This is a genomic window from Pseudarthrobacter sp. R1 (assembly GCF_024494415.1).
GTDB lineage: Bacteria > Actinomycetota > Actinomycetes > Actinomycetales > Micrococcaceae > Arthrobacter.
On record NZ_JAMKFI010000008.1, the window covers coordinates 1 to 55,753 of the forward strand.

Genomic DNA, 55,753 nt, shown 5'->3' on the forward strand with positions numbered 1-55,753 from the left:
TCCTGGAACAGAAGGTGGGCCGCATCATCGTCAACGGCTGGCTCCGAAGCCTCGATGTCGGCCACGCCATGGTTCACGGCGGCCCCTTCCCCGCCACCTCCGACTCCCGCACCACGTCAGTCGGAACGCTCGCCATCAACCGCTTCCTGCGCCCCGTCGCCTACCAGAACCTCCCCCAGGAACTGCTCCCGGAAGCCCTGCAGGACGCAAACCCCTGGCACCTGAACCGGCGGATCGACGGCGCCGTGGTCGCAGCCGAAGCCGACGAGAAGGCTGCAAGCTACGTCTAGTGCTGGTCGGCCGCGACCTCTACGGGTAGATGCGGCGCTTTGACCACCGGCGGCGGGAATATCATCCTCCGCAACCTTCCCGCCGCCGGTTCCCGCACACGCTTCCTGCTCCTGGGCACCCGCGAACCGGCGCTCATCATCACCGCGATGGGCATGGACTACGGCATCGGATAAGGCGCGATGCTCGAAGCCCAGTCCGCGATCCTTTCCGAACTGTTCCCCACCCACTACCGCTTCACAGCCATCGCACCATCCCGCGAAATCAACGCTATGGCCCTCGGCGGCACCACGCCATTCAGCGCAACCACCCTTGTCGGAGTAGCCGAAGGCAGCCCCTGGGTGGTCGTAGCCTTCGTGGTCACATGCCTCGCCCTCACCATGGAGCCCTCGCCGCATCAAAAACCATCAACAGCTCCGTCGTAGAGGCCGAACTGCGACAGACATAATCAGCCCTCCTTAACAAGACAACAACAACACTGTTGTTGTTGGGTACACCCCAACATGACGTCAGACTGGTCTCGCTAGCGTGTCAGGCTAGGATCCAAACGCGTATTACCCCACACCGCGAGTGCAGGGTCCTAGAACTCACCCTGACGAAATAGTTTGTGAGGGATTGTCAGGGATGGCGCCCAAGCAACGGGAGGTCGTAGTAGTCGGTCACGTAGGTGAACTCCGGATCCGGTCCTACGTTCTGAGAGGATAGCTGGTGCAGGTCATTGGAGCCGGACGGCAATCCGGCGTCAAAGCGGCGGTCCCAGTAAGCCCAGCAGCGCCCGAACAGCGTTTTGGAAGGGAAAGAGATGCCGAGCGGCTCCGAGCCATCATCGAGAACCTGCTGTCGGATGATCTCGGCGAGAATCGTTGTTACAGCCCTATCCTCACTGCTGATAGACCCAGCAGTGAGTACCTGGAGCACCTCGGTCATTCCCGGCACTGTTGGCGCCAGCTTCTCGAGGGCGTTGAGGGTATCAGGGTGATCCATTCTGGCCCACCATCCGCTGTGAGGCATCCGGATTTCATAGATAGATCGGTCCATTTGCCAATCCACTGAGACCGACCAGGGCGCGTCAACTCCGTTGGTTCTGGCGTCCTCCAGCACCTGGGCGATGTAAGCGTCTACTGCCCAGCCGATCGACTCAGCAACTTTGGCTACCGCCGCCCGGTCCTTCCGGAATCCAACCAGTACCTCTGCGTAGGCGCACCGCCTGGAGTCGGCAAGATAAATTGTTGATCCCAGCGTGTCATAACGCCCGCGTCGGTCAGGCGTAGCCTTCGCGGCTGTGGATGTGATCGGAAGTGGTCCGACGATGGCGTTCGAAAGGACCGAGAGGGCGCCGTACCGGTCCTTGGCGACCCTAAATCCAATCTCCGCCGTGGCTGCGGCAAGACGCAGCCCTGTCTTGCCGCAGGTCCGCTCCGTGATCACGCGGCGTAGGTGTCGTCAACGAAAGCTTCAGCGGCCCCTAGGACTTCGCGGCTGTGCAGCTGTTGAATGTAGAGCACTGGTAGCTCCTCACCCAGGCGGGGGTTTGGGCCCATGAGCCAGCTGAGCGCCACGTGCTTTCCTTCTGCTCTCTCCAACGTTCGCCACACTCTGTAGCCGAGTCGAAGCCGCGCCTCGACTTCGGGGCGAGGGTCCTGACCATCCGGTTTGGCCCAGTTGTAGGGCGATGTGCGGTTTTTCACGCCGCCCATTGCCTGAACGACCGTGGCGCCGACATTCTCGTTGAGCTCACGAACCAAAGCATGGATGTCCATTTTGGTGGTTTCCATGTAGATGTCATCGCGGATAGTCGGTTCCATGGGTCCATCATGCTTTGAAAGCAGCAGTAAAACAACTTGAAATATTACCAAAAACATCATAAACTCGTCGTCAGGTATCCCCCTCCCAAGCACTAGCCACCCCGGGAGGGAGGCTGCCGAGTGCTGCACTCAGTTGCGCTTCGTTTTGAATAGCCGCCCATCAATGCTTGGGTTGCCTGCATCGCCGGCTGTTGTCGAAGTCCGTGTCTGTCTCTTGATTTGGCTACAGCAGCAAGTGCCACCACGCCGGAATCAGCTCTAAACATTGGGGAAGGAAACGTCTTGTCGCGAGTCGAGTGGACACGATACAGCGGGGAAGATATTGAGTCCGTAGTGGCTATGTTTATCAGCGCCGAGTACCCGCAAGCGGAACGAATCACTCCTTCCAGTGGCGATGGTGGCATTGATGTTCTGGTTAAAAGCGATAAGACACGTGTCTACCAGGTCAAGAAATTTTCAGCAGCTTTGACTGCAAACCAGAAGAAGCAGGTCGAGAAGTCTGTCGACAGCTTGGTTTCGGATCCTCGCGTAAAGGACATGCAAGTCGATGAATGGCACATCGTCATGCCTTGGGACCCTACGCTGGAAGCAAAGGAGTGGTTGGCGGACTACGTCACTGCCAAAGGGCTGCCAGAACCCATTTGGGACGGGCTGACTCGATGTGATCTCTGGGCCAGCGAATACCCCCACGTTGTGGATTACTACCTGGGAGGAAACGCCGAGCGCATACAGCAGATGGCGTTATCGATAGTTCATGGGTTGCGGCTGAAGGACATCAGAAAAGAGGATGTCGAGTCACGGGATTTCTCCGGCTTTGCGGAAGAGCTGAAGGACACGGTGCTGGTCCTAAATCGAGAAGATCCTTTCTATACCTATGGTGTTCACGTAGAGCCACCGTCCCTGGCACCCGTCGAGGAAGAGCTGCGTGCGGCCTTGAAGCGGGAGAAACCCGGCATAGTGTGCACGACCATATGGGGCAATAGCGCTATACGTGTCCAAGTCGACGTGTACGCAAAGAATAGGGTGGCGTTCGATCTTGCCCCCGTGACGTTCAACGTGAACCTCACGGCAAAGGCTGGCTCGCCCGAAGCGACCGCCATAGAAGACTTCATCAAGTTTGGCAGCCCACTCGAATTGCCTGACGGAAGCGTAAACGGTCTTGCCAATTTGCCTGGCGGCCTTGGAGGAGAATTCGAGAATGCTGCTGCAGCAGTCCTCCCCAACACCACTATCTCAGAAGGTGCTAGCGAACTTCGCCTGGTACTTGTCGATGAAAACGACCAGCAGGTCGACTCCCTCACTATCAAACGCAAGTACACCACTACCGGCATCCCAACTGACAAGGGACCGCGGGGCGTCGAAACGTTGCTAGCAGATGCGCTTGGCATCATGACTGTCGTTCTGAGATTCGACGTGGACAAGCAGGTTCAAAGTCTGAAGCTGAACGTTGAGGCCCCCGATAGTAGCCGGCTCGCCGTGGATGCTCTCCCCGTCCTGCGTTTCTACAGGAGGATGTGCGCACCGAATTCCTTGGTTCTCGCTCCTCGCTTTGGTCCTCTTCCTGAACATCGATATCCCCTGAATACAGTCGAAGGAAAAGGCACTCGACCGGCAGACTACTGGCACGACGTGGCACATGCGCTGAGTCTGATACAGGAACGCACGCCACAGCTGCTCCACATGCCAAACCTCTCGGATGTGGATGAGAACCTTGTGCATCAAATTCTCAAAACGGGGGCCCTCCTAAATGGTCAAACCCTCACCCTAAAGATGGACCTTGTCTCGACAGATCATAATCCGGATGCCAGCGATGATGCCGAAACAACCGTGATGCTTGTTCCTTGGGCTATAGACCTGCCGGAAACAAAGGTTGACCTAGGCTACCTCGCCCACGCATTTGCGGGTAAGTTCTACAAACGCGCGCATGAGGAGCCCGACGGCCTATACGACGTCTGGCGCGTTCACGAGAGCAAAGTCTTGGTGAGAATGCTGACGAAAGAGGAACAGAAGGCGCTCTGAACGCTTCCCAAACCTCCTTATGCTTGCAGGGCCGTTCTTAGTCCCTTCCGGATAGTCGGGTTGTCAGTGACAGTCCACCTACCGTTGATCTCGCCGTTGCAGGAATCCGGAAGTGTTCGAATTCGGTTCCGCTGCCCACAGCCGGGGACAATCTTGGTGGGTTATCCACTGCTACTGCTGCTGAGGGAGCTAGCACCTGGATATTAGGGATCTGGTTAGTCAATAGGCTGCTAGCCTTAATTCATGGCAAAAAAGACAGTCGTGCTGCTTGAAGATGATATGGACGGTTCGGAAGCGACCGAAACTCTATCTTTCGCCCTCGACGGCAGTGAATACGAGATTGACCTTAATGACGGCCACGCGAAGGAACTGCGTGAAGCCCTGGCACGCTTTACCAATGCTGGCCGCAAGGTGTCTGGCGGACGTGGCCGCGCGGCAGCCCGTACTAAGTCCTCACATGGTGGCCCGGACGCGAAAGCGGTGCGGATGTGGGCAGCTGAAAATGGCATCCCCGTGAACACGCGCGGTCGTATCCAAGCGGAAGTCGTGGAGAAGTACGAAGCCGCTCGCTAGAATCGAAAGATACGAAATCAGGGCTGGAACATAAAGTGTTCCAGCCCTGATTTATTTTTAATTGAATGTCATCCGGCAGCTATCTGTATCCAGCTCAGCATGGGCTAGTCCGGACATCCGGGAACCATCCTGCCGGAGATTTTCGGGGTTCGAGGTGTTCGGGGTCTCGGTGTTTTTGCATGTCGCATTTGTAGAAGGGTCCGCGTGGGTCGAGGAGCACGCTCATGTGGTGGTCTGCGTGGTCTTTGAACCAGACGCTGATGCCGGTGGCTCCATCGAGTCTGAGGTGTTCCCAGGCGCGCCATAGTGCTTCCACGCGGGAGACAGCTTCTGGGTGGAAGTACCATTCGATGCACCATTTTGCTGCCCGTCCGTCGACGTCGCGGACGTAGGTGGGGAGCAGCTGCTCGTGTAGGAACTCTTCCGCTGAGCCGTAGACCAGCTGCGGGGGTTTTTGTTGTTCGCCCGTCTGAGCGCCAGCGTCCTCGATGTCCGGGCTGGGAGCTTCACTGAACCGGCCAATCTCGATGGTCATACCCTGCTCCCCTACCCGGTCACCCAGGGATTTGCGGCCGGCGCCGCTGCTACCGCTACTGGTTCTTCCTCTGCCTGCGGGCTGTACTTTTTGATGGATGCTTCTACGGCGTCCTTGTGTGGCCCTGTGTACCAGGGTATGGTCCGGACCAGGGTGGCGGGTGCACCGGAGGCGAGGATCACGGCGCGGCCGCGGTCCAGCTCGGCGAGGTTGGAGACATCGAAGATGCGTTCTTTGCTCTCCTGCCGGGAGCGGCTGGACCCGGACTTCCCTGATGAGACGGAGACGTTGATGTAGCTATAGTCCCCGATCAGGTCCGAGAGTGCGCGGAGGAACCCTTCTTCGGCGACGCCGCCGCCGTAGACCTTGACGTTCGCGGCTGACCAGATTTTCCGCATGTTCGCCTCGCCCCAGAGTTCGACGCCCTGAGACCAGGACTGCAAAATGCCCATGACGATCAGGCCCTTGGAACCGTAGTGACTGAACTGGTCCGGCAATCCGGCCCAGCGGACAACGTTCGCCAGCTCATCCAGGGCGAACAGCGCCGGCTTGGGCAGACGGCCGCCGCTGCGCTCAGCCCGTTCCTCCATCGCCTCAGCGATGGCCACGGTCAGTGCCGTGGTGAGCGGGGCGGCTGAGCCGGCCCCTTCCTTGGAGAGGATGTAGATCGTCTCCTGAGACGCGGCGAAGGCGTGCGGGTCGAACTGCCGGCGGGCATCACTGGCCACGCTCGCGCCGCGGACCGGGGCTACCCAGCGGAGCGTGTTCCGGCTCTTGAGGCACTGGATCATCTTCTCGGCGGTACCGAAGATACCGTCGCGCTGCTTGTCAGCCAGCTTCAGCGTGGACTCCAGGCCCTTGTACTGCAGCTCGTAGTCATGCTCCCGGAGGATTTCGATGGGTTCCTGGCTGACCTGCTCCGTCACCCACAGGTAGACCTGCGTGATCGGCAAATCGCCCAGTGCGGCCGCGAGGAAGTACGAAGAGAGGATGTCCTCGGCTTTGGGATCGAAGTAGGCGTCCGGCTTTGACCCCGGGACCCGGGAACCGACCGAGAAGTGCTGGGTGAGTTTGTAGGCCTTCTCTTCGTCGGTGACGTAGGACAGGGGGTTCCACCACCAGTTAGGTTCTTCCTGGGCGATCTTCTGCGGGTCGAAGACCCACACCGGGGCTACGTTCTCGCGGACGCCGCGGGTGCCGTCCACGACGTCGCGCTTGTTGGAGGTTGAGACAACGGCGCCGGGTGCGTCCAGGATGGCGGGCATCACCCGGGAGGTGGACTTACCTGTTCGGGGTCCCCAGATGTCGAGGCTGAGGTCTTCCCAGGACTGGACGAACTTCTGACCGGTGGAGACCACCTTGCCCACAACGATCCCGGGATTGTCCTTGATACCGAGGCGTTCGGCTTTGGCCTGTGCTCCCTTTTCGGAGAATGCGTCGAGGGACTTGCCGCGGCCGAGGTAGCGGGCGGCCTTGTCGACACGGGCGCGTTTGGATGCGCCTTTCCGCCACGCCATGAGTATGACGATGGCTAAAGCCAGGATCAGGCCGGCCATGACGCAGACGACGATTGTGGACTGGGGTGGCCAAGGCACCTCGCCCTTGATGAGCCCGGCGACCAGGTCGATGGGGTGGGCAGGCGGTGCGTCGATGCCTGCCATCCAGGACCCGAGGTGCGCGGCGGCGTAGGTGCCGCCACCGAAGATGACGATGGCGCCGATGGCCAGCCAGACCAGCAAAGCATCTTCGAGGCCCATTCCTTTGCGGTTCGGTGCACTCACAGCGCGCCCCCTTCGGCCGGCAGCGCAGGTGCTGCCGGGTCCATGAGCGTTTCCGCTGGTGCGTGCCATCGGGTGTCGGTGTCGTTCAGGCCGTCGTTCTTCTCGATCGAGGTCAGCCCGATCTGGACGGCGATGCCCGGGCGTCCGCCGACCTTGATCAGGAACTTGCCCCGGCCCGGGGGTTCGACGTCGAGGCCGCGTGAGTCCCAGGCGGGAGGGTCCTGCCAGGAGATGAGCTTTTGCTGCTCCTGCCGGGACAGGGGAATCGCGGAGGTCAGCAGCGGCATCTCTGAGGCGGGCAGGCCGCCGCAGATGACCATGCCGGAGCGTTCGACGAAGCCGCGGGCTTTCATCCGGTCCTCTTCTGCCGGCAGGGCCAGCAGGTCGGACATGGTGTGGGAAATCATGATCTGACCGACGCCAACGGACCGGTTCAGGCGGGTGAGGACGTCCACGCGGTCGACCATGCCCTTGCCGGAGCGCAGTGCCCGCCACAGCTCGTCCAGGACCACGAAGTAGTTCCGCCGCGGTTCCAGGCCGGCATCGGCCAGGGCGTTGGCCACGTTGACCGTTCCGAAGCCGTAGGACCAGCAGGCCAGCAGTACAGCAGCCTGGAGGTCAGTTTCGGTTTCGTCGATGCTGGAGACGTCGAAGACGACGGCGCGGTCCCGCTTCATCGGGTTGGTGGTCTGGCGGGAGAAGATTTCCCCCAGTTTCCCTCCCCCGGTCAGGCCCAGCAGGGTTGCTTCCAGTGCCCGGGTCTCCTGCAGGTAGACGGTCATGTCGCCACGGTCCAGCGCGACCTGCCGCAGCTCGTCCGGCGCGGAGACGATGACGTCCAGGAGGTCTTTCAGGACCGGGATGCCGTCGAACCGGTCATCGAGGACCCGCAGGGCCCGGTCCAGGATGGTTTGTTCCTGATCGGTGGGCGGGTTGTTCCGGCTGATGGTGATCAGCGAGACGACCATGTTCAGGCGGCGGCCGTGCGCGTCGGCCCGGACCCGGGTGGCTGCGTCGTTGTGGCCGTGTTCTTCGAGGACCTGGGCGACCTCGACGGCCTGGCCTGGATCGAGAATGTTAAGGTACCCGACGCCGCGGCCGAGCTTGATGACCTGCCCGCCGAGCGCTTCGACGGCTTTGACATGCTCGCCTTTCAGGTCCCCGAGCACCAGCGGGTTGACGCCTTGGGCAGCAAGGCCCAGGAACATGCGCCGGACCAAGGTGGACTTGCCCAGTCCGGGTTTGCCGAGGATGAAAGCGGAAGGGTTGGAGATGAGGCGTGCGCGCTGGAACCAGCTGATCGGGTCGCAGCAGACGGTAGCCTGAGTTTCTTCATGACGGCCGAGCGGGACGCCGATCATGGGCGAGGACGCGCCGGAGGAAAACGGCCACAGGCCGCAGACCTGAACCGTCGTTCCCCGGTACTCCTTCACGGACGGGACGAGCTGGGCCATGCCACCGCCACGGCCGGACCAGCCACGGGAACCCGGCCCGGCCTCGCGCGCCCGCTTCCCGGTCTTGTCCTTTGGTACGCCCTTTACTGGCTTTACTGTCATTGACATTAGAAGGTCTTTGAGGGCCATTACAGGGCGTCCTTGATTCCGGAGGGGACCATGCTGTGCTTGGGCAGGACGAGGCCCAGCGGCAGTGAGGCGGCGAAGGCGGTGTCCTGCGCGCCGTAGGCGCGGCGCAGGAGCACCCGGGCGGTGCCGGAGGTCTGTTCGATGGCGGCCACGGCATCAGGCAGCCGTTCTTTGTCGGTCACGGTGGCGGTGACGACCATGCCGAAGTTCACCAGGCCGGCGCCGCGGGCTTCTTCCTGGGCGGTCTGCACGGCCGAGCGGGCATCAACCAGGGCGCGTGCGCTGGGCCGGGTTCCGGAGGTGATGCGGACGTTGGCGTTGTTCTGGTCCCGCTCGACCACGGTTGCTGCTTTCGCGGAATCCATCGGGCGGTAGAGCAGGGATACCCGTTTGCGGTCAATGTCCCCATGCGGGGCCAGCAGCCGGGACAGAACCGAAGAGTTCACCGACCCGCGGGGCGCGCCGGTCATGGTCCAGGAGACCGAGAAGGCGCTGTCGTGGCGGTAGTCGTCCCAGCTCGCTTGGGTGGCGGTGGGGCCGACTTCACCCCAGGTGAGGGCAACTGGGGAACCGGCGGCGTGGGCTTCATCAATGATCAGCGCTGCAGGCGGATCGTAGGCGATACGGACGACCTCGCAGAGTTCCTGCGCCGACATCGGCCGGGCGATACCGGCGCCGGTGGACTGCAACCGGGCTGACAGGCCGGGGATCCGGGAGGCGAGGTCCCGGGCCACATCTTCGGGGGTTCGCTTCATTGACCCGGACCGCAGGGAGGCGTTGAAGGTCAGGGACACCCATGCGCGGACCGTGGCCGATCCCTCCGGGTAGGTGTCCACGACCTCGCGGAGAATGGCCTGGGCAAATTCCGGCGCGTTCGGGTCGATATTCATCTCGACTTCGTTCCGGAGCCGGTACCCAGAATCGGGCGCGGTCTCCACCGTCACGGCCGCGGCGTCCAGGCCGGCTTCATCGGCCAGGCCGGCGAGCCAGCCACCCCAGTTAGCGACCCAAGCGTCGACCTGCTCAGGGTCCACCAAGGAGGCTCCATCGGGTTCGGTGGAGAAGATGACGGTGAAGTGGCTGGTGGCCGGCACGTGCAGCATGGCGAACGGGCGCTTATAGGAGTCGGCGAACTCGTACAGAGTCGACTTCGCGGCCAGGCCAGGCAGCTGGTACATGCCCCACTCCGTCACACCCAAAGGGCCCGAACGGTAGAGGTTCGTTCCAGTGGACTTGGAAAGCCGGAAGGTCATCCGGGTGCCGAATCGATCTACAACGGACTGGCCGTGCTTGTCCTTGACCGTCAGCAACAGGGCGCTGGCCCCAGCAAGGGCAAGGACACCAAGTCCCGGGAACAGACCCCAGATAGCGAACGTGGTGATACCCATCAGAAGTCCGGCCATGACTATCCCGGTGCCGATGGCGCCGAGGTTGCCCAGGCCGGCGGAGCGCGGCACGCGCCAGTTGCCGTAGGACGGTTCCTTGTATTCGGTATTAATTGCTGCCACTGGGGCCCTCCCCGGTTGAATCCTGCGCGGTCTTCTCAATTGCCTGCGACGTCTTGGTAGCCACCTGTGCCCCGGCGGCTAAAGCCATGCCGGCCGGGCCAGCTGCTGCCGCCCTGCCACTTGCCCCCGCCGTGCCTGCTTTGCCTGCGGCCGCAGCACCAGCAGCGCCGCCCGGACCCGTAACACCGGGGGTGGGCTGGCCTCCCCCGCCCCGAGGACCAGACGCTCCGTCACTGCCCTTCGGCGAAGCACCGGCGGAAGTGCTCTGCGTACTGGCCGTACTACCTGTGGTCGCAGGAATGGGTGCGGCATTGCCTCGTCCACTGCCGCCACGGCCCAGGGACACTGCGCCCGTGGCCATCGCACCAACGGCAGCCCCGGCTGCAGCGCCGCTGCCCGAGGCAACGGCACCAACCATCGGCGTGACGAACCGCATCAACGCCGGAAGCGCGAACAGGGCAACGATCATCAACGTGAAGCCTGTGATCGAACCGACCAGGGCGTCCTGCCCGCTGGTGTTGCCCATCAAGAGGAACGCGACCGAGTACACGATGGCTGCCGCGGGCTTGTAAAGGATGAACGCGATGGTCCAGCCGACCGCTTTCTGGAACCACTGCCTGCCCATCTCGGTGTTCGTAAAAGCTGCCGTGGTTGGCAGAATGCCCGCCAGGATTACCAACATGCCGCTCCGGACCACCATCAGGACGATCTGGACCAGTGAAGCAATCAGCCCGATCAGGCCCAGGACGATGAGGATGAATACTCCGACCTCCGTTTGGCCAATCATGACGAGGACGCTCATCGACTGAGCAAAGCCTTTACCGTCCGTGGAACGCTCAATGATGGCGGCCGAAAAGGTATCTGCGGCAATGACCAAAATAGAGATGACTCCCAGGCCAAGGCCGGACACCAGGGTGAGGGTAAGCAGCGAACGGAGCAGGTCCTTTAGCGGTGCACCGCGCTGTTCCCAGATCATCCGGATACCACCCATGATGACGGCGAGGACCGCCAACGTCAGCGTCCAAGTCACCAACTCACTGTTGACTATCGACACCACGGGACTTGGCCCAGTCCTGTCCTCGCTTATCAAGTTCACCGTAGGCATGGAAACCCAGAAGGTAGACAGAGTCGTCACCATCTGGCTCATGCCCTCCATGATGGCTTTAGCCATGTTGCCCAAGGCGTCATCGGCCAAGCCTGAAGCCCAGTTTTTCAGCTCACATCCGGCGTCGAGCATTTGGCATTTTTCCGCCACGTTAGGCTCCCGACCAAGGAATAAAGCCGCTAAGGTCCCGGATCTGGGTTATGTCGTTAACCAGTCGACCTGAGTCAGCAATTGCCAGCTTCCAGTCACCATCTACCCACTCCAGGGGAAGTACCGTGTGTCCCAACACACCTGTGTCGGTCTGAAAGGCAAGGTCAACATTGGCTGCTGAACCTGAGTAGCTCTTGATGACAAAGCCGCGAAATTGAACGGTCGAACTTGGCGCGGCCGTTGCCGGCATGGCCTGCGATTCTTCTTTGGCAATATCCCTGCCCGGCCCGGGAAGCAAAAGCCTATCCGTCAGTTTCTGATTGATGGCACGGTCCCCTGATGAGCCCATCGCAAGCAAATTGGCAGCGGCGTAGAGGGCTCCTTTTGGCGTTTGGGAAAAGCACGAACGGAACCCATCTTCGTCTGTGGTTCCTGGACCGAAGGTGTCCGGCTCGGTAGGCGTAGCCATCTTGCCAACAAGCTCCCAATTCGTATCCGGCGCCGACCCTAACGCCGTCTCCGACGACGAAGGAAGTCCACAGACGCTGCTGCCAGCCTCAGCTGAAGCGCTGGGGCTGGCTGAACTGCTGGACTCCACATGCGCAGGGGCAGGTTGTTCACTGCCCTGTCCTTTGGGGAGCAGGAAGATCGCTATGGTTGCTGCGATCAGCGCGACCACCAGCGCGGCCGCGATGATGAAACCGGGCTTGGTGAACGGATTGCTTTCGGTGGTGCTCTCTGTTGACTGGCTCACGGTGAACCTCCCGTTCGTGGTGGTGGCTTAGACGAAGGCGCGGACGATGCCGGCCGCACCGGTGATGATGATGCAGCCCAGGAGAACCCAGCCGAGCTTGCCGATGGCTTGTGCGCCTTCGCCGCGCTGGAGCTGGATGACCATGCCGATGCCGACGATGATCACGCCAAGGACCCCCAGGACCAAACCGATGCCGGAGGCCCAGTTCAAGACCAGGAGCAGCCCGTCTGCCTCTGGAGGGATGGTCGGAGTGGGATTGGGGATGACGCCGGTTGCAAGTGCGGAGAAGTAGTTCATGGTGAGACCTTTCAGTGAGCGGTGTTTGATGTGTCGGCAGCCAGGGTGGCTATGTCAGTAATGAAGCTTTGAAATTCGCGGGTCGGTGCCGTGCCGTTTCCGAGCCGCCATGCCTCGACCCAGGGCAGGGTCCAGAGCCGGGGCGCTCCCCCACCGACGATGGCGGCGAAGTCGCGCAGCGCTTTGGGGGTCTTCCCCGGTGCGTCCGCCAGGATCGCGAGGCCGAGCAGGTCAACTTTCGGTGTGGCTCCTGATACCCATTGGGTCAGGGCGCTCCTGGCGGCTGTGAGGCCGCGCATGTCTGCGCGGCAGACCAGCAGCACCCGCGGCTCGCTTCCGTCCTGGAGGACAGGCCAGCAGTGATCGGTGGTCCGTGCCCCAAGGAGGTCCGCGACTCTGCTTTCGCCCGCTCCCCCGTGCGCGCCGATGATCCACAATGCGGCGGAACCGCTCATGGTGCGGCGGGCCAGCCGGTCCGCTGCGTCGGGTTCGACCATCCCCTTCAGAGGAGCACTGATGACTGCCGCCGGCGGCATACACGTATTCATTGTTTCCTCTTCCGAGATGTCCGTAGTGGGGCTGGTGACCCAGGGGTTCAGGGACTGTTGCATGGTTCCTCCTTCCGAAAGTCCGAATGATGGGTGGGTTTAGAACCCTTTGGCGACGGCGGCCGCGGCCGCCAGCCACGCCCGCTGGGTGGCGGGCTGCAGGGCTTCATAGCGGATGGGGCCATTGACCAGTGCAGGATCGTACGGAATCCGGACGACAGCCCGGACGAACGGTTCAAAGCCGTCAGCTATCCGCTGGGCCTCGTCCTTGGCCCGCTTCAAGGCATCCCCAGACATGGTCCGCTTGGCATCGGTGGATTCAGAGACGATCACGACGGCGTTGCGGGCCAGCTCGGCATCGTGGCCACCACGGGATTCGAGGGTCTGCAGCGTCAGCCGGGCAGCTTCGGCGCGGTCCTCGATGGCCGTCACAGGCACGACGAGCTGGTTGGTGTGGTGGATCATCCTGCGCCAGTTCGCCGCCCGGGCGGTGTTGCCCGAGTCCATGACCACCAGCCGGTAATAGCGGGTGAGGACCTGGTGGGCGATGTCGACTTCCTCAGCGGTGACTTCGTGGTCGCCTTCCTCGTTCTCATCCGAGCGCAGGACATCGAACTTGTCTGCGGTCTGGTGGTGGACGAACTTGGCGATCTCGGCAGCGTTCGTTGACGGGGAGAGCAGTTCGGTCGAGGAATCGATCAGGTCCAGGACGCTGCGGTCATGGGCGCCCTTTTCGGTCCGCCACCCCAGCGTGCCTTGGGACTCGTTGTTGTCCCAGGCGACCGTCGCGGCCCCGCTGTAGCGGGCGAGGATGGCCGAGAGCATGACCACCGTGGGGGTCTTGTTCGCACCGCCCTTGCGGTTGACCACGGCGATGGTCCGGGGACCTGGCCAGTGCTGGCTGACCGTGCGGATATCCTCCCGCTCGGAGAGTTCTTCGGCGGACGGGTCCATCCGGAAGCCAAGGCGCGTGAGCGCACCCCGCCAGCCCTGGGTAGCCGGTTCAAGGACAGGGGCGCTGACCAGGAATGAGGTTTCCTTCAAGCGGCGGCGCGTCGGCGGGGCTTCCTCCGTGGCCACTGCCGTCTCCGGCACCGAGGTGGCCGGCATGTCCGTCGTCTCTGACGACACGGGATTGGGCGGCCACGGCTGGCGGTCCACGGCAGCTACGGCGGCAGCAGTGGGCTCTGCCGGAGCATCCACAGGATCAGGCTCAGGCGCAGGGGCTTGGACGGTGTCGATGCCTGTGGGAGTTGGCGTCGCGGGCGTGGGTTCCGGTGCCCGGCGCCGTGCGGGGCGTGCCTCGTAGGAGACGGATTCGATCCTGTTGTCCGGGTGCACGATCAGCTCCCCATGTCCCTCGCGATCCTCGATCTGGACTCTGACGGGACGGTTCAACGTCTGTGCCTCGCCCACGACGAGGGCCAGGGCGTTGTTGCGAAGATCCTGCAGGGACTCCCCGGCAGGGACGATGCGGGAATTACCGGCGACAACGACCTCAGCGGTTCCGTTGTCACGGACGATGGCCCTGATGTTTGGAAAGGCCAGGACCTCGGTTGATGTGGTGCTCATGGGCTTCTTCCTTACGTATGTGAGTTGGGGAGTTCCGGCGCTTAGGACGAGGGAGGTGTGAAGCGGTTGACCTTCCACGGGGCTTCCTTGCCCGTGCGGAGCAGCTGCACCGTGTAGGTCCCGGCGTCGGTCGGTACCGCCGCCATGACCCCGTAGCCGTTGGCTTCATCGACGCTCAGCGTGGCCCGGCCGGTGACGCGGCCAGCGGGAATGTTGGCTGGGTCCACAGCCGAGTAATCGGCGGTGGCCTGGGGCGTCAACCATCGGGCAAGATCGTTGGCCCACTGCTTTTCCTCCACACCAGGGCGGGCAAAGTCCGTCATGGCCTTCTCAGCGACATCCACGGCCGCGTCCTTGCTGGCCTGATCCCAGGCGATGCCGATCGTGGCCGGGACCGTGCCCCCGGGAGCCTGCGGGCCGCTGCTGGCGCTCAGCGACACCGGCGCGGAAGGGGTGGCGGACGATTCTGCCGGTGCAGGCGTGGTGTTCGCTGCCGGTGCGCACGCGGCGCAGAGCAGGGCTACTGCGATCAGGGCCAGGGGCTTCTTCACTTTTTCTCCTCTTGGGTGGGCAGGTACAGGAACACTGAAGGGATCTCGTTGCTGACGGTCCGGGTGTAGTAGTTGTGGTCATCCGGGGGCGGGTTGCCGTTGTAGCCCTCTTCGACGTAGGTCCCGTCGTCCTTGACTTCCTTCACCACCGCGACGTGGCCGAAAGTTGGGTCCGCTCCTCCGGCGCCGGGCGCATACCAGACGACTGCCCCAACACGGGGAACGGAACCGGTGGGCCAGCCTTTGGCGTCCCAGCCGGCCTTCCACGTCAGGGCCGAGCCAAGGCCCTGGCCGTCCGGACGGAAATTGCCGTTGAGGAACTTGAACGGTTCACCCGTTGAGCCCATCTGCTGGTTCACCCGCCAGAGAGCGAAGTCCACGCACTCCCGGTAGAACATGCCCAGCGGTGAGGCCGATGCAGCTCCTGCACCGACCTGCATCCAGGTGGGACAGACTTTCCACGGGTAGTCATCCCCGGCGCCGGACTTCCCCGGGATGGCGCAGTCGCTGCCTTCCAGCGAGAACTTTCCGTCCGACAGCGCCTGGACGAGCTTGACCGCCTCGGGCCAGTACTTCTGGTAGTGGTACGGGTCGGCGTTGCGCTGCACCTTGTTGCCGGCGATCGTCGGCTCCAGCAGCTCCCAGCCCTCGACCTTTTGCAGGGCCTTGATGAAGTTCGTGGCGCTGATCGTCGGGTCCATGCGGTCTGCGTAGGAGCCCCACGCGCCGTTGTCACGCTGCTGGAACAAGCCGCGCGAGTCAGGGCCGGGCCCGTCGCCGTAGTCCAGGACCCGCAGGCCAGACTCCCCCAGGGACACCATGACGCTGACCATCTGTCCCTTCAACGACAGGTCCAGGGCATCACCGGCACCCATGATCGCCGCGGCGTTCTTCAGCTGCTCCTCGGTGTAGCCCTCGACCTTGGTGTTCACATCGGTGACGGCAGAAACCGCCGGGCCACAGGTAGCCGCGGTGGATTTCGAAGGGGTGAGCAGCACGAGCATGGTGAATACCAAGCCAAAAAGCAGTACCGGGGTGACGGCGAGCGTAACCAGAGCAAATGACCTGCCCCGCATCAGCGCAGACCCCCGTCCTCGACGAACAAGAGGCCCGTGGCATCCGTTTTCGCCGGGTCGGTGGTGGAAGCGCAAGTGGCATCGGAGGTGAGGCCAAGACACTGCGGGAAGCTGTCTCCACGACTCCACGTGAAGGGAGCCGCGGCACGCACTCTTTCATTTAGCAATAGAGTCCAGCATGGATAGTCGCGATGATTCAATGGAAAGTCGGGCAGTATAGACGCATGCCCCGACTGATCCGACCGAATCTTCCTCCAGATGTCGAAGCCGCAGTGAGATTCATGGGCAACAGGGCTCGAGCGAAGGTCTTGAGGCAATTGGCTATTCTGGGTCCCTCGACGATTGGGCAGCTCCAGGCCGAGCTGGACATAGGCAGACCGAGCCTGAACCGGCATCTGGAAGCTCTTGAAGATGATGGTTTGATCGAAACTGATCCTCCGCGCGGTGTACGCCAAGGCCGGGATGTCACCTATGCTGTGCGACCAGCCAGGGTCCGAAACTTGGCACGCGCATACTTTGACTACATCGAGGGACGCTGATCCCGACGCCTTGCTCTTGATAGCCATGTCACCACCCTAACAGGGACGAAACATGTTTCGAACGTTATTCAGGGTGTTCCGGATCAATTCTTTCAAGGGCATCGACTTCATCGAGAAGAGCGTTGATGGCGTCCAGGGTCTTGATGTCAATGTCGCCAAGAGTTCGAGCCGCGATATTCTTCAGCTGGTTTCGTCGCATCTTCTTCAGAAGCTGAAGCTCCCGTTCAATGCGTTCTGGAAGTTCACCGGTTTCATCTGTTAGGTATACCGGGTCAATCTCGAAAAACTTGGCGAGTGCAACCAGCGCCTCCGTGGGAACAACCTCCAGCGATTCGCCTGACCGGATGCGCCACCACCGCGTCCTGGACAATTCGTATCCGTGCTGGCGGACGCCGGCCTGTATGTCCGAGAATTCATACGGCTTGCCACCTTCGGCCACTACTACGTCAAGCAGAAGATTCACCTTGCGAGCAAGAGTCTCCGCCTTTGCCAGCCGATCCCGGGCGGTCTCACTGCCAGCCATTTCCTACCCCATCCGAAAGTTCACCAGCTGACGTTGCAGCTTGAGCCTCAGCCCGGTCCGGCCGGAAAAATTTTCCAAACCAACAACGAACTGCCAAATCCCACCCTACCGGGTCTGCATTCCACTCCTGTGTGTGGCCTGAGCACTCGAATCCGACCAGTTTTACTTGTCCTTTGTGGGCCGCGGCGAAGCGGACAGAATCTTCGATGGGGACGGACCAGTCGTTTTTGTTGTGCAGTATCAACACTGGAACGTCGGGCCTGCGGCCGAATCTGTTCGCGTCCGCTCTCCTGATGTCCAGTGGCTGGTGGAGGCCAGCCAGCCGGCACAACTGAGTTGAGGAAATTAAGGAGGTAATCACGGAACCGAGGAACCGGGGCCAGCCTTGGTGGTGGGCGTTCGCACGGAAGGCCGCCTCCCAGTTCAGTACCGGAGACACCATCACGACACCTTTGATCATATTTGCCAGCTCTGAACGGTGGAGAGCATTGAGAGCAATGGTCGCCCCAAGGGACCAGCCGAATATGATGCAGCTGTTTCCTCCCCGTTCTTTAACGACCTTGAGCGCGTCTTCAAGGTCGTGCCACTCAGACTCGCCCAAGTGAGAGCGGCCATCCCGCGATCTCGGCCCCTCACCATCGTTGCGGTAGGAAACGATCAGTGAGGTCAGACCTAGAGCATTTGCGCTTTCCACGCCTCGAAGTGTCTGTCGACGGTCACTCCCCTGGCCATGTACGTGAATTGCCCACAGGTCGTTTCCCTTATCGACGATCCATGCAGGAGCCGGACCTAGCCCGGTGGGCACCTCAGTTTCAAGGAAAGAGGAAGACGGTGTGACGGCTACGATGCCGCTCCACCTGCAACGCGACTGCAATGACAATGCTATGGGTCGATAAAGAAGGCGACGCCGAACCGCCCCGTTTGTGGTAGCAAGCACCGGTCCTAGAACAGCTGGGTCATCTTGCCCAGCAATTTTTAGTCCAAAGGTCCCTGGTGCAAGCGTGCGCTTGGTGGCCCGAAGCTCGATTTCATCGTCACTTATCGCTAGGGGAATGATGTCATAGCGGGGTCTGTGGGTGGGAGAAACGGCCTTCCGTGCCGCCCATGCAAGCGTCGTCAGTGTGGCGCACGTTGCAACAACCACTAATTTGGCGATAGCAGCAATCATCTCGAGCGCCACGATTGTCGCTCGAGGTATCGGGTTGCCCTAGCCAGCTTGTCAAGTCCGTCGCTACCGATCCGTTTACTCGATCCGGGATCCCGGACAAGAGAATCCTGAATCTCCACAATCATGCGGTGCAGCTCCCGTCGGCGTCGGTGCGGACGTTCGGGTACGACCGCGAAATCTAGTGTCACCCCGGCATTTCCGGCGATGGCCACCTTCCAGACTGGGTCTAATTCAGCGAGCATGGAATTAATCCGTGAGGCCTCGTATATGGAGAGAATTTTGCGTCGTGCTGGCGGGAGGGCCAGTCCGGTGCAGAGCAGAGTGAAAGTTGTTGCGTTAAGTACCCCATACAGCTCGCTGAGCGTGGCCATCGCCTGTAGCTCGCCCAAGACATGCAGAGTGTCAAGCGCTAGTACGTTGACCACTAGTAGGACAGCTGACAAGCAACCCATACCTACCAGCGCGAACGCCGTCTTGTAATTGCCAGTGCTCCAAGACTTGCGGAAGCGTAGGCAGGTCCAACCTGCCGCGGCCATCACTGCACCGATGTATACGTATTGGACCGCCGAATATAGGGCAGCGGCAGGCTGAGCCCCGTACTGCATCATGAAGGCTGTGGAAGTGATGGGGGCATCGATCAGGCTGAAAAAAGCAGCTGCAGCGGACGCGGCTACCATCACGCCGAACTTACCTAGCACACGGGGCGACTTGGAATGTCCCAGTACAGGAAGGGGACGGGCAGCCCTGTGGATGGCTCTTGCAAGGAAGTAGACACCAACCAAGAGCAGGAGATTTGCACCGAGGTCGGCATAGTTCCGTCCATACAAGAGCTGATCAACGACCACATAAACGCAGTCGACGTTGAAGAGCAAGGAGATCGAGATGAGGACCGACGCCCAGAGGATGCTTGTGTCCTTTCCGGGCCGCCGGGTCACTACGACAACCACGCTGAGGGCGATCATCAGCGCTGCCGTGAAGATTTGCACTATCCGAAGACCTCCTCGAAAGCCCCTGGCTCTGTTGGAGTTCCCCTGAGCGCTTCTGCCATCAAATCCGCCAGATACTCGGCCGTGGCCTCCTCCACTGTGCGGAATTCTGTTCGCATGAGCGCTCGACGTACAAGCTCGGGTGACAAGCTTTGCAGACCTTCTATTAGCAACACGCGGGCCGCGGAATTCGCATCATGCCCCAAGACCATGTGGGCGAGCTCATGAAGGATGAATTGCTGCCGCTGCAACTCCCAAGGAGTCGGAGGATGAAACACCCATTCCTGTCTCCTTCCAGGAACCCAGAGACCGCAGATGGCGGTGCCAAGCAATCTGTCGGTTGCCTTGATACGAATCCGACGGCCACGGAGTTCTTCGACGGCACTTACGATCTGCTCAAGCGTAAGACCAGACGAAAGATTTAGGCTCTCGAATGCCTTGGAGGCATCTCGGAACGCTTGCTCAGACTTAGTTATTGACAAGGAACGCAGAGCTTGCGTCACTACAAGTTCCTTCACATGGTTGTATCGACTAGGCTAGTCTGAAACATGTTTCAGACATGTTTTGCTGGAATGGCCAAACAAAGACCAAGGCAAATCGGGCCTACCTTACCAAGAGGGCACGACAGTCGCTTGTCACGAACGGAAGGGAACACCAATGCCACGTACGCGCGGCGCACCGGCATCGAGCCTTTGTCGGCCAGCTCATGCCGATGGGCTCGGACCTCATGCAGCAGGCTGAAATATGAGGTTGCTTCCGATTCAACACGCCGAGGCTGTTTCTGTTTCAATGCCGGAGGGCGGAAGTCTTCGGTGGTAGTTTCAGTTTCAGAGGAGCTGGAAGGTCCAGCATTTCACTCCTTTAGGGCCGCTGAGTACTTGGCTCGACCACTCTATTGAAGTAAAGGCAGCCCCGGCTGCCGTAGTTCAAAGGACAGGGATGATGGCTCCAACTACTCGTACGGGCAGGCGCTCCAAAGGCGATCGCAAATTCGTCGGTTTCCGCATCGCTACTCCTAAGGCCGATGCAATGGAGGAAATTGCAAAAGCGGAGGGGTACCAGTACGTCAGCGACTGGCTGTCTGATGTGGTTGAGGAGCGCCTTGCCAACACCAGGCTTCACGCAATTCACCAGCAGGACGAGCTGCCACTCGGCCGCTTAGCCTCTTAAAAGTTGAAGGCCCGCACGAGGCGGGCCTTCGAAGCTTCTGATTCACGAACTGGGATGCTTGCCGGCGAACAGTCCGCGAATCGTTTGGAAGTCCTTTGCAGGGCTTCATTTGTGTAACAAAACCGATCCGCCAAGATCGGCCCTTTTCATTGCCTGTCAGCAACTCTCCCCGAAAGGATTGTTCTCATCGTACATGGACACCCATGTGCGTCGCCAGCCATATCTGAGTCTGGCGTGTCGCGCAACCTCTCGTCGTCATACTCGCCAGCCGAAGCGTGGGCAGCCCTTGCTCCTGTTCTCGCGGGTCAGCCCAGGGTCCGGCTTTCCAAGGACTCCGGAAAAACCTATCCGCAGAGATATGAACGGAACCTCACCGAGGCACTCCCGTCTTTTCCCGCCGCCGTTCGGATCTTCGGCAAAGACGGCACCTGTGCCGCGATCTTCCTCGACTTCGACTCCTCTGTAGCCGGAGAGGACTGGGTCCAGGCCGATGTCCGGGCCGTCCAGACCTGGCTGCACTCGGTCGGGGCGCGATGGATTGAGGACTACTCCCCCAACGGTGGCCGCCATGTCTACATCCCGCTGGCGCAGCGGGTCACCTTCTCCGAAGCGCGTGATCTTGTCGAGGCGCTGGGCACACGGTACCGGACCCTGGACAAGACCCCGCACCAAAACCTGCTCCACGGCTGTATGCGAACCCCCGGCTCACCGCACAAGAGGGGCGGCCACCAACAGCTGGCAATGAGCCTTTCCATGGCCTACGACATAGTACGCCGGCCCAACAGCGCCGCCGTCTGGACCGCCATGACTAAGGACATAGCTGCAGAGATCAAGGCTGTCCGGGCCCTCCGGCAGGAAGAAACCTTCACCCCCGCAGCCGCGAACGCACCGGTCATCGACCAGCCCGTCGGACGCATGTCCCGGGCAATGCAGGTGCTCGCCCAGACCGGACTGTACGACACCAACCAGTACGCCTCGGACTCCGACGCACGCCAGGCCGTCATCGTGTCCGCGGCGGCAGCGGGCCTCAGGCTGGTCGATGTTGAACGCCGTATGCTCCAGGGAACCTGGCCCGGGCTCGCTTCCTTCTACGCCCGGTACGCAGCCCGTCACCGGCTCCCGTCCTTACGCCGTGACTGGATGAGCGCCCTTAGCTACCTCAGCAAAAACAAGGCCAAAAACGTTCCGAATAGCCATGTCCGCAGATCCCCCACAAGCCAGCCAAATACACAGGCGGGAGGGGTAAAGAGTTCATCCTCAAATGTGAAGACCGATGCGGAGCATCGGTTCATCCGGACCTGGCGCAGTGCACTCAGGATCAGGGAGGTGAGGTATCAGGAATCCAGGACGGGTATGGCACGCCGAATGGTGCTACGGGCACTGGGGGAGGCAGCTCACATGACAGCTTCACGGTTCATAGAATTCGGTGTCCGGTCCATCGCCGTGGCTACCGGCCTTGACCACACCACTGTCGGTCTCCACCTGAGGGAGCTGCGTGCTGAGAAGGATCCCCTGGTCGCGCTGGTGGAAGAAGCTCGTGGAACCAAAGGTGATCTGTACATGCTGACCGTGCCTGAAGAGCTGAAGATTGCCGCCGAAGATGCGACGTGGCGGAAGGGAAAGGTCCACGCCCTGCGCCCGGTGTTCCGGGAGCTGGGGCTGCCGGCAGCCTTCGTCTACGAGGCCCTGGAGCACTCTCCCGCCATGCCGACATCGGAAATTGTCTGTGCCACGCGCCTCTCTAGGTCCGCAGTGTACGAAGCCCTCGAAGTTCTTACGGCATGGAACCTGGTCGCCCGCGACGACGGCAGGGCCTGGTCGGTCGTCACCACGACGTCATTAAGTCAGCTCGCTGAACAGTTCGGAGTCCTGGAGGGAGTGGCGGCGCAGGTGCAGAGGTACCGGACAGACCGGATCATTTGGCGCGAGTGGTTGGCCAAGACCGTCACCACCGTCGTCGAGCTCCTCTCCCCCGGTGAAGACTACCCGTGGGAGATGTTCGAGGGACCGCCCGATGAGTGGTCACTGTCCGACATGGCCTTCAGACAATCGGCCTGACCCCTAGGGCAAAGGGAAAGTCATGCTTTCATGCATGAATGAATGCACGAAAGCATGATCGGGGAAATGCGGGTTAGCGGTTTGAGCCCCAGCGCATTCGGACACCCTGCTCGATCGCGTCTCGCAGGGTGACGCCCTCGTTTTCCTGGGCGTCGTAGAGCAGATCCAGGATCTCCTGGGAGACGCGGGTGCTCAGCGGGAAGGTGACCTCGCGGCGCTGGGACTTCTTGTTCGTAGTCGACTTGGCCTTTGACCCTCTAGAGGCCTGGCGGGCAGGAGCTGGTGCCAGCGACTCGAAGGGAACCGCGATCGCTGCAGGGGCAGCCTGGGCAGGTGCTGCCTGGAGCGACGACTCTACTGCAGACTCTGGCGCTGGGACGGGCTCAACCGCTGGAGCAGGAACCGCAGCCGGCGCTGCTTCCTCGGTCGGCTCCTTCTCCCCTCCCCCACTGACGGGGGTGGCCCCAACCTGGACCGGGGCGGCGGACGGAGCTGCCGGGGTATGCGTCGCCGGGTTGTAGTCGACAGGGTCCACCGTCTCATCCGGGGCCGGCCGGGGCCTGCGGCGCAGCTGTGCGGGTCGGTCTTTGATTACGCTTGCCTCGGTCATCGGACGATCTCTTTCATAAGCTCGGTGTAGGCCTCCACTACTGGCAGGCCTTTGCGGTACTCCCCGTACCACTCCTGGGTCATGCGCATCTCTTGGACGATGGTACGGTGCGGGACCAGCGGGGTGAGCAGCATCCCGGTTTCACGCAGTTCCTCGATGCTGGCGACCGCGATTCTGGACATGACGGTGGAGGCAACGGCGCCGACGATGATGCCGGCTTCATGGAGGTTGTCGGGCGCACCGATGCGCTTGCGTGAGGTGCGGAACTGTTCAACGCTGCGGCGGGCACCCGCTACCCCATCGACACCGTCCACCGTGGCGCCGGCGGCGTACACGATGGTGTCCGCTGCGTTGAGCGCGGAGAGAGTGAGCGGCCCACCCTGACGGTTCGGGCAGTCGATGATGACGACGTCAGCGTCGATTCCCACCAGGGATGTTTTCAGGCGGAGTTCTGCGTGATCGGCTCGGTCTGCTTCACGGTTGGAGACGCTGCGTGCAGACGGAACGACGCGGAGGTTGGGGAACCAGCTGGACTCTACGGCTAGGTCTTCAGCCCAACCCTCCGGGTCCGGGTCGCCCAGGATGGCACCGACGTGGAGGCCAGACTCCTTCGGTGCCACCCCGATCCATTTGGTTGCGGCGGCACGCGGGTCCAGATCAACGAGGACAACCTTGCGTCCCGAGGCGGCAGTTACAGCGGCGAGAGAGACAGCTGACGTCGTCTTGGTGGCGCCACCTGACTCGCTGTAAACCATGATTGTTTGCATGGGTTCAAGCTTCCCGGGCGCACATGTGCGTTACAAGGAGCCACGCCGACCGCACCCCCGCTGTGATCAAACTGGCATGACAGATTTCTTTCATTCATGCATGAAAGAAAGGATGCACGCAGGCATTCTGTGTTCTTGTCCTGCCGGTCGTTGTCGGTGCCACGGGCACGCCGACCACGCCCCTCCCCCACCAAGGTCAGGGGCCGATTCCCTTGCTGGCCCGGCGTCCTCCGGCCCTGCCGAGGTCCTTCCTGCATGCATTCATGCTTGAATGGTTGCAAGACCGCCACCTGGCAGGATGATTGGACGGGAGTCTGAGCCGGGTCTGGAGCGGACGGGTTGGATGGGGCTATATTTCTGCCTTCTTTCTGTAGTGCACCTGATGCATTCATGCATTCATGCATGCAAGCTGGAAGGCTGGACTGCCTGCACGCTGGCTTGCTTGCGGTGACGCCGGAAGGCATGCACGCATGCGCCCAAGTGGGCTGGCCACCTTGGGCATGCTTGCGGCAACGCTGTCCGGACTTTGGCTTCATTTCCCACAGGCTCCTTCATGCATGAATGAATGCATTCCTTCCGTAGCCGCTCTGTGATCTTCGAGATCTGGGATTAGTTAACCCAGAAGGTCCACGAACTGCCGCGGCTTCGAATCTTCATGCATGAATGCAGGCAAGCCAGCCTGGTGGACCTTCGGGAACTTCGTCAATCTTTCAGGCATGAATGAATGCCTGTTCGCGGTGCCGGGCTGGCTCCTCCTGTCTTGCTTTCATTCATGCATGAAAGAAGGAATGGCAGCATCGCAAGTTGACATGCCAAGCGGAGCTTACATTCCTGAAAGAAAGCGGGAGCGCATGCATTTACGTATGAAGGAATGCTTGCTGTCTGGCCCGGGAAGCCATCTACCCCTTTGCTGCCGCACCCCCTTCCTCCCGCCCGTGCCCGGTCGGGCTCCGGCCCGGTAACTGGCGGCCTCTCGCGAACCGCGTACCGTGACCTTACGGTGCGTCCATGCTTGTGGGGGAGGAGCGGGGCCGGCGCGCGTGCTAGCATGCGTGCCATCCTGCTTGCTGTCCTGTATGCATGCCAGCTTGCATGCTTGCGGGCGTGCAACCATTCATTCATGCATGAACGCATGGCGGATGGCAGGAAGGCTTGCCGGGTTGGCTTACCACCGCCCTTCGTCGAAGGACTCGCCGATAACGGTGCTGACGTTCGTCTCGTCCTCTATCAGCAGGAGTTGGTGGGCGCAGTCCTCGGCGGCCACAAGGGGAGGGGGCTAATTGATTGCGGGGGTCACATCACCTGCCACCGAATCCTGGTCAGTTCCGTCAGCGCTCGTTCTTGTCGTGCGCAACCTCCACAGCTTCCTCAAGTGGGACACGTCCTTAGAGCGGGGGGTGTGCACGACCGGTTTTTGACTGGTCGCTCAGGCAGAATGGCCTCATGTGCGGAAGATATGTGATGTCCAAAGCCACGGGGGACCTTTTGAGCCACTTTGAGGCCAAGGAGGTCGAGGGGAGCCCGCCGCCGCCGAGCTGGAATGTAGCACCAACTCAGAGTGTGCCGGTCGTTGCTGAGCGTTTGGATGAGGGCACGATTGACCGGCATGTGCTCATTGCCCGTTGGGGTTTGGTTCCGTCCTGGGCGAAGGACGTCAAGATTGGCTCCAAGCTGATCAACGCTCGCAGCGAGTCCATTCTGGAGAAGCCGTCCTTCAGGAAGGCTGCGGTCAAGCGCCGTGCGATTATTCCGGCCGAGGGGTATTACGAGTGGCAGAAGACCGAGGACGGGAAGAAGATCCCCAACTACCTGTACTCGGAAAGGGAGCCGTTGCTGGGCTTCGCCGGCCTGTACGAGTGGTGGGCGGACCCGTCCCTGCCCGAGGATGACCCGGAAAGGTGGCTGCTTAGCTGCACGGTGGTCACAACCACGACGCAGGACGCGTTGGGCCACGTCCATGACCGTTCCCCGGTCATCATCCCGCGGGACCGGTTCGCGGAATGGCTGGACCCGGACCTGACCGACAAGGACGGCATCCAGCACCTGCTGGACTCCCTGCCGGAACCGACCCTGACACCCCGGATAGTCAGCCCCCGGGTCAACAGCGTGCGGAACAACGGGCCCGAGCTCATCGAGCCCGCCGAGCCGGCAGCCACATAGAATCCTGCGGTGATACTCACCGGCACCATCACCAACCCGGACGGCAGCTACAACCACATCGAGGCCGAAGGCGACACTTACGAAGAAGCCCGGGAAAACCTCTACGCGCTTCTGGAAGAGGGCCAAAACCTCATAACCATCCGCAAGGACTAACCCGCATGAAGCCGATCAGGCAGGACAACGTCGCCAGGGGATAGCTCCGGCCGAGCCCGCAAAAGCCGGAGGGGATGCCGGAAGGACTTTCCGGACCAAGCGGTGTCTGCGGAGACCTCGACAACCACGGGTTCTACGAGTGTCAGGGCCACGGGTTCCTTGTCCCTGTTGAACCTGTCCAGGGCCGTACCTTTCACAATGGCCGGCCAAGGATGCTGATCCTTCGGCGGTTGCAGCCATCGTGCCAGTTCCCGGCTTTCCCTCGTCTTCAGTGGTGTGGAGCGTCCGACGATTCGCAGCTCGCCGTCCAGGATGAGGCCGGCGACGACCTCGGAGGGTTGGGTGATTGGCCCGATCACGGCGCCGCAGATGATGTCCAGTGTTTCCCGGTGTTTGAGCTTCAACCAGGAGCGGACGCCGGGCGTGTATGGCTGGTTCATGGCTTTGATGACCAGTCCTTCGATTCCGGTGTGGGGCAGGTCTTCGAGCCACTGTTCTGCAACAGTCCGGTCTGTGGTGGTGGGGGAGAGGGACAACGGTGGTTCCCAGCCGGTGGCGAGTTCTTCGAGGAGCGCACGCCGGCCGCTGAGCGGCAGGTTCCTTGCGTCGTGTCCGGCGACGGCCAGGACGTCGAAGGCAACGTAATTGGCCGGCGACGCCGTGACGAGTCCGGGCAGGGTTTTTGGTCCGGCGCCCAGGCGCTGCTGCAAGGCGTCGAAGTTCAGCCTTCCCTGGCTCCAGATCACGGCTTCGCCGTCGACCACACACCCAGCTGGGATGGCCGCAGCGACCGCTGAACAGAGTTCAGGGAAGTACCCAGTCAGTTCCTTCCCTTGCCGGGACCACAGGGTGGCGCCGCGGTCATCCCTGACTGCAACACATCTGTACCCGTCCCATTTGGGTTCAAACAGGAGGGTTCCGTGGGCTGCGTCACGGTGTGGCATTTTGGTGATGGCCCGTGCGAGTGCGACTTGTACTGGAGGTTCAAGGCCTGCCGGTAGCCCCGCCCCAGGGTGGTTTGTCGGTCCCATAGCCTCAGACTACGCACCGCCAGGCCGACGGGTACCAGTGATTACCAAGGGTGGGGGTCCGCCTGTTGGTAGGATAGTGCCACACCCCCAGTTGGCTTCGGCCGCTGGTTAGAAGGCCCCGAGCAATCGGGGCCTTCGGAATTTAAGGGTCGGCCCCTACACCCCGGCTTCCCTGCTTGGGAGGGTGGGCGTCAGCCTTCGGTGATGGATTCCAGCAGCCACCTCTCGGAGAGGGGATCGCGGCGTAGTTCAAAGGTCCGCAGCGGCGAGTCCGACGTGTGGCGGACCTGTACCCGCCAGTGTTCGATGTCCACGACATTCCCGACTCCTACGGGCACATTCCTTCGGGTTTCCCACCATGAGTCCCTGGTAAACCAGCGGAGAGGTTCTTCGGCAACGACCCAGATGCGCCCGTCGTAGCGGACGGCCAGGGGAGTGCCTGCAGCGGTGAAGCGGACGTCCACCGATGCATTGAGGGCGGGGGATTCTGTCGTGACGGTCATGATAATTCGTTCCTTGGTGGTGCTGAGCGGTGGTGGTCAGGCGGCTTTGACGAGGGGGAGTTCGTCCCAGTGGGTGGTGTATCTGGGGGAGAGCATGTCGCGTTTCATGGTCCAGTCCGGCCCGCCCCTGATCCCGCCGTGACCCAGGCCGATGGACCCGCGCCCGTACCGGCGCGTGACGTCTTCGAGCAGGGTTCCGATGTGGCGTTCCTCGGGCGGGTTCTCAAACAGTGACAGCGGTGCCTGGTTGCCGCTCGGGCGCAGGTCGGTGACCATGATCCCGGCCCGGGCGTACCGGACGCCCTCGACAATCCGGGGCAGGAGCGCGTGGCCGGCCTTGGTCAGGATCACCGGGTCAGCGGTAGGCATCGGCAACGGCACACAGACGGAAGGGTAGGAGGTGTCGTTGGGGTTGAAGTGCGAGGTGCCGGCGAACGCGGTGAGGACCTTGGCCTGCAGCCCATGTTTGGCCAGCCGGGCCGAGGCCTGCTGCCCGTACACACTCATCACCTGCCGGATCCCCGCCGCGGTGGTGATGGGTTTGGCGAACGAGCGGGAGAAGATCAGCTGGTCCCGCCCGATCCGTTCCTCTTCCATGGGGATGCAAGGGGTGCCCTGCAGTTCCAGGACGGTGCGCATCATCACAACCGAGAACTTGTCCCGGATCACTACCGGATCAGCCCGCACCAAATCGGCGATGGTGAAGATGCCCATCACGTTCAGCCGCCTGGTCAGCCGGCCTGCAATGCCCCAGACCTCCTCGACGGACAGCCGGCCCAGCAGGGCCTCCCGCTCCGCGGCGGGGACGGAGTCCCAGTGGCACACCCCGGCGAAGGCCTTGTTGTTCTTCGCCCACTTGTTCGCCAGCTTCGCCAGCGTCTTCGTCGGGGCGATCCCGACACATACCGGCACACCAACATTCCGCCGGACCGCCGCCTTCATGGACCGGCCCATCGCGGCCAGTTCGGCGGGGGTGCCTTTGACGCCGAGGAACGCTTCGTCGATGCTGTAGACCTCCAGCCAGGCCGAGTACCGGCCCAGCAACTCCATCACCCGGGAGCTCATGTCGCCATACAGTTCGTAGTTGCTGGACAGTGCGACCAGGCCCCATTCCTTCGCCCGCGGGGCGAGCTTGAACCACGGATCGCCCATGCCGATGCCCAGGGCCTTGGCCTCCGGGGAGCGGGTAACCGCGCAGCCGTCATTGTTGGACAGCACAATCACGGGTTTGCCCTCCAGAGAAGGGTCGAACGCCCGCTCAGCGGAAGCGTAGAAGCAGTTCACGTCCACGTGCGCGATCTGCGGCATACGCCGCATCAACGCCGGCTTAGACATGATGCAAACACCTGGTCGCTACGCCCCAGATGGTCAGGTCCGACAATGCCGGGACCTCGATGTCCGGGTAACCCGGGTTTTCCGCCTGCAGCACCACCCCTGTGGGGGTGATCCGCAGCCGCTTGATCGTCAGCTCCCCGTCCAAGACAGCGACCACCACACATCCGTCCTGTGGTTCCAGCGCCCGGTTTACGATCAGCTCGTCGCCGTCGCTGATCCCGGCCCCGGTCATCGACTCCCCGGACACCCGCACCACATAGGTGCTGGTGATGTCCTTAATCAGGTGCGCGTTCAGGTCGATCCGGCCATCAAAGTAGTCCTGCGCCGGCGACGGGAACCCCGCCGCCACCGGCACCGGAGAGACCAGCACCGACAACAAGGAAACACCCGTATCTATCACACGGGGACCGACAATAACGCCCACAACACACCTTTATTCGAATATATGTTCGAGTTAATCAGTGTACGCGCGGGGGCTGACAATGGTGGAAGATGCGCAATTGCATCAGATGCAGGATGGTCACGGATGCCGCGGGCGGGGCCCGCTGCCCACAACCGGGGACAATTCTTTTCCGGGTTATCCACCGCTACGGCCGCCGAAAGGGGAGCTTCCCCACTGGCTCCCCAGAATACTCAGCCGTGGATAACCCGAATTGCCCCCAATCATGGACAGCGGCCAGGGCAACTCGTGTGCGGGGCAGCAGGGGAGCCGCCAGCTTAACAACTGGCGGTGCAAACAACCGCAAAAACAGGTGGACCAGCCACGCGCAGGGAGTCTGGGCCCGCGCCGGGCAGGAGTGTGTGGCAGGCACCATCCCGATGCTTCCCTTGTCTGTCGGCGGGCGCCGGTAGCGTGAATCTTCTCCGACGCACGCTTAAGGACCATGAAGATCACCCGCACTGCCGCCAAGACGCTGACTGCCCTTACCGCCCTGCTGCTGGCAGGATCCCTGGTCGGCTGCGACCCTGCAGCCCGGGCACTTGATCCCATCGATCCCGCGCCCGGCACTGCGGCCGGGTTTCCCACCCCGTGGTCTGGCGGCAGAATCAGGACACACGCCGGAACTGGCCCGGCTTCACCTGCACCAGGATCGGCAGCGCCAGCTGGACCGGGACGACGCCGACGGGCTCGTCAAGCAGCTCGTTGATCGACGTCTGCCCTTCCAGCTCCCCTGATCCGTCCCTGTCCATGCCTCGACCCTAGACACCCCGCCCGGTAGACGTTTCTTAGACACGCTGGGGGCCCAGCAGAGGGCCAGCGCTCAATACGCGGACCCTCCGGGTGTAAACATCCTGCTGCTGACGCCGTCGAACACGCCCCATCGACTGGCTTGTGTGGGAGTTTTAGGCCCTACCGCCACCGGCCAACTGGGGGGAACGGCCGGTGACGGAGGACACTCTCAGCTTACGCTCGCTAAGACTGGTTTTCGCTGCGCTTCAACCAGTTGACGGGCGTCCGCTTCGCGGCCGGCTGTTGGGTCCAGGGTGCGCCGTCGCAGAGCTCCGGACCCCCTGGACCTGTCTTGTCTACGACGTTTTTTGGCTGCTGTCCTTATGTTGTTACCGGGCTCAGTTCCACGGCCGTTGTAGGGTCGTGGCTACCCAGAGGAGGTGGGTATGGCTTTGGTTGCTGTGCTGGACGTTTACGTGACGGCTTCGAAGGATTGGCCGCCCGCCACCTCACGATGACCCGACCGCTGATTGAGAGACGCGACATGATCGCCGGATAAGGACACGACGGCGCGGTTATCTGCTGGGCTCTAACCCATCCAACAGACTGGAGGCTGTTCTTGGTGCAACTATGGGCCGGCATCGACGCCGGCAAAGCCCACCACCACTGTGTCGTGATCGACGCCGACGGAAACCGGCTGCTCTCCCAGCGAGTTCCCAACGATGAACCAGCGCTGCTCCAACTCATGGCCGCCGTCCTTGAGATTGCTGGCGGGGACGAGGTCGTATGGGCAACCGACCTGAACCATGGTGGACCGGCGCTGCTGATTGCCCTGCTCGTTGGCCATGGCCAGGACATTTTGTACATTCCTGGCCGGACGGTGCACCACGCCTCCAAGATTTACCGCGGCGAAGGCAAGACAGACGCGAAGGATGCGGCGGTAATCGCCGACCAGGCCCGGATGCGGACTGACCTGCAACCCCTACGTGCGGGGGATGAGATCAGCACGGGGTTGCGGCTCCTGACTGCCCGGCGAGCCGATAAGTCCGCGGACCGGGTAAGAGCGATAAACCGGCTGCAGGCGCAGCTGCTCGAATACTTCCCGGCACTGGAGCGGGCCTTCGATTACAGCCGGTCCAAGGCCGCCCTAACTCTTCTGACCAGGCACCGCACCCCGGACGGAATACGGCGGACCGGGCAGGCGAGGATCCACGCCTGGTTGAAGAGGCAGGGGGCCCGATCTTCGGCAGCTGTTGCCGCCGCAGCAGTCGAGGCTGCAAAATCCCAGCACACGACGGTTCCCGCCCAGCACATGGGGGAGGGGATCGTCGCCTCACTCGCCCGGGAAATCCTCACCCTGAACGAGGAATTGGCCGAACTCGATGCGATGATCAGCGAGAAAGTCACGGAACACCAGCACACTGAGGTGCTGTTGAGCATGCCTGGCTTCGGCCCAGTCCTCGCCGCCGAATTCCTCGGTGCCACCGGTGGCGATCTTTCCGTCTTCCAGTCCGCAGACCGGTTCGCAGGCGTTGTCGGGCTGGCCCCTGCGCCGCGGGACTCGGGGAGGATCAGCGGCAACCACCATAGGCCCAGACGTTACGACCGCCGACTCCTCCGTGTCTTCTACCTCTCGGGGCTCTCGGCACTAAAATCCTGTCCCGCCTCGCGTGGCTATTACGACCGAAAACGCGTGGAAGGGAAATCCCATATTCAGGCAATGCTCTCGCTTGCCCGGCGGCGGCTCAATGTCCTCTGGGCCATGCTCCGCGACGGCACAACTTACACTCCAGCGCCAGTCCGCCCGCAAGGATAGCTATCTGAGTCCTCCCGGGCAGCAGACCAGAGTTAGATCATCGGTTGTGGTTTCGGCGATGCTCGGCGCGTTCTGTTCTCGGTGTGTGTCGTGATTGTGGATGACTTGCGTCTTCCAATGGCTGTACGCGGAATCATGGGCGCTGCCTGTCCGGCGTGGGCCAGCTTTTACTCCAACATGTGGTCGTTGCTGCGCATGCGCACGGCGACCATTAGGCCGGAGGCAGCGGTGAGTGCAGCGACGGCGGCGATGGCGACGGGAATCCCATACAGGTCTGCGAGAAAACCTGACAGGAGGGCCCCTACGGCGAACCCGCCGTCACGCCAGAGGCGGTAGATCCCGACGGAGCGGGCCCGCCAAGTGGGGTGTGCGACGTCCCCGATGGCGGCCAGGAGGGCGGGGTAGACCATGGCCGTTCCGAGCCCGAGGAGGACTGCGGCGATGAGCCAGGGCCTAAAACTGTGGGAGGCGGCGACTATCGCGAGTCCCGCGGCTTGGACGATCATGCCGGTGACAATGAGCCATTTACGGCCCCACCGGTCTGAGACGGCACCTGTGAAAAGCTGCCCGGCGCCCCAGACCGCGGGGTAAACGGCGGCCAGGATCCCTACCTGATTCAGGTTTAGCCCGGAGCTGACGAAGAGGACCGGAAAGAGGCCCCAGGCGAGGCCGTCGTTGAGGTTGTTCACCAGTCCTGCCTGGCTGGCTGCGGAGAGCGAGCGGTCCTTGAAGCTGGTGAGTGTGAAAACCTGTCCCGTGGTGAGGCCGGCGCCGGCACTCCTGTGTGTACTTACGTGCTGGGAGGCTTCCGTCTTGGCATGGTGGTGGGTCTCGCGAATGGTCAGGACAGATAGGCCTAATCCGAGGGCGATGTATGCGGCGCCGAGGAGGAACGGGCCGGGCCGGAGCCCGTAGGTGGAGGCGATGTACCCGGTGGCCAGGGCGGTGACGGCGACGCCGAGGTAGCCTGCTGCTTCGTTCAGGCCCATGGCGAGGCCGCGTTGCTTCGGGCCGGTCAGGTCCATTTTCATGATCACGGCCGTGGACCAGGTCAGGCCTTGGCTGACACCGAGGAACACGTTCGCCGCGACGATCCACCCCCAGGACGGGCCAAAGATGAGCATGAGCGGAACAGGGATCGCTACCAGCCAGCCAGCGACGAGGACGGGTTTGCGGCCGTATCGGTCTGAGAGCGTCCCCGCGAAGTAGTTTGTTGCGGCTTTGGACAGGCCGAAGGCGAGGATGTAGGTCAGGGCGGCGGTGTACTGGTCCAAACCAAAAACATCGTCCGCGAGCAGCGGCAGCACGGTGCGCTCCTGGCCCAGCGTCCCGCCCACCAGGGCGTTGATTGCCACCAGCAGCATGAACTGCGCCAGGTTTTGTCGCAGGCCCAGCACGACACGGGCCGAGTCCAGCGCGCTCCCCGCCTTGGCTCTGGTCATTCCGGAATGCTCGCTTTCGGTCGGGGACATAAAGGTGCCCGGATGCGTTGGGGGAACGCGTCCGGGCGGGCCCGGGCAGGAGGGGGGTCCTGCCCGGGCGGTCTTAGGGGTTTACTTTGCTGAGACGGCGTTCTGTCGGGTCTGCTGGAAGGCGTCCCAGGCGGCGTAGCTGCCGTCGAGTTCGACGACGTCGTACCCGGCCCGGCGCAGGGCGCTGGCTGCCACCGAGTTCCGGACGCCGGACTGGCAGTAGGTCACGATGGTGCCTTCGATGGGGAGCTTGTCCAGGTGCCACATGACACGGCCGCCGCTGAGCTGGTACGAGCCGGGGATGTTCCCTGCGATGTGTTCGCTGCGGTTGCGGACGTCCACGATCATGGCGGCGTCAAGGCCCTGCAGCTCTTCGGGCTGGATCAGCTTCGGCGTAGTCATGGGGAGCCCTTCGATGCTGGTGACGTAGCCGGCGACGTTGTCGATGCCGACCCGTACCAGGTGGTCCCACATGTCCATGGCCTGTTCCTGGTCCTGGGCCAGGAGTACCAGCGGGTTCTTGTCGGTCTCGGGGTTCACTACCCAGGCGCCGTAGCTGGCCACGGACTTGCCTGCCGGAACGTTCAGGGAACGGGCTACGGTGCCTTCGTGGACTTCGCTGTTGGGGCGGGTGTCGATGAAGGTGACTTTGTCCGCCGCCAGGTCTTTTGCGACGTCAGCGGTGTCCAGTTCCTTGAGCGGAGCGCGTTCTCCCATGACGGCGGGGCCTTCACGGTTTTCGCGCTTCATCCGGCCGAAGTAGGCGTGCGCGTCGGGCTGGCCGTCGAGGAGCTCGTCGATGAAGCCCTGCTCGTCGTTGGCGGCGAGGTAGGGGCCCCACCAGGAGTAGAGCCGCTCGTAACCCACGGTGGAGGACGGGATGGCGCCCAGGGCCTTGCCGCAGGCGCTGCCGGCGCCGTGGGCCGGGTGGACCTGCACGTAGTCCGGCAGGGTCAGGAACTTGTCCCGCAGGCTGGCGAAGAGCTGCTTGGCACCTTCGAAGCGGGTGTCGATGCCGCCGGCTGCCTCGTCCAGCAGGTCCGGCCGGCCCAGGTCGCCGGAGAAGACGAAGTCACCCGAGAGCAGGTAACCGGGCTGGTCACTGAACGCGCCGTCGGTGACCAGGAAGGACAGGTGCTCGGGGGTGTGGCCCGGGGTGTGCACTGCCTGGATGCTGATGTTGCCGATGGTGATCTTGTCGCCGTCGTAGAGGCGTTCGCCGTCGAATTCGTACTGCCAGTCCGGCCCGCCCTCACCGGAGACGTAGATCTTCGCGCCGGTGGCGGCGGCGAGTTCGCGCGTGCCGGACAGGTAGTCGGCGTGGATGTGGGTTTCGGTAACGGCGATGATCTTCATGCCGTTCTTTTCAGCGAGTTCCTGGTAGACGGCGAAGTCGCGGCGGCCGTCGACAACAACGGCGGTGCCGTTGGCCTGGCAGCCGATCAGGTAGCTGGCCTGGGCGAGGTCTTCATCGTAAATGCGCTCGATAAGCATCTGGTGCTCTCCTTTGGTTGAAAGGGGTTTGGGGGTTTGTTCTGCATCCAGTATAGATACCCCCGGGGGTATCTAGCAAGTGGGTTGGGGCCTAGGTGTTTTTCCTGCGTAATAGCCTGTGGAGCAGTCTGCACGGGCCGGCCGGGGGGTGCCCCTGCCGTTGCCGGGGCGGGTTTTCGGGGGCTTGCTGGTAAGTGACGGGGTGGCCGTTGCGGTACCACTCGGTGATCCCGCCAGCCACGTTGACGGCCTGGTATCCGCGGTCGGTAAGGATCCGCGCGGCCTGGCTGCTGCGTTTTCCTGACCCGCACATGAGGTAAAGCGTGCCGCCGGGCAGGTCGGCGAGCCGGGAGGGCAATTCGTCCAGGGGAATGTTCAGGCTCCCCGGGACGTGTGCGGTCGCATGTTCTTCACGGCTCCGCACGTCCACCAGTGTGGCCTGGGGCCACACGGTGGCGAGTTCGTCTGCCGTTACCGTGCGGTACGCAAGGTCCCCTGGCATTGCCGTCATAGGCTTTGGGGGCCGGCCTGGGCGCGGAGTTCGTTCATGTCAACGTTTTTGACGGCCTGGATGACTTCTTCGAGGCCGGTGGCGTTGAGGGCGCCGGGCTGTGAGAAGACCAGGGTCTTGTCCTTGAAGGCCATCAGCGTGGGGATGGAGGTGATGTTCGCTGCGGCGGCCAGTGCCTGTTCGGCTTCGGTGTCCACCTTGGCGAAGGTGATGTCCGGGTGGCGTTCTGCGGCCTTCCCGTAGGTGGGGGCGAACATGCGGCAGGGGCCGCACCATGCTGCCCAGAAGTCAACGAAGACGATCTCGTTGCTCTCCAGGGTTTCGGCGAAGCTTTTTTCGGTGAGGTCGATGGTTGCCATCGTCTTTCGTGTCCTTTCGGGAGTTGTGGTGCGTGGCGGGGGAGTGTCAGGTGGTGGGGAGCCCGGCGCGGGTCCAGGCGATCATGCCGCCGGCCATAGTGTCGGCGCTGTAGCCGGCTCCGTTGAGGGCGTCCGCCACGCGGGCTGAGCGGTTGCCGCTGCGGCAGACCGCGATGACGGGCACTGCGGGGTCCAGTTCGGACAGGCGTGCCTGCAGCTGGCCCATGGGGATGTGCAGGGCGCCGGGGATCATGCCTTCCTCGACCTCGAAGTCCTCGCGGACATCGAGGATGCGGGCGGTGGTGCGCCGCTGCTCGGTCTCGGTGATGGTGATTTCAGCCATGGTGTTTCTCCTTCGAAATAGTGGGCAGTTGTTAGCGGACAGGTTCGCCGGCTGCGCGCCAGGCGCCCATTCCGCCGCGCAGGGAGTAGGCCTGGTAGCCCTGCGAGGCCAGAAGCCGTGCCGCCGATGCGGAGCGGACCCCGGAGGCGCAGACGGCGATCACGGGCTTGTTCCTGTTGATTCCTGCAGTGCTGGTCTGCAGCCCGTCCAGCGGGAGGTGCTTTGCCTGGGGAGCCCGTCCGGAGCGCCACTCCTGGGCGGAGCGGACATCGATCAGCGCGGCACCAGAGGCCAGGAGTTCCTTGGCCTCAGCTACTGAAACCGTTGTGTAGGGCTTGCTGAAGGCTTTTTTCAGGGAGCTGATGAAGCCCATGATGTTCTCCTTGGGTGGGGGTTGGTTCAAGCGGGTGAAGGGATGTTGCTGCGCCGGCCGGTGCGGTTTCGCAGGGGGCAGGAGCTGATGAAGAACCAGCAGATGCCTGCGGTGGCTGCGGTGAGGGCCGCAATTCCGGCGGCGATGAACCACCGCAGGTCTGCCGGTGCCTGCTGGATCAGGACGAAGGTTCCCATGGCCAGGACGAACCAGCCGAACGCTTTGCGCAGGGCAGCTTCGGGGATCCGGCCGGCCAGCTTCGAACCAATGAGGCTGCCAACGATGGCGGCAGCGGTCACCCCGAGGGTGATGCCCCAATCGAGCTGGATGGTGGTGAGGTATCCGGCGAGCCCGGCGAAGGACTTCATGGCTATGACCACCAGGGATGTGCCCACGGCCACGGACATGGGCAGTCCGCCGAGCAGTGCAAGGGCCGGGACCACGAGGAATCCGCCGCCGGCACCCACCAGCCCGGTGATGAGCCCGACCACGGCACCGTCCAGCAGCACCCTGCCAAGGGGCAGTTCGTGCTTGACCGGTGCGGCGCCGTCGTCGTTCTTCTTCTTCCGTCCGCGCAGCATGGCCACGGAGGTGGCCACCATCATGATGGCGAAGGCGATCAGCAGGATCTGGCCGGGGATGTGCCCGCCCAACAGCCCGCCGACGAACGCGCCGGCCATGCCGGCCGCGCCGAAGATCAGGCCGGTCCGCCACATCACCCTGCCCCCGCGGGCGTGGCTGATCACGCTGACCGCGGAGGTGATGCCGACGACGAACAGGGACGCAGCGATGGCTTCCTTGGCCTCAAACCCGGCCACATACACCAGGATCGGGACCGTCAGGATCGATCCACCGCCGCCCAGCACGCCGAGCGAGAGTCCGATGACTACCGACAGGGCGAGAACCAGGACGAGGGTGAGGGTCATTAGGCTGCGGCTTCCGTGCTCTTGTTGCTGACGGCGGGCAGGGCAAGGATGGCGCTTTCGCGGGTGGGTTCCTTGGCGGCCGTGGTCCACGGCATGGCCGAGATGGCCTTGCCCATGGCGCAGGTGTTGGTGGCCGCGGAGAAGGTCAGGCCCGTGCCGATGACCCCGGCGAGGGTCCGGATCTTCGGGGAGACGAACTTGCCGCCGGCCAGGCCCAGGACCACGAGGGACCCTGCGGCGAGGCGGACCTGGCGCTCCAGGTCCCAGCGGTCCTTGCCCTTGACGACGTCCCCGCCGGCGGCGGCGAAGCCGGGTGCGCCGCCGGTCAGGACGTAGGCGGTGTCGATTCCGGCTTTGGCAAGGCGCTGGCGGGCCTGCTCGGCGCGCACGCCGGACTGGCAGACCAGGACTACGCGGGAGCCGAGACGGGCGGCGAGTTCGTCGGTGTGCTCGGACAAGAGCGGCAGCGGCACGTTGTAGGAGCCGCGGATGTGCATGGACTCGAACTCTGCGGCGGAGCGGACATCGATCACGACGAGGTCCTGGTGCTCTTTGAACCAGGACTGGAGGGTTTCAGGAGCAAGGGCGGTGACGGTGGTTGCCGTGGAAGGGGAAGTCATGGTTGGCCTCTCGGAAGGGGTCGGGTGGATACCTCACCGAGTATTACAGATACCCCCGGGGGTAGTCAAAACACCCCGTGGGGTATAGAATGAATGTAAGCCCTCGACCTTTGGAGAAACCCGTGGAACTCAATCCCTCAGAACTGACCCCAGTCATCAACCGCCTCAAGCGCGCCCAGGGCCAGCTGTCCGCTGTCACCCGCATGCTTGAAGAAGGCCGGGACTGCAAGGACGTCGTTACCCAGCTCGCAGCGGTGTCCAAGGCGCTGGACCGGGCCGGGTTCGCGATCATCGCCACGGGCCTTGAACAGTGCATCGTCCAAAAGGACGCAACGATGGACAAGAAAGACCTGGAGAAGCTCTTCCTCTCCCTCGCCTAACCAGACCAACTGCCGAGCAGCCCAAGGAGAACCATGACGTACACCCTGACCGCCACCGTTGACCTTCCGTGGGCCGAGGCCCTGGACCGCACCCGGGATGCCCTGTCCGCTCAGGGGTTCGGGATCCTTACCGAGATCAACGTCCGTTCCACCTTCGAGGCCAAGCTTGGCGCCGAAGCCGCCGATGCCATTGGCGACTATGTCATTCTTGGTGCCTGCAACCCGGCCCTGGCCAGCCGCGCCCTCGCCGCGGAACCGGAAATCGGCGCGCTGCTGCCGTGCAATGTCGTCGTGCGCCGGAACAGGGATGCAGAGATAACCACGGTGGAAGCCATCGACCCCCAGACCATGGTCCAGCTCAGCGCCGCCCCATCCGTCAAGGAAGTAGCCGACGACGCCGGGACCCGCCTTCGAAAGGCCCTCGCCGACCTGGGCGAAACGGCGAAGTAGGGATGTCCGCGAACGCAACGGTTCCGGAGACTGTGCAGGCCGGCCCCGGACTGCTCATCCATTCCGCGGGCCCGCTCGAGGAGGAAGCCCTGGCCGCTGTCCTGCGCAGTGCCGCCAACGCCCGCGCCGCGCTCGGCCAGGGAACCGGCATTGAAGTGGTGGTCCAGGGGCCAGGGGTTAAGCTCCTCGCCAAAAATTCAGCCGCCGCCGAGGCCATCACCAACGCCGGACAACTGGACGTGGGCATCCTCGCCTGCGGCAACAGCATGCGCTCGGCAGGCATGGAAGACAAAGACCTGGCCCCCGGCGTCGGCACCGTGCCGGCAGCCATCGCCCACCTCGCACGGCGCCAATGGGACGGCTGGGCCTACGCCAGGCTGTAGCGTCGGCCCTTGAACTCTATGAGCTATGCACGGACGCGACGATGGCCGCTTTCGGGGGTGAACGAGTATGTGCAGAATGTCCCGTTCAGCGACCTTTTAGGTCCAAGCAATAGGAATCTTGGCCATCACCAAGGTCCGCTTATCGGCAGCGGCTGTCGGATCAACGTCAGTCCCTGATATCAGGAGATAGTCGCCGCTAATGAGAGTGATTTCCTTAGTCCGTGCGGCTTGTATCCACAGGGCAGTTTGCTCGTCTTTTGAGTCAAGACGCTCAGACCAAACCAGATTGTCCTCGAGCCACAAGGAAAGAGTGCCGTCAGTGGAGGCACGACACAGGATGCTGCCATCGGCTGGTTGAGCCTTTAAGGCGATGTCCGCATAGTCACTGTTGCGCCCGCCTGAAGCCTCGTGTCAGCATGTCCTCGGTAAGAGAAGTGTTCGACGGCTGCTCTGCAGGGCCGCTCCTGGTCATGCCGGATGAAGTGGTTAGCGCAAAGAGTGCGTAGTGAAGCATCCCGAACGATCCGGCTATCCCGACGCTCAGCCGGGCTCCCAGGTAGTCATCTGACATAAGCAATCCCCCACAAGCATTTCCCGGTCGAGCACGACATTGCTAGGCCAGCCTAGTCAACCGCACCACACGCCCCCGAACGACTGACTTGCGCACTCAAATTTGTGTCTTGATAAACAACAGCTTCTCAAGACACGGGTGCGGGCAGCGCGAGAAGCTCCGGCACAGCTGAAAAACTGGCATGTGGCGACGTCTCGGAAACGCCTCTCACCGTAAATTGTCTCAGCGGCGGGTCCTTGAGGGGCTTTTCGAGCCAATTGTCCTCATAGTGCCGCTTGGTCGGCGATGTCAGTTCAGAAGTCGTATGCAGGGAATATCAGAAGTCCTCTGAACTCGCATTTAGGCAACTCCGTCGCGCCCCGCCGGCCCTGGACCCCCTTCACTTTGCTTCCGGGCTGCGACACGGCCACGCCCATGGGATGTATAGCTGGCGTCAGACTATTCACTCAGTGTATAGATTGACGGGTGAACAACTCCCTCACTCTGCTGGGCCTCTTGAGCCGCGAGCCGAGCTACGGCTACGACCTCAAACACTCTTATGACCGCTACTTCGGAGCAGGAAAGGCCTTGGCCTTTGGGCAGGTGTATTCCACTCTGGCGCGCATGGTCCGCGACGAGCTGATCCAGGCCTTGGGGGAGGAGACCGGAGGCGGTCCGGACCGCAAGAAGTACGAGATCACAGTGGCCGGCCAGAACAGGGTGCGCGAGTGGTTATTCACTCCCGACGTTCCCTCGGAGTCCTTGCAAAGCGAGCTCTTTGCCAAGACGGTTATCGCCTTGTTGCTCGATGACGACGCCGATCGGCTGCTCGATGTGCAGCGCGGTGAACACATGGCCCGGATGCGAGAACTGACCCGGCTGAAAAAAGACACGGACCTGCTGCGGGTTCTGATGTGCGATCACGGCCTGTTTCACATCGAAGCTGACCTGCGCTGGATCGACCTCACCAGCGCCCGTCTGACCCAACTCAAGAAGGAGCTCCAGAGCGTATGAGCACCAATGACATCGTTGCACCGATCCTCAGTGCCCGCGGCCTGCATCACTCCTTCGGGCAGACTGAGGCCTTGCGGGGCGTGGACCTCGACGTCCACGCAGGGGAAGTATTAGCCGTCATGGGTCCGTCCGGGTCCGGCAAATCCACGCTGCTTCACTGTCTGGCTGGTGTTCTTGTGGCGGACGGCGGTTCGGTGACTTACCGTCCCGCCGGGCGGTCACCGATGGAGATTAGTGCTCTGGGGGAGCCGAAACGTGCACGGCTGAGGCTGACTGATTTTGGCTTCGTCTTTCAGTTTGGTCAGCTGCTGCCGGAGTTAACGGCGGTGGATAACGTCAGCATCCCGCTGCTGCTGGCCGGGACCCGGCGGCCGGAGGCTCTGCGCCGGTCCGCAGAGCTGCTGGAACGCCTTGGTCTGGACGGGATGGGCGCCAAGCTGCCCGGTGAACTGTCCGGAGGCCAGGCCCAGCGCGTCGCCGTTGCCCGTGCGCTGGTGACGTCCCCTGCCGTGTTGTTCGCCGATGAGCCCACGGGTTCGCTGGATTCCCTCGCATCAGAGAACGTCCTGACTCTTATGCTCGAGCTTGTCCGCGAAGCGGGCACCACCGTGGTGATGATCACCCACGACGCGCGAACCGCCGCATACGCCGACCGGGAAGTCATCGTGCGTGATGGCGCAATCGGCGCCGGATACCGGGTGTCCGCGTGAATCCCGGATTGTTCAAACTGGCAGTCGCTGGCAGCCGGTCGTCCTATGGCAGGCTCGCCGGCATTGCCGGAGGGGTTGCCGTGGGAGTATGTCTGTTGTTGTTGCTGTGGGGTGGCGCCAACGGCCTGAGCGCACGGGATGGCCGCGGTGCCTGGCTGCGCGAAACCGGGCATCCGTCCGTGGCCGCCTCTGTAACGGAGGATCCGGCTTCTTCAGGGCCGGGGACGCCGGTGCCGCTGACAGCCGACGCAGTGCTCATGGAGGCTAACCCGGTGGTGGTCTTCCGCGACCAACTGATAAACCACCGCGCCGTCGCGGCCCTGGATTCGACTACCGTCAAGATCCCCGGCATCGGCACGCCGCCGGAACCGGGCCGTTACTATGCATCCCCGGCGCTGCAGCGTCTGATCGAGTCAACGCCGCGGGATGAGCTTGGCGGCCGCTTCGGGACGTTTGCCGGCACAATCGACGAGGCTGCTTTGCCTGGACCTGATTCTCTGATCGTCGTCACGGGAGCGGCGGAAGCCGAACTCCGCCAGAACGGCAGGGCTGTAATGGTGTCAGACTTTACGACCAACCCGTACGGGGGCAGCGCGGCCGCCTACAACACGGTGCTGTCCATCGGGGCCATTGCGGTGTTCTTCCCCGTGCTGCTGCTGATCAGCATTGTCACCGGCCTAGGCGCTGCCCAGCGCCGGGAACGCTTCGCAACGCTGCGCCTCATTGGTGCATCCCCACAGGTTGTCTCCCGGATCGCTGCCCTGGAAACCGCAGTCCCCAGTCTGATCGGGGCCTTGCTGGGCGTTTTGCTGGCCATTGTTCTGAGGCCGGCGGCTGCGCAGATACCGGTCAACGGCACTAGGATGTTCGCTGCCGACCTGACAACCGGCTGGGCGGCGGCCGTCGTCGTCGTCGGCGTGGTGGTCGCGGCCTCGGCACTCGTTGCGGCGCACCGCACTGCCCGCGCAGGCATTGGCCCGCTGGGCGTGACGAGGTCCGTGCACGAAAAAACACCCACCCTGTGGCGGGCAGTGCCCCTGCTGGCCGGTCTGGCCGCTATGGTAACGGCCGTACTTATGATCAGGGTCTTGGAGGTGCGGCTGACGTGGTTGGAATCACCGCTCCTTATCGGCGGTTTTCTCTTGGTCATCGTCGGCCTTGTGGTGATCGGCCCTTGGCTGACCCGATTGGTCAGCAGGATCGGGCTTCGTTGGGCGCGGAGTGCGGCGGGAGTCATCGCCGCCAGCCGGATCCAGAAAACGCCGGTGGCAACCTTCCGTTCCGTATCAGGGCTCGTGATCGCCGTGTTCGTCGTCTCCGTTTTCGCGGGAGGATCCAGCATCATCGAGTCCACTGAGGAGCGTCCGGCGCGGCCCGGTCTGCTCCAGCCCACCAGCCTCCATGCCACCGTGGGCACCGGACACACTCCTGCCCAGGCCTTGGAGGCCGCCCGTCAGGCAATGGAACTGCCAGGGATCCGCAGCGCCACCGTCGGGTACGGCCCGGCTGCCTTCTCTCAAAGGGGCGCTGGCCCGGAAATTTACCTTCGCGCCGAGGACGCCCCCGGTCTCGGGTTCGAGGACATCCCGGCAGTAGAGACCGTCACCGTTGATGCCTCGTTTCTCTACTCTTGGACAACCCAGCCATTGGCCCTCATGCCGGCTCCCGCTACCGGGTTGGACGACCTGTGGCCGGTCGTGATTCTCATCAGCACCGACGGGACGCCCGAGGCTATGGACAGGGCCCGGACAGCACTGGACAGTTCAGGCATCACGGCCGTCCCGGCTGCCTCTCCGGCGGACTCAAAGCTGCAGTCCAGTACCCGCCTGATTCAGGGCTTGGCGGTGCTCGCCTATTTGGGAATGTTTGTCGCGATCGCAATCGCTGGGCTGTCGTTGGCTGTCGCTACTGCCTCCGCAGTTCTGGACCGGAAGCGGGTTCTGGGTCTGATGCGACTGATGGGGATGCCGGTGTCTGTGCTGCGCCGGATAATCACCCGTGAAGCAGCAGTCCCGCTCCTGACCGTCCTGCTGCTCTCGGTCGGCCTCGGATTCCTTGTGGCCTGGTTGATGGTGACCTTCATCGACGACACCTATCGGATGACCTGGCCGGCGCCCGACTACTTCATCGCGCTGGGACTCAGCCTGCTCCTGGCTCTCGGATCGGTCACCGCAACATTCGTACTCATCCGGGGCACCACCCCAATGACGGCTACACGATTCGAATGAAACCGAAGTCCGGAAGACACCAGCATGGGAGACCAACAACGAGGTCTCCTCGGAAACGAAGGTTTTTAAGAACAGGTTGAAACCGCACTCGCCTGGGATCCGGCACTCACGTTCGCGGCCGGAGCCAGTGTCCTACTGCAACTGACGACGGCCGAGGCTTAGAACCAAAGAGGCTGCGCTCCATCGATGCCAGAATATCCTCTCACCTGGGTGAGTCCGGGAGACTTCGAGTGAGAATGGCCGTGTGAGACATCTGGGATATACGCGTGTCAGTACTTCCAGTCAGGATGCCCAGCTGCAGCTGGACGCGCTGATCGCCGCCGGTGTGCAAAAACGCGACGTCTTCGCTGACGTGACTTCGGGCAGCAAGACGGCCATCGAACGGCCCGGAATGAAAAGACTTCTCGAATACGCCGAGGAGGGCGACACCGTCGTGGTGTGGCGGGTCGACCGGTTAGGCCGGTCGCTGATCGATGTGCTCAACACCGTAACCCTGTTGCGCGACCGCGGCATCCACGTCCGATCCATCTCCGACGGCATCGACCCGGCGACCTCGACGGGCCGGCTGATGCTGAACATGCTCGCCACCCTCGCCGAGTATGAACGCGAGCTGATCATCGAACGTGTCAACGCCGGCATCGCGGCCGCCAGGCAGAACGGAACCCGCTTCGGCCGGCCTGTGTCCGACCCTGCCGTCATCGCGGACAAGCTGGCGATCGCCCAGGACGCCCGCGCGAAGGGCCGTACCGCGGAAGACGCCGCCCGGCTCGTGGGCTGGAGCCGCGCAACGCTTTACCGCCACCAGCAGGCCCTCGCTGCGCGCCAGAACAGCACCCCGTAGGTGCTCCTGAAGAGCGGGTAACGGCTGACACCGTCTCCAGCCTCGCCAATCCAGCGCTTGGGTTAGGGGATCGGACCTCGCTTCGCTCGGGCTGGAGAAGCGTTTTTCTGTTTTTTGCTGCTGTCCTGCGGATCGTACGTGCCCGCTCCACCGGCTCAACCGTCCTGCGGACGGCTGCACAACGGATGCCTTGTGTCGGCGCTTCGCTTATTTCCTCCCACAATCCATCCGCTGCTTGCCCTTCGGGTTGCCCCGGCTCCGTCGGGCACAGCTACGCGTTGCTCCGCCAGCAGGCAAAAAACAACCGGGGGAGAAGGGAAGCTGGCCGGTCACCAAAGCCGCCCCACCCACCGAATCCTCAGCAAAGGACACAAAACCATGAACACCACCGAAGACCGTATCGCTCGCGCCGCCCTGACCCGCCTCTTTGAGCCCGGCGACATCGTTGGACGGGCGTTGGTCGCCAAGCATGGCGCGGGCGCCGCCTTGAAGATCGCCACCGGCGCCCAGGCCGCCGTCCCGTTCTGGGATGTCACGGCGGAGGAGTTGGCCGAGGGTCTGCGCCGCTGGGCGCCGCGGATCCCGGATCTGCACCCGGAAAAGGACCTGGCCATCATTGAACGTCTCGGCGGCGGATTTCTCACTCCCGACGATGAGCACTGGCCCGCAGGCCTGAACGATCTTCCGGACGCGCCATGGGGCCTTTGGTACCGCGGCAACATTGAGAACGGAATCCCCAACCCCGCACAATGCGTGGCCCTGACAGGCTCAAGGGACAGCACCAGCTACGGCGCCGCAGTCACGGGCGATATCGCCTACGGCCTGGCGCAGCGTGGAATCTGCGTTGTTTCCGGGCTGGCGTACGGCATCGACGCGCACGCGCACCGTGCCGCACTGGCAGGCCACCAAGGAACCGAGGCGGCGACGATTGCAGTGCTGGCCGGAGGCCTGGACCGGGACTACCCGTCCGGGAACGCGGACCTCGCGGCCGCAATCCGCGCCAACGGCCTGACCCTCTCCGAGCTCCCGCCGGGAAGCGCCCCGACCCGGTACAGGTTCCTGCAGCGGAACCGCATCATCGCAGCCCTTGCCGGTGTGACCTGTGTGGTCGAGGCTCGGTGGCGGTCCGGCGCGCTGAACACCGCGCACCACGCCGAGACTATCGCCCGGCATGTGGCCGCAGTCCCCGGCAGCGTCCATTCCGCCAACTCGGCAGGCTGCCATCGGCTCCTGAAGGAAGGCGGCGCGGTGCTGGTCACCGACGCGGCAGAACTCACCGAGCTGCTCGCCGGCTAGAACGACGCGGTGTGGCCGGTCCCTTCCCGGGGCCGGTCACCGCGGGCGGTCCGCCGCCCGTGGCCGGCGTTGGTGGTTGGTTGCCGGCGGCGGACCGCCAACCGCCCGGGACATCGGGTGGGAACCACGGGTGGCGCGTCCCGCCAGCCGCTGCACGCACCTGGGAAGTACCGGGGTGCTGGTTGATGGTTCGCAGGGCTCACCAAGGAAAGGGCGTCCGCTGGCGCGGTCGGCTGTTGGGTCCAGGCCGGCCCGTCGCAGAGCTCCGTCCCGCCCTGGCCCTGTTGTGTCTACGACGTTTTGGCTGCTGTCCTGACGGATTGTACGTGTCCGCTCCGGCCCGTCTAGCCCCTCCTTCGTCGGGGCCTGCGGCCCGCAGAATCGGCTCCGGCGCTCCTTCGTCGCTGATTTCCTCCGCAGATTCCGCGGTCCTTGCCCTGCGGGTAGACAGGCCTCCGTCGGCCACAGCTCCGCAAGCTTCGCCAGCAGCCAAAACAACGGGGGAGAGGGGAAGCTGGCCGGTCACCTGAGCCGCCCCACCCACCAAATTCCTCAGCAAAGGACTTTCAAACCATGAACGACGCAATCCGCATTTCCAGCCCCGCCGACATCCTCGGCTTCATCCCGCACACCCTCGGCTTCGTGCCCCGCGAGTCCTTCGTGTTCCTGACCATGCGCGGGAACGCCCTCGGCGCCACGCTCCGCGTTGACGCCCCACTATTTGCGGATCCCGCAGGTTTCGCCCGCTCCATGGTCGACTATCTCGCCGTGGATACGCAGGCGACTTCCGTCCTGCTGGCCGTCTACACGGACACCCCGGCCGGTGACGCGCCGCGGCCGTTCCACAAATACGTCGAGGCTGTCATCCAGGAATTTGAGGCAGCGCACACCCCCATCAAGGACGCGTGGCTCGTCACCTCCGAGCACTGGCGGAACCTGCTGTGCAACAGCGAGGCGGGGTGCTGCCTTCCCGAACCGCTGGAATCCATCACGGACGGGCAGCTGAACGCGGAACTGGTGTTCCGGGGCAGCAGCTACCAGAAGGCCCCCGGCACCACCTACCCGCCCTACACAGGACCGGCGGATACTGCCGACCGGATCCGTCGGGCCGTTTACGGGGTGTTCGCCGGAGGGCTGCACACCGGCCGGGAACTGTGGGCAGACGCCCTGACCCGTGACGGCTGGACCGACCCGGAAACAGCTGTCGAGCTGGTGGCCTGCTTCCAGCGTCCGGACCTGCGTGACGTGCTGTTCTGCAACGTCATCGACCCGGAACTGCCCGATGCCGAAGACAGCGGAGACCTGCTGATCGGCCAGGGAATCACACCGGACTGGGAGCGGGTCGACCGGGCACAGCAGCTGGCACGGGACCTGATGGAAACGACACCTGAACACTACCGGGCTCCGTTGCTGACCCTGATTGGTTGGCTGTCCTATCTAAAAGGCCAGTCTTCCGTGGCCGCGGAGCACTTCAACCTCGCAATCGAGGTCAGCCCCGGCTACCGACTCGCTGGGCTGATGGAACAGCTGGTGAGCCGGGGGACCATCGCCCCGGTCGCACAGGACCCGGACACCGCCTACCAGCGGCACCGCTAAAAGCAATGGGGGCCGGACCGGCAACGGTTCGGCCCCCAGGCGCGGTGGCGGCCTCCCCCGCTGGCGCTCCTCCGGCCGCCGATCACGCTGACGCGGGCGCAGCACCCCCAACAACACCCAGCACCTGCTGCCGGGCTACAGTGAGAGTGGAACGACACCACTCACGCCAGGGAGCAGCACTTGAGTCACGACTTCATCCTCACGGACGACGACGCCGCACCCGCCGGCGCCACCCACGCCCAGGACATGCTGGAATTGTCCATGCTGACCATCCAGCAACAGGCACCTTCCGCCGTGGACATCTCCTGGGAAAAATCCCCTCTGGACTACTAACTTCCGCAGCAATGACGCTGCACACCAGGTTTCCTTTTGCTGAGGGAAAAACTGAGGCCGGCCCCAAGGGGCCGGCCTCACCTCGTTAAACACCTGCCAAAGTGCCGGCCAAGGCCGGCCCTCGTCATGTCCGCCTGGTTTCAGAGCTTATTCGCCACAACACTACGGCCGTCAGGGTGTTGAGGAAGGCGATAAACAGATCGCCGGCAGCTGGCCGACCAACGATCAGGTCCACGGCCACCAGCACCACCGAGCCGATTGCGGCAACAGTGAAGACCACAGCCAGGACCCGGCGGACCAGTGGTGACGGCCACGCGCTGCCGCGCCGAGCCTCACTGCCGCGACCAGGGTGTGGAGCTGGATCGCTCATGCCCCCACCCTACTCAGGGACAGTTGCATGCTCGCAGGGCTCGCACTGGTTTTCGCTGCGCTTCATCCAGCTGGCGGGCGTCCGCTTCGCGGCCGGCTGTTGGGTTCAGGGGGTGCCGTCGCAGAGCTCCGGACGCCCCTGAACTTGTCTGTCTACGACGTTTTTTGCTGCTGTCCTGCGGATCGTACGTGCCCGCTCCACCGGCTCAACCGTCCTGCGGACGGCTGCACAACGGATGCCTTGTGTCGGCGCTTCGCTTATTTCCTCCCACAATCCATCCGCTGCTTGCCCTTCGGGTTGCCCCGGCTCCGTCGCGCACAGCTACGCGTTGCTCCGCCAGCAGGCAAAAAACAACCGGGGGAGAAGGGAAGCTGGCCGGTCACCAAAGCCGCCCCACCCACTTGGAAGGAACACAACCATGAGCCAACAGAAGTCCCGCGAGCCCTACCCAGAAGCACCGATCGGGAGAGGACCGCCCCCCTAACCGACCTGCAGGAATCCGTTGACAACATCATTGAGATTCCTTCGGATCGTACGTGCCCGCTCCACCCCTTCTAGCCCCTCCTTCGTCGGGGCCTGCAGGGGCAGGAAATGTCCTTCCGGCGCTCGTTCCTCGCTGATTTCCTTCAGGAATTTCCTGCCCTTTGCCCTGCGGGTAGACGGGCCTGCGTCGGGCACAGCTCCGCAAGCTCCGCCAGCAGCCAAAAAACAACGGGGGGAGAAGGGGGAGCTGGCCGGTCACCACAAGCCGCCCCACCCACCACATTCCTCTGCAAAAGGAGCAACACCACATGAACGCGACACCCACGCTTGAAATGCTCGACCCGGCAACCCTGACCGTGGACATCAACGTCCGCAAGGACGCCGCCCTGACCGCTGACTTCATCGCCAGCATCAAGGAACACGGCGTGATGGAACCGGTGGTCGCCCACCGCAAGGACGACGGCACCGTGCACGTCCTGATGGGCCAGCGCCGCACCCGCGCCGCCGTCGAAGCCGAACGGCCCCTCATCCCGGTCCTGCTCATCGACTCACCCGAGGAAGCCGAGCGCATCGTGACGCAGGTGGTGGAGAACATCCAGCGCGCCGAGCTGACCGAGGCCGACGAGGCAGATGCCTACCACCAGTTGTCCCTGATCGGCGTCTCGGCGGCCGCGATCGCCAAGAAGACCGGCAGGACCAAGGACAAGGTCGAAAACGCGCTCAAAGCCAAGGCATCCACCACCGGGACCAAGGCCCTCGAGAGCGGCTACACCCTGGACATGGCCTTGGTGATGGCAGAGTTCGAAGGGGACCAGGACGCCATCGAGGAACTCGCATCGGTAATCCGTGACGAGCCGCAGTACTTCGACCACATCGCCCAGAAGCTCCGGGACGACCGTGAATCCAAGGCCCAGCTTGCCGCGCTGATCGAAGAACTCATCGCCCAGGGCAAGGCCATCCTCGAGGACGCCGGCCACTACGCCGACGAGGAGAACCTGTACGTCTCAGCGGCCAAGCGAGCCGACGGGGAACCGGCGACCGATGAGGACGCCAACGCCTACATCATCAGCACCGACTACCGGGGTGAACACAGGGCCGAGCCCGTCATCAGCGACTGGAAGGAACTGGGCTTCACCCCGAAGTATGAACGCTACAACGGCGGGACGCAGGCCCAGAAGGGTCCGATGACCGAGGAACAGAAGGCGGAGCGGAAGACCCTGATTGCCAACAACAAGGCGATGGAATCAGCGACAAAGGTCCGGCGGGAGTTCGTCAAAACCCTGCTGGCCAGGAAGCAGGCACCGAAGGGCTGGCAATACTTCACCGTCCACGCCATCACCCACCACTGCGAAACCGCCAGCGGCTACGACGGAAAAGTCGCCGCCGAAATGATTGGTGCCAAGGTCGAAGTGACCAGCCGGTGGGGATGGAACCCGCTGCGGGACCACGTCGCCAAAACCGAAGCGCGGCCCGAGTTCTCCCTGATCGCACTGGTGTGCGCAGGGTATGAAAAGACCATCGCCAAAGACTCATGGCGGTCACCGAGCCAAACCAACCGGGACCACCTGAACCAGCTGGTCACGTGGGGATACACCCCCAGCGAGGTCGAGAACATCATCCTCGACGGCCAGAAGCCAGATAAGGACGACGCGGCCGCATAAACACCCTTGCCGGGCGGAAACCCCGCCCGGCAAGACCCCCCGGCCACACATCACGGAAGGGCCCGGAACCTTTCAGAAGTCGGGCGGTCCGCCGCCCGGTGCGAACCACAACAGCCACTCATCAGCGGCGGACCGCCGATCCACGCACCTTTTCCCTCGCATCACCAGGTGCCGCGCTCCAGGGACAACAACGTTCACCTGGCAACGGCAGGCACCACCGAGAACATTCAGCTAGGCTGAATCCGTTGATTTCCTTTGCCGAGGAGAACGCAGAAGGGCCGGCTCATTTTGAGCCGGCCCTTCTTGTGTCCCCAGGACACCGGAGTGCCAAGGGGGTGGCTTAGCAGTCAGCCCGGAACGTTCCGGGGATCGCTGCCGTAGCTGTTCTTGGAACCAATCTGACCGTCCTGGTTCTTGATCACGTGCTCCACCTTGTCCGCCTTCGCAGTATCCCGGCCGACAGCTGCCGCCTCATCCTTGGTGCCGTATCCGGCACCGAAGGCACGGTCAGCGCCCTCACGCTTGTTCTTCCACGAACCGTCTTCGTAGTACGTTTCGATATCGCTGTGAGCCATTGCATACTCCCTCTGCCGTTCCGATTCCTGCATTTGCTGCCCACATGTGGATAGCGAAAAGCCCCGCAGCACGAGCAGTGGCGGGGCCTCCCTGGCAACCACTCCGCAAGATGGGGGACGTGCGGAGAAGCTAACACCAAACTAATAGCAAGCATGCTTACTTTTCAAATTAGCGTTGTTCTCAATCGGTTTGGCTGCTGCCAGCCCGGCTGACTGGACTCTGACCCAGGGTTTGCTGCCCATGGTCCAAGAGTTGGGCTGCCGGGACATCAAGGGCTGCGACAGGGATTCCTTCAGCAGGGACACCCCCTATTCAGCACTGCCACTCAAGCCAGGTGCGCACATCACCCCACCGGTCCGGGGACTTCTCAGGCGGGGGCTGCGGCCTTGGGGAAACCAACGGGACGACGACAGTAGTCGGCGGCAGGACGCACCCCAACACGTATAGTTTTGTTTCGTATTTAGTTACGTTATTCGTTTATGTATTCCGCTAAGGAACGAAAGACGGTATGGTGAAACTATGAGCGACAGCATTGTTGAAGTGGACGCACGCACTTGCCGTTACCCGGGCTGTCAGCGGCCGACCATGGCAGGCGAGGCCGGCACGGGTCGTCCGCCGGAGTACTGTGACGACCCTGCGCATAACCGCGCCTCGGCTTGGCGGGCACGGCAGCGCCCTCAGGGGGACGCTTCCCGGGGCGCAGAGGCTCGCCCTGTCGACTCCGCGCGTCAGCGTGCCAGTGAGATCACGGGTCAGGTCAGCGGGATGATCGAGCACCTGGGCCAGCAGCTCGCGACACTTCTTGAGGAACTTCGCACCGTGGGGGATCCCGAGGCGGCGGAAGCTCAGATTGAGTCAGTAGCCAGCGAAGCTGCCGAGCGGGTTGCAGCCGCGAACGCGAGAGCTACCCGTGCTGAGCAGGCTCAGCGCCGGGCGGAGGCCGAGAAGACCGAAGCTGATGCGGCAGCTGAAGAAGCAACGCGAACGAGCGAGGACCTCACCCAGGAGCTGTCAGGCCGCCAGCAGGACCTGGACGCCACCCTGTCCCAGGCTCAGCAACTCACCGATGAACTCGCGCAGGCCCACGCCTCGGCCGCCAACGATCGGGAATTGGCGGAAGCCGAGAATGCCGGGCTGCGGGCCGACCTTGAAGCACTCCGTGGGCAACTGACTTTGGCCGAACAGGCACGTAACGCAGCCGCAGAACGGGCCGCGACAGAGGAACGGGCCCGAATTGAGGCAGAGCAACGTACCGGAGTGGCCGAGAGCCGCGCCGAGGCGGAGCGGGCACGCGCTGACCGCGAGGAATCTGCAGCCGAAGAGGCGCGGCGTCAGCTGGCGGCAGTGCGCGCCGACCTTGAGGCCACCCGCGAAGCTACAGCCGATATGCGCAGCACCGTGGCGACCTTGACGGCGGAGCGTGAAGCCGCCAAGGCCGACGTCGAACGTGAGCGCGCCCATGGCGAACAACGCGTCAAGGACCTTCACGAGACCTACAGCCGCCAAATCGACCAACTGCGCGCTGAATTGAGCCAAGCCCGCGAGACGAAGACTAAGGAACGCCGCCCGCGGGCCCAGGGTGAGCAGTAGGCGGCCACCACGAGGGAGTGTCCACCAGGGACCTAACCTAACTGGCGCCTACCGCTTGGCCCGTTCCTTCCTGATCCAAGACATGCGCGGCGCGGCGCGGCGCACTGTGGGATGTGGGCCGGTTTTTCTCTCAGCAGGGACCATACCTACTCGCGCTGTCACTAAAACCTTGGGTGCGCACGTGACGGGGTTGGGCTAGAGCTTCTCAGGCACATGGGGGCTGCGGCTTTGGCGAACCTACGGGGATGACCACAGGGCCGGCGGCGGGAATCGCTGCCCGTATGTCGTTTTCAGAAGCTGGCTGCACAAAGTTCCCTGGAGTTTCAGGGTTAATGCAGAGGGCTTGTGACCACTAGCTGTTCGGTACTCCTATGCACAAAGTCCCTTTCGCCAGGTACTCCTATTCACAAATGCACAGACATGCCGCGAAGCCCTAAGGTTTCGAGGCAAGTTGGACGTTCGGCGGTCAGTAGGGGGATCCTTCAGCGGGCGGGTTACTCCTCGTAGCCGCTTGCTCGGCGCAGGTCGAGGGTTAGAGCGCGTGAATTGTTTATCTGTCCAACCGCCTCAGGCTTGCTCGGAACCTGACCCCAAGGTCGGACGAGGCCGTCTCCTTGATATCGAGGAATGAGGTGAACATGCAGGTGAAACACATCCTGCCATGCCGCCTCGCCGCTGCTCTGAATCAGGGTCAGTCCTTGGGGATTCAGCTGTCGCTTGAGGATGCTAGCAACGCTCCAGACGCCTCGCATTGTGGCTGAAAATTCATCACCTCCCACATTGAACGCGGTGGCCGCGTGTATGCGTGGCACGACCAAGGTGTGCCCTCGAGTCGCTGGAGCGATATCGAGAAAAGCCACGACGTCATTGTCGGCAAAGAAAATTTGGTCTCCGGGATCTCGGTCAACGATGCCGCAGAATAGGCAATCGCCCCGGTCGGATTCTTGAACTTCTAGTCCCATGCTCCATGTGTACACGACTGGAATGTGTGCCCGTTAGCCGGTCCGCCGACAGTCGCCACCAGTCTCGGATAGCCTCGCAGCTGCCAAAGCCCAAAATGCCCGACGATGCCCTAAGCCCCGTCGGCTAGCTCGCTGATCTGCAGACGCTGCCCATCCCACTACTCGGGCGTGAGGTCTGGAATGTTCGGCGCGGATGGGCGCAAACCGATGAAACCGTCCAACTGCTCGCGCACGATGTCCAAGTGTCCGGCATGACGGTGAGACTCGGCGATCATATGCACCAGAAGGCGTTCCACCGTAGTGTGCCGATGCTTTATCCACCACTGCACCACGGCTGGTGAATCCAGCTCCAGTTCGTCGAGCACTGCATCGGCTGCGACGTTTGTCTCCCGATAGATCTTAACCGCATCGAACAGCGTCATATTCGGCGGCGGGAGGAAGGCTGCCTGAGTGTCCTCGGCTTGGACAACGCACCGGATAACGGGGTTCTCAACTTCCCGTCCAAGACATGCAATGAAGTACTGGGATTCGGTGACGGCCAGGTGGAGCAGTAAGCCCATGACATGGGTGCCTGTCGGAGTCAGGGGAGTACGTGCCTGGGCATCAGTCAAGCCCTCACATTTCCACAAGATTGCCTCGCGGGCATCGTTCAGATATTCACGAAGCTGTGCCCCTCTGTCATTATTATCGATTGGCATGAACTGAACGCTGCTTTCTACTCGGTGCCCTCAGGGCTCTCTTCAACGGCACCCATGAGCACACGAAGTGAAGGAACCCAACGCACCAGGGAGTCAAGCCGATCCCATTCCACCTGGACAGAGAAGCCTGCCTGTCGGGGTCGTTTGCCGTGCGCTGGACGCAGGACAACAGTAACTGAGTAAGGCACTTCTAGAACGTCAAGATGATTCGTAATCTCGTCCACGCTGACCTGCCATTCCTCGCTACCTCGCGCACGCCAGATGCTCAGTCCCTCTTTGCGACTGACGACGGCGCTACCAGCCCCGAATGAGACCAACAAGTGACCGTTGCGCGGACCGCTGCGCCGAAGTGAGTGCCATAGTCACCAAACTTATCCCGCCGGTCGCTGACCGGTCAGTCGTACCGTCTAGGTTGAGCAGGCAGCCAGCTTCTGACAGTGGCGGATTTGGCCACCTCTAATCAGGTGAAGTGCAGAGGACTTCTGACATAAGTGCAGTCAGCTTCTGAAATCGACAGTACCCATGGTTCAGGAGGAAGAAATCCCACTTCTTTCTACAGAATACTGGCGAGAAAAATCCCTAGAATAAACGGTGAAAAAGCTATTCATTCACGTGAATGATTGTTAGAATTGAGGTAGCAAGTCAGCCAGACGAACGAAACTTATTTGATACGAAACCAGGTGCTGAAAATGACTGCTTCACCCACCGCTTACACGGTTTACACCAAGCCCGACTGCCGCAACTGCGACAAGACGAAGGACTACTTCGACTCCAGGGGCATCACTTACACGACCGTGGACATCACCGAAGTCCCGGCAGCGCTGGAGTACATCACCGAAGAACTGGGCTTCTCCCAGGCGCCGGTCGTGGTGAACAACTCTGATGAGCAGGACCGCTGGTGCGGCCTGCGCCGGGACAAGCTCGTCACCACTTCCATCAACCACCATGCCCGGAAAGGGGCCACCGCATGAGCATCCAGGACACCACCATCACCGCCATCCTCGACCGGCACCACGCCCCCGAAGAGTTCCGGCACGATCCCGAGCTGCGCGCCGCCGCCTATGCCCTGGCCTTCCTGGACGAACCCGCCGGCGGAGCGGAGGAACGCTTCTACAATTCCGACACCACCTTGCCCGGAGACACCCCGGACGCGCCGCCGTATCAGGCCGGCAACCGGGGACTGCTCACCGAGATCTACCGCTCACGAATGTCCCTCCGGCTGGAGGAGCTGTACGACGCGGACCTCGTGACGTGGGCCTCGACAGCGCCGTAACCATCCAGCCCCAACATCGCCATACGAAACCAAAGAGAACAGGAACGAAACCATGTCAGGCGAAACCACCATCACCGTGATCGGCAACCTCACCAGCGACCCCGAACTGCGCTTCACCCCCTCGGG

The 55,753-nt window shown here is 62.8% G+C and carries 61 protein-coding genes and 1 pseudogene (1 of these 62 cut by a window edge); 26 read left to right on the top strand and 36 right to left on the bottom strand.

All coding sequences use genetic code 11. The annotated features are described in order from the left end of the window. From M8J71_RS10615 to M8J71_RS10625, 3 genes and pseudogenes are all read left to right on the top strand, one after another. Positions 1-290: pseudogene (locus M8J71_RS10615) on the top strand (aldehyde dehydrogenase (NADP(+))); the annotation flags it as partial. A gap of 39 nt (positions 291-329) precedes the next feature. Further along, positions 330-464, top strand: a complete 135-nt coding sequence (locus M8J71_RS10620) for a hypothetical protein (RefSeq protein WP_256247884.1) — start codon at positions 330-332, stop codon at positions 462-464. 6 nt (positions 465-470) lie between these two features. Continuing rightward, positions 471-713: a hypothetical protein gene (locus M8J71_RS10625; protein ID WP_256247885.1), complete on the top strand. Its 243-nt coding sequence runs from the start codon at positions 471-473 to the stop codon at positions 711-713. 193 nt (positions 714-906) lie between these two features. Here M8J71_RS10625 and M8J71_RS10630 read toward each other — a convergent pair whose 3' ends face one another. Continuing rightward, complete coding sequence (locus M8J71_RS10630) at positions 907-1,716, bottom strand: hypothetical protein (protein WP_256247886.1); 810 nt, start codon at positions 1,714-1,716, stop codon at positions 907-909. Beyond that, the gene (locus M8J71_RS10635) at positions 1,713-2,093 is read right to left on the bottom strand and encodes a hypothetical protein (protein WP_174177513.1); all 381 of its coding nucleotides are present in this window, start codon (positions 2,091-2,093) and stop codon (positions 1,713-1,715) included. Before M8J71_RS10635 ends, M8J71_RS10630 begins: the two co-directional genes overlap by 4 nt. Before the next feature lie 282 nt (positions 2,094-2,375). On the opposite strand from M8J71_RS10635, the gene M8J71_RS10640 reads away from it, so the two are divergent. Together M8J71_RS10640 and M8J71_RS10645 are read left to right on the top strand one after the other, a co-directional pair. Then, the gene (locus M8J71_RS10640; RefSeq protein ID WP_256247887.1) at positions 2,376-4,112 is read left to right on the top strand and encodes a hypothetical protein; all 1,737 of its coding nucleotides are present in this window, start codon (positions 2,376-2,378) and stop codon (positions 4,110-4,112) included. Between the two features lie 243 nt (positions 4,113-4,355). Further along, complete coding sequence (locus tag M8J71_RS10645; RefSeq protein WP_256247888.1) at positions 4,356-4,685, top strand: histone-like nucleoid-structuring protein Lsr2; 330 nt, start codon at positions 4,356-4,358, stop codon at positions 4,683-4,685. Positions 4,686-4,779: 94 nt separating this feature from the next. Here M8J71_RS10645 and M8J71_RS10650 read toward each other — a convergent pair whose 3' ends face one another. From M8J71_RS10650 to M8J71_RS10700, 11 genes are all read right to left on the bottom strand, one after another. Then, the gene (locus M8J71_RS10650) at positions 4,780-5,220 is read right to left on the bottom strand and encodes a DUF4913 domain-containing protein (RefSeq protein WP_256247889.1); all 441 of its coding nucleotides are present in this window, start codon (positions 5,218-5,220) and stop codon (positions 4,780-4,782) included. Positions 5,221-5,231: 11 nt separating this feature from the next. Further along, positions 5,232-7,001, bottom strand: a complete 1,770-nt coding sequence (locus M8J71_RS10655; protein WP_256247890.1) for a type IV secretory system conjugative DNA transfer family protein — start codon at positions 6,999-7,001, stop codon at positions 5,232-5,234. Then, positions 6,998-8,563, bottom strand: a complete 1,566-nt coding sequence (locus tag M8J71_RS10660; protein WP_256247891.1) for a helicase HerA domain-containing protein — start codon at positions 8,561-8,563, stop codon at positions 6,998-7,000. The genes M8J71_RS10655 and M8J71_RS10660 overlap by 4 nt, the downstream gene beginning before the upstream one ends. 20 nt (positions 8,564-8,583) lie before the next feature. Continuing rightward, the gene (locus M8J71_RS10665; protein ID WP_256247892.1) at positions 8,584-10,092 is read right to left on the bottom strand and encodes an SCO6880 family protein; all 1,509 of its coding nucleotides are present in this window, start codon (positions 10,090-10,092) and stop codon (positions 8,584-8,586) included. After that, entirely contained in the window at positions 10,079-11,122 is a 1,044-nt protein-coding gene (locus M8J71_RS10670) for a hypothetical protein (protein WP_256247893.1), read from the bottom strand. The genes M8J71_RS10665 and M8J71_RS10670 overlap by 14 nt, the downstream gene beginning before the upstream one ends. A 226-nt stretch (positions 11,123-11,348) precedes the next feature. Then, positions 11,349-12,101, bottom strand: coding sequence for a hypothetical protein (locus M8J71_RS10675; protein ID WP_256247894.1), 753 nt, complete (start codon positions 12,099-12,101; stop codon positions 11,349-11,351). A gap of 27 nt (positions 12,102-12,128) precedes the next feature. Continuing rightward, complete coding sequence (locus M8J71_RS10680; RefSeq protein WP_256247895.1) at positions 12,129-12,398, bottom strand: hypothetical protein; 270 nt, start codon at positions 12,396-12,398, stop codon at positions 12,129-12,131. Between the two features lie 11 nt (positions 12,399-12,409). Continuing rightward, the gene (locus M8J71_RS10685) at positions 12,410-13,009 is read right to left on the bottom strand and encodes a DUF6668 family protein (protein WP_256247896.1); all 600 of its coding nucleotides are present in this window, start codon (positions 13,007-13,009) and stop codon (positions 12,410-12,412) included. 36 nt (positions 13,010-13,045) lie between these two features. Beyond that, the gene (locus M8J71_RS10690; protein WP_256247897.1) at positions 13,046-14,518 is read right to left on the bottom strand and encodes a chromosome partitioning protein ParA; all 1,473 of its coding nucleotides are present in this window, start codon (positions 14,516-14,518) and stop codon (positions 13,046-13,048) included. Between the two features lie 41 nt (positions 14,519-14,559). Further along, positions 14,560-15,069 carry a hypothetical protein gene (locus M8J71_RS10695; protein WP_256247898.1) on the bottom strand — a complete coding sequence of 170 codons (510 nt, stop codon included), beginning with the start codon at positions 15,067-15,069 and terminating at the stop codon, positions 14,560-14,562. After that, positions 15,066-16,145: a CHAP domain-containing protein gene (locus tag M8J71_RS10700; RefSeq protein WP_256247899.1), complete on the bottom strand. Its 1,080-nt coding sequence runs from the start codon at positions 16,143-16,145 to the stop codon at positions 15,066-15,068. Before M8J71_RS10700 ends, M8J71_RS10695 begins: the two co-directional genes overlap by 4 nt. Positions 16,146-16,426: 281 nt before the next feature. Here M8J71_RS10700 and M8J71_RS23630 point away from each other — a divergent pair, with 281 nt between their 5' ends. Next, positions 16,427-16,684, top strand: coding sequence for an ArsR/SmtB family transcription factor (locus tag M8J71_RS23630; protein ID WP_374114858.1), 258 nt, complete (start codon positions 16,427-16,429; stop codon positions 16,682-16,684). 64 nt (positions 16,685-16,748) lie between these two features. Here the strand turns inward: M8J71_RS23630 and M8J71_RS10705 are convergent, their stop codons facing one another. From M8J71_RS10705 to M8J71_RS10720, 4 genes are read right to left on the bottom strand one after another with little or no spacing between them, the layout of a single operon-like run. Then, a complete protein-coding gene (locus tag M8J71_RS10705) occupies positions 16,749-17,207 on the bottom strand; it encodes a hypothetical protein (RefSeq protein WP_238340955.1) in 459 nt (152 codons plus the stop codon). After that, a complete protein-coding gene (locus tag M8J71_RS10710) occupies positions 17,194-18,375 on the bottom strand; it encodes an alpha/beta hydrolase family protein (RefSeq protein WP_256248969.1) in 1,182 nt (393 codons plus the stop codon). The genes M8J71_RS10705 and M8J71_RS10710 overlap by 14 nt, the downstream gene beginning before the upstream one ends. Continuing rightward, entirely contained in the window at positions 18,372-19,361 is a 990-nt protein-coding gene (locus M8J71_RS10715; RefSeq protein WP_256247900.1) for a hypothetical protein, read from the bottom strand. Before M8J71_RS10715 ends, M8J71_RS10710 begins: the two co-directional genes overlap by 4 nt. Beyond that, positions 19,361-19,864, bottom strand: coding sequence for a hypothetical protein (locus M8J71_RS10720; RefSeq protein WP_256247901.1), 504 nt, complete (start codon positions 19,862-19,864; stop codon positions 19,361-19,363). Before M8J71_RS10720 ends, M8J71_RS10715 begins: the two co-directional genes overlap by 1 nt. Before the next feature lie 436 nt (positions 19,865-20,300). Here M8J71_RS10720 and M8J71_RS10725 point away from each other — a divergent pair, with 436 nt between their 5' ends. Continuing rightward, complete coding sequence (locus tag M8J71_RS10725; RefSeq protein WP_066281513.1) at positions 20,301-20,531, top strand: hypothetical protein; 231 nt, start codon at positions 20,301-20,303, stop codon at positions 20,529-20,531. 234 nt (positions 20,532-20,765) lie between these two features. Continuing rightward, positions 20,766-22,589 (top strand): MarR family transcriptional regulator, encoded by a 1,824-nt coding sequence (locus tag M8J71_RS10730; protein WP_256247902.1) that lies wholly within the window; start codon positions 20,766-20,768, stop codon positions 22,587-22,589. A 73-nt stretch (positions 22,590-22,662) separates the two neighbouring features. Here the strand turns inward: M8J71_RS10730 and M8J71_RS10735 are convergent, their stop codons facing one another. Both M8J71_RS10735 and M8J71_RS10740 read right to left on the bottom strand, forming a co-directional pair. After that, positions 22,663-23,199 carry a hypothetical protein gene (locus tag M8J71_RS10735; RefSeq protein ID WP_256247903.1) on the bottom strand — a complete coding sequence of 179 codons (537 nt, stop codon included), beginning with the start codon at positions 23,197-23,199 and terminating at the stop codon, positions 22,663-22,665. Further along, complete coding sequence (locus M8J71_RS10740) at positions 23,196-23,966, bottom strand: ParA family protein (protein WP_104189715.1); 771 nt, start codon at positions 23,964-23,966, stop codon at positions 23,196-23,198. The genes M8J71_RS10735 and M8J71_RS10740 overlap by 4 nt, the downstream gene beginning before the upstream one ends. Before the next feature lie 1,443 nt (positions 23,967-25,409). Between M8J71_RS10740 and M8J71_RS10745 the strand changes: the two genes are divergently transcribed. Together M8J71_RS10745 and M8J71_RS10750 are read left to right on the top strand one after the other, a co-directional pair. Continuing rightward, positions 25,410-26,126 (top strand): SOS response-associated peptidase, encoded by a 717-nt coding sequence (locus tag M8J71_RS10745; RefSeq protein WP_256247904.1) that lies wholly within the window; start codon positions 25,410-25,412, stop codon positions 26,124-26,126. 9 nt (positions 26,127-26,135) lie between these two features. Next, the gene (locus M8J71_RS10750) at positions 26,136-26,279 is read left to right on the top strand and encodes a hypothetical protein (protein ID WP_256247905.1); all 144 of its coding nucleotides are present in this window, start codon (positions 26,136-26,138) and stop codon (positions 26,277-26,279) included. On the opposite strand, the gene M8J71_RS10755 is transcribed toward M8J71_RS10750, so the two are convergent. The 5 genes from M8J71_RS10755 to M8J71_RS10775 all read right to left on the bottom strand — a co-directional run bounded on the left by M8J71_RS10755 (position 26,276) and on the right by M8J71_RS10775 (position 30,339). After that, the gene (locus M8J71_RS10755) at positions 26,276-27,310 is read right to left on the bottom strand and encodes an ATP-dependent DNA ligase (protein ID WP_256247906.1); all 1,035 of its coding nucleotides are present in this window, start codon (positions 27,308-27,310) and stop codon (positions 26,276-26,278) included. The genes M8J71_RS10750 and M8J71_RS10755 overlap by 4 nt on opposite strands. Before the next feature lie 191 nt (positions 27,311-27,501). Then, positions 27,502-27,813 (bottom strand): hypothetical protein, encoded by a 312-nt coding sequence (locus M8J71_RS10760; RefSeq protein ID WP_256247907.1) that lies wholly within the window; start codon positions 27,811-27,813, stop codon positions 27,502-27,504. 36 nt (positions 27,814-27,849) lie between these two features. Continuing rightward, positions 27,850-29,148, bottom strand: coding sequence for a Y-family DNA polymerase (locus M8J71_RS10765; protein WP_256247908.1), 1,299 nt, complete (start codon positions 29,146-29,148; stop codon positions 27,850-27,852). Then, positions 29,141-29,572 (bottom strand): LexA family protein, encoded by a 432-nt coding sequence (locus M8J71_RS10770; RefSeq protein WP_256247909.1) that lies wholly within the window; start codon positions 29,570-29,572, stop codon positions 29,141-29,143. Before M8J71_RS10770 ends, M8J71_RS10765 begins: the two co-directional genes overlap by 8 nt. A gap of 623 nt (positions 29,573-30,195) precedes the next feature. Continuing rightward, on the bottom strand, positions 30,196-30,339 hold the full coding sequence (locus M8J71_RS10775; RefSeq protein ID WP_256247910.1) for a hypothetical protein: 144 nt from the start codon (positions 30,337-30,339) through the stop codon (positions 30,196-30,198). 599 nt (positions 30,340-30,938) lie between these two features. Here M8J71_RS10775 and M8J71_RS10780 point away from each other — a divergent pair. Beyond that, positions 30,939-32,135 (top strand): IS110 family transposase, encoded by a 1,197-nt coding sequence (locus tag M8J71_RS10780; protein ID WP_256247911.1) that lies wholly within the window; start codon positions 30,939-30,941, stop codon positions 32,133-32,135. 167 nt (positions 32,136-32,302) lie between these two features. Here M8J71_RS10780 and M8J71_RS10785 read toward each other — a convergent pair whose 3' ends face one another. From M8J71_RS10785 to M8J71_RS10820, 8 genes are all read right to left on the bottom strand, one after another. Next, the gene (locus M8J71_RS10785; RefSeq protein WP_256247912.1) at positions 32,303-33,577 is read right to left on the bottom strand and encodes an MFS transporter; all 1,275 of its coding nucleotides are present in this window, start codon (positions 33,575-33,577) and stop codon (positions 32,303-32,305) included. A 111-nt stretch (positions 33,578-33,688) separates the two neighbouring features. After that, positions 33,689-35,101, bottom strand: a complete 1,413-nt coding sequence (locus tag M8J71_RS10790) for an MBL fold metallo-hydrolase (RefSeq protein WP_256247913.1) — start codon at positions 35,099-35,101, stop codon at positions 33,689-33,691. Positions 35,102-35,192: 91 nt separating this feature from the next. Beyond that, a complete protein-coding gene (locus M8J71_RS10795) occupies positions 35,193-35,603 on the bottom strand; it encodes a rhodanese-like domain-containing protein (RefSeq protein ID WP_256247914.1) in 411 nt (136 codons plus the stop codon). Positions 35,604-35,608: 5 nt separating this feature from the next. Continuing rightward, on the bottom strand, positions 35,609-35,971 hold the full coding sequence (gene trxA / locus M8J71_RS10800; RefSeq protein WP_256247915.1) for a thioredoxin: 363 nt from the start codon (positions 35,969-35,971) through the stop codon (positions 35,609-35,611). Between the two features lie 46 nt (positions 35,972-36,017). Then, positions 36,018-36,314, bottom strand: coding sequence for a rhodanese-like domain-containing protein (locus M8J71_RS10805; RefSeq protein ID WP_256247916.1), 297 nt, complete (start codon positions 36,312-36,314; stop codon positions 36,018-36,020). Positions 36,315-36,345: 31 nt separating this feature from the next. Then, positions 36,346-36,687, bottom strand: coding sequence for a rhodanese-like domain-containing protein (locus M8J71_RS10810; protein ID WP_256247918.1), 342 nt, complete (start codon positions 36,685-36,687; stop codon positions 36,346-36,348). Between the two features lie 26 nt (positions 36,688-36,713). Next, positions 36,714-37,613 (bottom strand): sulfite exporter TauE/SafE family protein, encoded by a 900-nt coding sequence (locus tag M8J71_RS10815; protein WP_256247920.1) that lies wholly within the window; start codon positions 37,611-37,613, stop codon positions 36,714-36,716. Then, positions 37,613-38,233, bottom strand: a complete 621-nt coding sequence (locus M8J71_RS10820) for a rhodanese-like domain-containing protein (RefSeq protein ID WP_256247921.1) — start codon at positions 38,231-38,233, stop codon at positions 37,613-37,615. Before M8J71_RS10820 ends, M8J71_RS10815 begins: the two co-directional genes overlap by 1 nt. Positions 38,234-38,355: 122 nt before the next feature. Between M8J71_RS10820 and M8J71_RS10825 the strand changes: the two genes are divergently transcribed. From M8J71_RS10825 to M8J71_RS10870, 10 genes are all read left to right on the top strand, one after another. Beyond that, the gene (locus tag M8J71_RS10825) at positions 38,356-38,613 is read left to right on the top strand and encodes a metal-sensitive transcriptional regulator (protein ID WP_014920545.1); all 258 of its coding nucleotides are present in this window, start codon (positions 38,356-38,358) and stop codon (positions 38,611-38,613) included. A 33-nt stretch (positions 38,614-38,646) separates the two neighbouring features. Next, the gene (locus tag M8J71_RS10830; protein ID WP_256247922.1) at positions 38,647-39,063 is read left to right on the top strand and encodes a DUF302 domain-containing protein; all 417 of its coding nucleotides are present in this window, start codon (positions 38,647-38,649) and stop codon (positions 39,061-39,063) included. 2 nt (positions 39,064-39,065) lie between these two features. After that, complete coding sequence (locus M8J71_RS10835; protein ID WP_256247923.1) at positions 39,066-39,446, top strand: DsrE family protein; 381 nt, start codon at positions 39,066-39,068, stop codon at positions 39,444-39,446. A 1,036-nt stretch (positions 39,447-40,482) separates the two neighbouring features. After that, on the top strand, positions 40,483-41,010 hold the full coding sequence (locus tag M8J71_RS10840) for a PadR family transcriptional regulator (protein ID WP_256247924.1): 528 nt from the start codon (positions 40,483-40,485) through the stop codon (positions 41,008-41,010). Beyond that, the gene (locus M8J71_RS10845; protein WP_256247925.1) at positions 41,007-41,720 is read left to right on the top strand and encodes an ABC transporter ATP-binding protein; all 714 of its coding nucleotides are present in this window, start codon (positions 41,007-41,009) and stop codon (positions 41,718-41,720) included. Before M8J71_RS10840 ends, M8J71_RS10845 begins: the two co-directional genes overlap by 4 nt. After that, entirely contained in the window at positions 41,717-43,948 is a 2,232-nt protein-coding gene (locus tag M8J71_RS10850) for an FtsX-like permease family protein (protein ID WP_256247926.1), read from the top strand. Before M8J71_RS10845 ends, M8J71_RS10850 begins: the two co-directional genes overlap by 4 nt. Before the next feature lie 244 nt (positions 43,949-44,192). Beyond that, the gene (locus tag M8J71_RS10855) at positions 44,193-44,789 is read left to right on the top strand and encodes a recombinase family protein (RefSeq protein WP_256247927.1); all 597 of its coding nucleotides are present in this window, start codon (positions 44,193-44,195) and stop codon (positions 44,787-44,789) included. Between the two features lie 378 nt (positions 44,790-45,167). Then, a complete protein-coding gene (dprA, locus tag M8J71_RS10860) occupies positions 45,168-46,085 on the top strand; it encodes a DNA-processing protein DprA (protein WP_256247928.1) in 918 nt (305 codons plus the stop codon). A gap of 573 nt (positions 46,086-46,658) precedes the next feature. After that, positions 46,659-47,681, top strand: a complete 1,023-nt coding sequence (locus M8J71_RS10865; protein WP_256247929.1) for a DUF4192 domain-containing protein — start codon at positions 46,659-46,661, stop codon at positions 47,679-47,681. Between the two features lie 180 nt (positions 47,682-47,861). Continuing rightward, the gene (locus M8J71_RS10870; protein WP_256247930.1) at positions 47,862-48,014 is read left to right on the top strand and encodes a hypothetical protein; all 153 of its coding nucleotides are present in this window, start codon (positions 47,862-47,864) and stop codon (positions 48,012-48,014) included. Between the two features lie 124 nt (positions 48,015-48,138). Here M8J71_RS10870 and M8J71_RS10875 read toward each other — a convergent pair whose 3' ends face one another. Beyond that, positions 48,139-48,384, bottom strand: a complete 246-nt coding sequence (locus M8J71_RS10875) for a hypothetical protein (RefSeq protein ID WP_256247931.1) — start codon at positions 48,382-48,384, stop codon at positions 48,139-48,141. Positions 48,385-49,175: 791 nt separating this feature from the next. Between M8J71_RS10875 and M8J71_RS10880 the strand changes: the two genes are divergently transcribed. Continuing rightward, on the top strand, positions 49,176-50,528 hold the full coding sequence (locus M8J71_RS10880; protein ID WP_256247932.1) for a ParB/RepB/Spo0J family partition protein: 1,353 nt from the start codon (positions 49,176-49,178) through the stop codon (positions 50,526-50,528). Between the two features lie 347 nt (positions 50,529-50,875). On the opposite strand, the gene M8J71_RS10885 is transcribed toward M8J71_RS10880, so the two are convergent. After that, entirely contained in the window at positions 50,876-51,103 is a 228-nt protein-coding gene (locus M8J71_RS10885; RefSeq protein WP_256247933.1) for a DUF2188 domain-containing protein, read from the bottom strand. Between the two features lie 766 nt (positions 51,104-51,869). On the opposite strand from M8J71_RS10885, the gene M8J71_RS10890 reads away from it, so the two are divergent. Continuing rightward, positions 51,870-52,694, top strand: coding sequence for a hypothetical protein (locus M8J71_RS10890; RefSeq protein WP_256247934.1), 825 nt, complete (start codon positions 51,870-51,872; stop codon positions 52,692-52,694). 494 nt (positions 52,695-53,188) lie between these two features. On the opposite strand, the gene M8J71_RS10895 is transcribed toward M8J71_RS10890, so the two are convergent. Both M8J71_RS10895 and M8J71_RS10900 read right to left on the bottom strand, forming a co-directional pair. Beyond that, on the bottom strand, positions 53,189-53,656 hold the full coding sequence (locus M8J71_RS10895; protein WP_256247935.1) for an HIT family protein: 468 nt from the start codon (positions 53,654-53,656) through the stop codon (positions 53,189-53,191). Between the two features lie 158 nt (positions 53,657-53,814). Continuing rightward, positions 53,815-54,354, bottom strand: a complete 540-nt coding sequence (locus tag M8J71_RS10900) for a DinB family protein (RefSeq protein ID WP_256247936.1) — start codon at positions 54,352-54,354, stop codon at positions 53,815-53,817. Between the two features lie 689 nt (positions 54,355-55,043). Here M8J71_RS10900 and M8J71_RS10905 point away from each other — a divergent pair. The 3 genes in view from M8J71_RS10905 to M8J71_RS10915 are tightly spaced (at most 52 nt apart) and all read left to right on the top strand, a layout consistent with a single transcriptional unit that may run on beyond the window. Beyond that, a complete protein-coding gene (locus M8J71_RS10905) occupies positions 55,044-55,325 on the top strand; it encodes a glutaredoxin family protein (protein ID WP_256247937.1) in 282 nt (93 codons plus the stop codon). Continuing rightward, positions 55,322-55,627 carry a hypothetical protein gene (locus M8J71_RS10910; RefSeq protein WP_256247938.1) on the top strand — a complete coding sequence of 102 codons (306 nt, stop codon included), beginning with the start codon at positions 55,322-55,324 and terminating at the stop codon, positions 55,625-55,627. Before M8J71_RS10905 ends, M8J71_RS10910 begins: the two co-directional genes overlap by 4 nt. 52 nt (positions 55,628-55,679) lie before the next feature. Then, positions 55,680-55,753, top strand: the beginning of a protein-coding gene (locus tag M8J71_RS10915) for a single-stranded DNA-binding protein (RefSeq protein WP_256247939.1). Its footprint extends 511 nt past the window's final position; the window shows 74 of its 585 coding nt (coding positions 1-74); its start codon is at positions 55,680-55,682; the stop codon falls past the right edge of the window.

Bases quoted from the DNA above. Each gene is read 5' to 3' on its own strand.
- M8J71_RS10755 (WP_256247906.1), bottom strand. From the start codon at position 27,310: ATGGGACCGACAAACCACCCTGGGGCGGGGCTACCGGCAGGCCTTGAA.
- M8J71_RS10845 (WP_256247925.1), top strand. From the start codon at position 41,007: ATGAGCACCAATGACATCGTTGCACCGATCCTCAGTGCCCGCGGCCTG.
- M8J71_RS10880 (WP_256247932.1), top strand. From the start codon at position 49,176: ATGAACGCGACACCCACGCTTGAAATGCTCGACCCGGCAACCCTGACC.
- M8J71_RS10885 (WP_256247933.1), bottom strand. From the start codon at position 51,103: ATGGCTCACAGCGATATCGAAACGTACTACGAAGACGGTTCGTGGAAG.
- M8J71_RS10760 (WP_256247907.1), bottom strand. From the start codon at position 27,813: ATGACCGTCACGACAGAATCCCCCGCCCTCAATGCATCGGTGGACGTC.
- M8J71_RS10690 (WP_256247897.1), bottom strand. From the start codon at position 14,518: ATGAGCACCACATCAACCGAGGTCCTGGCCTTTCCAAACATCAGGGCC.
- M8J71_RS10815 (WP_256247920.1), bottom strand. From the start codon at position 37,613: ATGACCCTCACCCTCGTCCTGGTTCTCGCCCTGTCGGTAGTCATCGGA.
- M8J71_RS10805 (WP_256247916.1), bottom strand. From the start codon at position 36,314: ATGGCTGAAATCACCATCACCGAGACCGAGCAGCGGCGCACCACCGCC.
- M8J71_RS10775 (WP_256247910.1), bottom strand. From the start codon at position 30,339: ATGGACAGGGACGGATCAGGGGAGCTGGAAGGGCAGACGTCGATCAAC.
- M8J71_RS10875 (WP_256247931.1), bottom strand. From the start codon at position 48,384: ATGAGCGATCCAGCTCCACACCCTGGTCGCGGCAGTGAGGCTCGGCGC.
- M8J71_RS10900 (WP_256247936.1), bottom strand. From the start codon at position 54,354: ATGCCAATCGATAATAATGACAGAGGGGCACAGCTTCGTGAATATCTG.
- M8J71_RS10785 (WP_256247912.1), bottom strand. From the start codon at position 33,577: ATGACCAGAGCCAAGGCGGGGAGCGCGCTGGACTCGGCCCGTGTCGTG.
- M8J71_RS10705 (WP_238340955.1), bottom strand. From the start codon at position 17,207: ATGGCTGGCAGTGAGACCGCCCGGGATCGGCTGGCAAAGGCGGAGACT.
- M8J71_RS10765 (WP_256247908.1), bottom strand. From the start codon at position 29,148: ATGTCTAAGCCGGCGTTGATGCGGCGTATGCCGCAGATCGCGCACGTG.
- M8J71_RS10725 (WP_066281513.1), top strand. From the start codon at position 20,301: ATGATGGCTCCAACTACTCGTACGGGCAGGCGCTCCAAAGGCGATCGC.
- M8J71_RS10740 (WP_104189715.1), bottom strand. From the start codon at position 23,966: ATGCAAACAATCATGGTTTACAGCGAGTCAGGTGGCGCCACCAAGACG.
- M8J71_RS10685 (WP_256247896.1), bottom strand. From the start codon at position 13,009: ATGCAACAGTCCCTGAACCCCTGGGTCACCAGCCCCACTACGGACATC.
- M8J71_RS10790 (WP_256247913.1), bottom strand. From the start codon at position 35,101: ATGCTTATCGAGCGCATTTACGATGAAGACCTCGCCCAGGCCAGCTAC.
- M8J71_RS10795 (WP_256247914.1), bottom strand. From the start codon at position 35,603: ATGCCAGGGGACCTTGCGTACCGCACGGTAACGGCAGACGAACTCGCC.
- M8J71_RS10835 (WP_256247923.1), top strand. From the start codon at position 39,066: ATGTCCGCGAACGCAACGGTTCCGGAGACTGTGCAGGCCGGCCCCGGA.
- M8J71_RS10890 (WP_256247934.1), top strand. From the start codon at position 51,870: ATGATCGAGCACCTGGGCCAGCAGCTCGCGACACTTCTTGAGGAACTT.
- M8J71_RS10650 (WP_256247889.1), bottom strand. From the start codon at position 5,220: ATGACCATCGAGATTGGCCGGTTCAGTGAAGCTCCCAGCCCGGACATC.
- M8J71_RS10645 (WP_256247888.1), top strand. From the start codon at position 4,356: ATGGCAAAAAAGACAGTCGTGCTGCTTGAAGATGATATGGACGGTTCG.
- M8J71_RS10735 (WP_256247903.1), bottom strand. From the start codon at position 23,199: ATGACCGAGGCAAGCGTAATCAAAGACCGACCCGCACAGCTGCGCCGC.
- M8J71_RS10820 (WP_256247921.1), bottom strand. From the start codon at position 38,233: ATGACTTCCCCTTCCACGGCAACCACCGTCACCGCCCTTGCTCCTGAA.
- M8J71_RS10910 (WP_256247938.1), top strand. From the start codon at position 55,322: ATGAGCATCCAGGACACCACCATCACCGCCATCCTCGACCGGCACCAC.
- M8J71_RS23630 (WP_374114858.1), top strand. From the start codon at position 16,427: ATGGGCAACAGGGCTCGAGCGAAGGTCTTGAGGCAATTGGCTATTCTG.
- M8J71_RS10865 (WP_256247929.1), top strand. From the start codon at position 46,659: ATGAACGACGCAATCCGCATTTCCAGCCCCGCCGACATCCTCGGCTTC.
- M8J71_RS10680 (WP_256247895.1), bottom strand. From the start codon at position 12,398: ATGAACTACTTCTCCGCACTTGCAACCGGCGTCATCCCCAATCCCACT.
- M8J71_RS10625 (WP_256247885.1), top strand. From the start codon at position 471: ATGCTCGAAGCCCAGTCCGCGATCCTTTCCGAACTGTTCCCCACCCAC.
- dprA (WP_256247928.1), top strand. From the start codon at position 45,168: ATGAACACCACCGAAGACCGTATCGCTCGCGCCGCCCTGACCCGCCTC.
- M8J71_RS10635 (WP_174177513.1), bottom strand. From the start codon at position 2,093: ATGGAACCGACTATCCGCGATGACATCTACATGGAAACCACCAAAATG.
- M8J71_RS10830 (WP_256247922.1), top strand. From the start codon at position 38,647: ATGACGTACACCCTGACCGCCACCGTTGACCTTCCGTGGGCCGAGGCC.
- M8J71_RS10745 (WP_256247904.1), top strand. From the start codon at position 25,410: ATGTGCGGAAGATATGTGATGTCCAAAGCCACGGGGGACCTTTTGAGC.
- M8J71_RS10905 (WP_256247937.1), top strand. From the start codon at position 55,044: ATGACTGCTTCACCCACCGCTTACACGGTTTACACCAAGCCCGACTGC.
- M8J71_RS10700 (WP_256247899.1), bottom strand. From the start codon at position 16,145: ATGCGGGGCAGGTCATTTGCTCTGGTTACGCTCGCCGTCACCCCGGTA.
- M8J71_RS10895 (WP_256247935.1), bottom strand. From the start codon at position 53,656: ATGGGACTAGAAGTTCAAGAATCCGACCGGGGCGATTGCCTATTCTGC.
- M8J71_RS10810 (WP_256247918.1), bottom strand. From the start codon at position 36,687: ATGGGCTTCATCAGCTCCCTGAAAAAAGCCTTCAGCAAGCCCTACACA.
- trxA (WP_256247915.1), bottom strand. From the start codon at position 35,971: ATGGCAACCATCGACCTCACCGAAAAAAGCTTCGCCGAAACCCTGGAG.
- M8J71_RS10710 (WP_256248969.1), bottom strand. From the start codon at position 18,375: ATGATTGCTGCTATCGCCAAATTAGTGGTTGTTGCAACGTGCGCCACA.
- M8J71_RS10660 (WP_256247891.1), bottom strand. From the start codon at position 8,563: ATGTCAATGACAGTAAAGCCAGTAAAGGGCGTACCAAAGGACAAGACC.